This window comes from Rhizobium sp. USDA 4016, assembly GCF_056279705.1.
On record NZ_JBWCCY010000003.1, the window covers coordinates 343,967 to 400,967 of the forward strand.

A 57,001-nucleotide genomic window follows, 5' to 3' on the forward strand; every position below is an offset into this window, starting at 1 on the left:
CCTCGGTCTTTAACGTTTGCCAAAAATGGGCATGGCTTTGAGAATACCAAAACCCTGACAGCTGTCAGGGTTCGTGACCTTGCCCCGTTGAAATAATCCATTTTGAAGTAAGCTCTGGCCCATTGAGAGGACCAGGGAAATGAAGCGCAACCGTTTCACAGACGAACAGATTATCGGCATTCTGAAGGAACAACTGACCTTGAAGCCATCAAGCTTGCTCTCATAAACATAACCGGATCGGTGTCTTCCACGGCACATTCTCTGTGGTCCAACATCCGCGGTGGCCACCACATAGCTCGAATATGCCACGCGTCGTATCGCGTTTCCTTCCGTGCAGGTCCCCGGATCGCCATCAGAATGAAACTGGGCGACGCTTCGCGCCGCGGCGCCGAAGCGTTTGCAGATCCGGAACAGTGGCATGGAGAACGGGAAGCGTCGTTGCTTCGACAGACATCTGACTTTTGGTGCACTGGATCGACTGGAGGGCCGCTGTTTGCGTTGCGATCGCGGGCCGGAGGTAAGGACAGTGTCGAATGCCTCGAAGAGGTCTTGATCGGTTAATCTTATGAAGGAATACCGGTCGGTGTGATTGTCCGGCTTCACATTTAGGGGCAGCACCTGCGGCCATACCACGAGCAATTCTTCGGCCCATTTTTTCGTGTTGTGCTTGAGGGCATTGGCGAGAATGCGAAGATGGTCGAGTTGTGTGACAGCCGGGATCTGTTTTGCCGCCATGTGTTTCAAAAGAGCGGCATGGTCGCCGTGTGGGGCCATACAATATTGCCGGATGGCCCGCTCCCAGAAATGGTGGATGCCAAGAATATACGATTTGCGTAATTCGTCGGCCGCCTGCTCGCATTCTTCCAGCTCTATAACCAGAACGGTCCCCTGATCATAGAGAATATTGCCGTCATCGTCGCGCTCGACCTCAGCTGTAGCAATACGCTCCCGATAAGATGCCAGCTCTTCGCGCGTGGCCACGCCAAGTTTAGACGCGGTTTCCTTGTCGGCCCCCACGAGCTGCTCCCAGACGGGCGATCTCGGCTTCCAGAACCGCGAGAGGCAGTGTCGCCAGATCATCGGTTGCCCGCCGCTTAACGCATCCTTGGCGACATCCGCCCAGATATTATGGCGCTTAACGCCGGCGCGATCGCGGATGGGTCGGTTAGACCAGTGGCTGGGAGGATTTCTCCGTGGCTTGGGAAACCGACGTCAGGGCCGGGATCGACCCGGCCTTCATACGCTGTCGTCAGAGCAATCGGTCTATGCCTGCAAATTGTCCGCCGACATCTTGCCGGACTTGCGATCCTGCACCAACTCATAGGTGATCTTCTGTCCGTCGTTAAGACCGCGCAGGCCAGCCCGCTCGACCGCCGAAATATGAACGAAGACGTCGGCGCTGCCGTCATCCGGCTGGATGAATCCAAATCCCTTCGTCGCGTTGAACCATTTTACCATACCCGTCGCCATAACGTCTTCCTTTGATCCTTTGTCCTGCCGCCGCCCTTTCGTTCGACAGGATCGCCTTATGCGTGAACAAAGATAGGTGCTTCTGAATTCCACACAATGCCGAGAATTTCGGGTTGGTGCGCCGCCCGGAATTCCCACGCGGAACCCTTGGCTCATCCGTACTACCTTACTTTTCTCCTCGTTGCTTCAGGCGAATGCTCACGGGACGCCCCTCGGCCTGCTGAACGTCGAACTGGTTCGTCTTGCGGATAAGGTCGCTGAGTTTTCGGAAGCCGAAGGTGCGGGATCGAAGTCCGGCGACAGGTTCAGAAGTTGCTTGCCGACGGTGCTAAGATCGACCCAGCCGTCCTCGGTGTCCTCCTGCGACAGCACCTTCTTGATCAACGGCACCGCGGTGCTCGCCGGCTGCAGCGGCTTGTCGGGAGACGCGGTGTTCTGCTCATCCTTGATCGCTCCGGGAACGAGGTTTTCGGTATAGACGAACCGCCGGCAAGCTTGGCGAAAACTCTCTGGCGTCTTCTGCACACCGAAACCGAAAACATCGACGCCTTGCTCGCGTATACGAGCGGCAAGCCGTGTGAAATCGCTGTCGGAGGAGACCAAGCAGAAGCCATCGAAGCGGCCGCTGTGCAGCAAATCCATGGCATCAATCACGAGAGTGATATCGGAGGTATTTTTCCCAGTTGTGTAAGCGAACTGCTGCTGTGGTATGATCGCATGCTTGCCAGAGCGTTCGCCCACCCCTTCGAGCGAGTACCGGAGAAATCGCCATAGATGCGCCGCACGCTCGCCTCACCGATCTTGGCGACTTCTTCGAACAGCCCGTCGGCGATCTTGGCCGAAGTGTTGTCGGCATCAATTAGGACCGCCAGGCGCGGTGACCGAGTTTCAGACGGCATTTCGCTTCCTCACCTTCCAAACAGGCTGAAATCTACCACCAGGACGCGATTCAAAACAGCCAAACACCTGCGTCAGGACCCTGCCCTGACGCAAAGACGGATCGGACACGCCCGCGCTTAGACCTTCAGGCGGAGCTGTTTTATGGGGACCGGTAGTGTGCGTCGGCGAATCCACGCAATGAAAAGACGTTGATCGGCTTTTCTCACCGGCGGAGGGGCTCGGCTCGGTTATAGGCAATCGAAACCTGCTTAGCCTACACCTAGCTCAGGAGCCCCAGCGCCTCCGTCTTTAGGTTTGCCAAAAATGGGCATGGCTTTGAGAATACCGAAACCCTGACAGCTGTCAGGGTTTTTATCGATCCTCAACCGGTTTTCTGGTCACTGCCTCCGTTCGCTCTTAGCAGCGCCATGAGAACCGGACCGAGGGAAAATTCGCCGCGTGTCGTTTTCGAGGTCAGATCACGCAGATATCCACCAGCCGAGTTGATGTGCCCTGCCCGCTCCAGAATGCAGGCTATCGTGGCAGCTGCATTTTCCGGCCCCATAGCCTCACAAGCTTCCTGATAGGCGGACGGGCTTACGCCAAGCATCGATCGCACGGTGACGGCCGCCGCCATCAGATCCCGCCAGCTCCCTACCGCTCCGCCAGGCCCGTATGCGGCGATTTGAGGGCATGCCCTCAACACCATTCCCACCGGAAACGCCTTCATAGGCTCGCTTTTCTGGTCATGGGTTCGGCTCGACCTCGCCCCCTGCTCTTTTTCAGAGCTAGGTTCAAGTTCATTGATGGATTCGGTATTTGAATTCTGTTTGTGATGCTCATTATGAGCATCATTGGTGCTAATATTTCCTGCTTTCTGCTGAAGATCCAGCGTGTTGAGGATTTCCTCCTGCAGCATGTTCATTTCATCCAGCAAACCAGCTAGGTCATAAAGACTCGGGGAGCGCGGCAGGCGACGGACCAGCCCAACGTACACGCACTCGATTTTCTCCCAATCCCCATCCGCGCCCTCTTCGATCGCGGCGGTGATGAGCTTGCGGATGTCGCGCCGGCATACTGTAAGGGTTTCCTTCGCCCTTCTTAACGCTATGCGATCCGCAGCAACCTGCTGCGCGATCCCGGCAAGTTCCTCAGCACGCATGAGCAGAGGCGAGAGATCGAATCCGAATGCGCTCTCGATTGCACCGGCCTTGTCTTTGCGCGCGTAACGCTTGCCGTTGGCGCTGTCCTTCCGAAAAATCAACCCGGCCTCAACGAGAGCTGCCAGATGCCGACGAAGCGTGGCACCCGCTATGCCGTGAGCACGAAGTGTGAGCTGAGCGTTCGACGGGAACACGACAAGTCCGGCGTCCTGACGCAGCTCATTTTCGGGATAGAAGCTCAAAAGCGCATCCAGAATGGCCAAACTGCGATCCTGAAGACCGAGCAACACACGTGCTTCAGAAACGTCGCGGAAGATCTTCCACTTGTCCGCCGACTTGCCAGACCTGATCTCTTTCGTGGCAATTTGTCGCTTCACCAGAGCAAGCGTCACCGGCCGCCGCCCAAAGGGCGTCGTCACATGTTCACTTTGCATTTTTCTTCACCTTCTAAGAGGCAAAAGAAATACGCTCACCAAAATACGGTGCCAAAGACTCTTGACTGGGATTCGGGGAAATGCGATTCTCTAGTTGTCACACAGAGAGAGAGGCTTCCACGACGGCAACGTTTGGGGGCCTTTTTCTTTTGCTGCGCTTCCTTCTTCAGTAAGCTCCAATATCCTGACAGCTGTCAGGGTTTTACTGCTCTCGCTGACGGGCAAAGCGCTCAGCAAGACCTGGCAGCTCCCCCTCAACAAATTTCAAAAACTCGAGTCCGAGCGATCCCTCGGCCGAAATTCGAACCTCTTTCGAGGTCATCGACAAGGCGCCGAGCTTTGTACCGCTCTTGTCCGTAATCGGGCTTGGTTCCCGCCGGCCACTTGATGCTGGCTTGATGATGTTCAACGCACGCTGAAACCTCTGATCGGAGGTCTCAGCCGCATCGCCCTTCTTAACCAACGCCGCCCGTAATGCATCAAGCGTTCCCGGGTCGCCCGCAACCGTCCTGGCCAGATCGAGCCAGCGTAGCCGCCCGATCTTTGGCGCCCGGCCAATGGCCTCGATGATATCCACGGGAATCATTCTGTAGACATTCCGCATCCGTGCCAGTTCGGCGTCTTCGATCGAAAGCGCGGCGTAGATATGGCGAGGCTTGATCCCCGCACCGTCCATTCGCGATGCAAATAGCGCGCGCTCGATCCAGGTCAGGTCCTGGCGACTCGCGTTTTCGATACCTTGCGCGAGAACAAGATCGAGATCGGAAATCTCCACCTCAATAGCGCGAACGGGTCGGTCGAGCTGTTTGGCAGCAAGCCAGCGGCGGTGGCCGTAGACGATCTGGTATCGACCGGGTGACGATGTGTGTTTGCGAACCTGGACGGGGACCATCTGTCCCTCAGTCTCAATCGACCGCTTGAAAACCTCAAAACTCGCTGCGTCATCGTCGGGCAGTCTGTCTGGGTAAGGGGAGGGGTCGACGAGGGAGGGATCCAGGTCTCGAACCGCGGCGCCACCCGCCTCGACAAGAGCCTTCAACCGATCACGCTCTGATCTGATGTCGTCGATTGCCCGGTGGGCTGCGCCAATGACACCAGCCCCGACGCGATTGCCGGAAGACTGAGCCGGGGGCTCAAGCTGCTGGTCAGTTGTCTGGCTGTTCTCTAGCTCTGCGGAAAGCAGTCCGAAGCTAGCGACAATGGACTTGCGAGATGATTCGCTCATGGCCGCCCCCAGCTATCATTAATGAGGCGAACTATCGCCTCGTTTACGGCGTCTACCGCCTCGCGGGCGCGCTTTTGAGTATCGCGACCGATTTGTCCCATCTCGAGCTCATATATCGAACGTTTCGCTAGGCCGGCGGCCTCGACCGCAGTACTCTCGATGGCGGTCGGCAATAAGACATCAGGGCCGAACAAGTGCCTAAGCATCGCAACGACCTGTGACTGCGGAGCGTCATTTGGGTTGTGGCGTGTTACCAAGTACCGGATGAAATCCTGATCCAGCTGGGCTCCGCTCTCATTGAGGACACTTATCAGATCTCCCATCATGAGAAGAAACTGGCTCATCGATGCGACGTCCAGCATGGCTGGATGGACAGTTATGATCATGCTCGTTGCCGCGTATATCGCGCTGAGCGTCAAAAAGCCGAGCGACGGCGGCGTGTCGAGGATTACGATGTCGTAGTCCGACTCGACTTCTGAAAGAGCGAGCGTCAATCGCTCGAAGAAGATTGCGCCCGAACTCGACTTGTTCGCCAAAATCCGCGGCGTTTCGTGCTCATACTCCATGACTTCCAGATTTCCCGGAATGAGGTCAATGCCATCGAAGTATGTCTTGCGGATGATATCGCGGATTGGACGACGTTCGGCCTCATCGTAGCGCAGAGCGGCGTAAATTGTTTCATTTGACCCAACGTCGATCTCTGGCTGAGCACCAAACATAGCGGACAGAGATGCCTGAGGATCCAAATCTAATGCAAGGACGCGATAACCTTGAAGCGCGAGATAATGGGAGAGATGGACGCAGGTCGTGGTTTTTGCGCTGCCGCCCTTGAAGTTGGCTATTGCAACTACCTGGAGATGCTCGCCGGCGCGACGGCGAGGAAGGAATCGCAAGGCGTCCGCAGGTTTCTGCATCGCGAACAACCCACGCAGCTCATTGATCTGGGCCAGCGTGTAGACGCGATGGTTGTTCTCCAGCCTGCTGGGAACCGGTCCACGTCCTTCTGTGGACATGAGCTTCAGGGTGGAATCGGGTATAGACGTCAGCTTTGACACTTCGTTGGTCAGAAACGGACGCAGAATCTTTTCCGACTTTGGCGGATACATGCGAGTTCTGAGCTGCTGCAATTGCCCGGATAGAAGCCCTGCATGACGCATGATTTTGCCGCCAGCATCTTCCTTGGAGCCGACAACTGATTCTACTCGGTTTGCTATCGCCATCTGTTCCTCTTGGCGGCCTTCAACCGGTTTACCGGCCATTGCCCGCCAGAGATGAAACACGATTCTCCTGGAGGCGTCCAGAAGTTTAGGGTTAACAGGGGGTTAAAGGTGTGGGAATGATCCGCAAGCGGTTTTTTGTATTTTTGTATTTCCGCTCCGAGGGTTAGCTCAACTCTCCTGCCTGCTTGATCTCGAATTGTTCTCCTGTGAATCCTACAAGCGTAACGCAGCACGATGAACTGGCAGACACCTGCAATATCATCTCACTTTCGACAAATGGTCGATGCGACTCAGCTGAACTTACCTTGTAGAATTCGACAACTGCCGCACCGCTTTGATCCGTGCTCATTTTCCAGCCGTCATTCAATGACGGAGAAAATCATGCACATTGTCGCTATATCTGCCGCTAGGACTCATCGCGAGCACCAACTCCTCGATGCCCACCATTCCTTGCGGGCAAACGTCTTTTCCGCTCGGCTCGGTTGGGAGGTCGACGTTGTCGACGGTCGAGAGACGGATTCGTTCGACAATCTCGGACCCGCATACATCCTGGCGGTCTCTTCCGACAACCGCGTTGTCGGCTGCGCAAGGCTTCTTCCAGCCGTGGGTCCAACAATGGCCGAGACCGTGTTTTCGTCGCTGCTTCCAGGAGGACGGCTCCATGCCCATTCGGCGATGATCGAGAGCTCCCGCTTCTGCGTTGACACGACGCCGGCGGAGGGAAGGAGAGACGGGTCGGTCCATGAGGCGACGCTGACTATGTTCGCAGGCATCATCGAATGGTGCATGGCGAATGGCTATACCGAGATTGTCACTGTGACTGACATTCGATTCGAGCGGATCCTCGCTCGCGTCGGATGGCCACTGCTGCGTTTTGGTGAGCCCAAGCAGATCGGCGTAACGATGGCCGTGGCGGGCACGCTGCCCGCCAATGCGGACACATTCCTTAGGCTCCGCCCTTCCGGTTACCGTTCTGAACTCACTCGTCTCAGCCAAGCAGCGTAAGGAGAAATCCGTGACCCAGCTTCGCTCTCACCCCCGACTCGTCCGTAAACTTCAGGAGGCGCTCGGCGGTCAGCTTTGTGTTGCGCTGGACGACACAAATGTCGTTGAGATCATGCTCAATCCGGACGGAAGGCTGTTCATCGAACGGCTCGGTCACGGCGTTGCTCCCGCCGGCGAAATGTCGCCCGCTGCTGCGGAAATGGTGATCGGCACCGTGGCGCATGCGCTGCAGTCCCAAGTGGACGCGGAACAGCCGATTATCTCCGGCGAGCTGCCGATCGGCGGCCACCGCTTTGAAGGTCTCCTGCCTCCCGTAGTCGCCAAACCGGCCTTCACAATTCGCCGTCGTGCCTCGCGCCTCATTCCGCTTGAGGACTATGTGCGCTCCGGCGTGATGACCGGGTATCAGGCGTCGACGATCCGCACTGCAATCTCTTCGCGCCTGAACATTGTTATTTCCGGGGGGACTGGTTCGGGCAAGACGACGCTTGCAAACGCAGTTATCGACGAGATCGTCAAATCCGCGCCGGAGGATCGTCTCGTCATTCTAGAGGACACTGCGGAAATTCAGTGTGCGGCCGAGAACGCGGTTCTTCTGCACACTAGCGATGCGATTGACATGGCGCGGCTCTTGAAGAGCACCATGCGCTTGCGTCCCGATAGGATCGTCGTGGGTGAAGTTCGCGACGGCGCTGCCCTTACACTCCTCAAGGCCTGGAACACCGGCCATCCTGGAGGCGTAGCGACAATTCACTCGAACACCGCCATGTCGGCGCTGCGTCGCCTTGAGCAGCTGACCGCGGAAGCAAGCCAGCAGCCGATGCACGAGGTGATCGGAGAGGCCGTTGACCTGATCATCTCGATCGAGCGGACGGCGCGCGGGCGGCGCGTTCGCGACGTCATCCACGTCGAGCGGTTCGCAGGCGGCCAGTACGAGATCGGATCCGATCAGTTCACGGAAGAACAGGAGGCACGCCATGTCGCGTAACTATGCACTCATCGCCGCCGCGCTCATTGCAGTGCCCGGTCTTTTCGCCTCTGTCGCGCCGGCGCTGGCCAGTTCGGGCGGCAGTCTTCCCTGGGAGGGGCCACTTGAGCAAATTCAGGAATCGATCACTGGCCCGGTTGCCGGCTATATCGCGCTTGCGGCAGTCGCAATCGCAGGTGGTATGTTGATTTTTGGTGGGGAACTGAACGATTTCGCGCGGCGACTTGTGTACGTCGTTCTGGTTGCCGGCATCCTGCTCGGCGCCACCACCATCGTGGGCCTGTTCGGTGCGACGGGCGCCTCGATCGGGCTGACGAACGAGCAGATCATGTCGATTGGTTCGAACGGGGAAGGGGAGGGGGCTCATGGCTGAGTCTCTGTCCGGCCTGCAGCGCAACCGCATCTTCCGCGCCCTTTCCCGCCCGAACCTACTGATGGGCGCGGACCGAGAGCTGGTGTTGATCACGGGTCTTGCGGCCGTGATCCTGATCTTCGTCGTCCTCACGGTCTATTCGGTGCTCTTCGGCGTCGGCGTCTGGATCGTGATCGTCGGGCTGCTCAGGACGATGGCGAAGTCCGATCCGCTCATGCGGCAGGTTTATGTGCGACACATTTCCTACAAGCCATATTATAAGGCGACCACCTCGCCGTGGCGGCGGTTTTGAGGAGGCGGTCGTGGTAGCTCTCAAACGCTTCCGGGCCGCGGGCCCATCCTTCGCCGATCTCGTTCCGTACGCCGGCCTCGTCGACAATGGCGTCCTCCTGCTGAAGGACGGAAGTTTGATGGCCGGCTGGTACTTTGCTGGTCCGGATTCCGAAAGTGCGACGGACCTCGAACGCAACGAGTTGTCGAGGCAGATCAATGCAGTCCTGTCTCGGCTTGGAAGCGGCTGGATGATCCAGGTCGAGGCGATCCGCATTTCAACGGTCGATTATCCGTCGGAAGACCGTTGCCATTTCCCGGACCCGGTCACGCGCGCCATCGATGCCGAGCGCCGGGCGCATTTCGCACGCGAGCAGGGGCACTTCGAGAGCAAGCACGCACTAATCCTGACCTACCGGCCGCTCGAGTCCAAGAAAACTGCGCTCAGTAAATACATCTACTCGGATGCGGAAAGCCGGAAGAAATCCTATGCCGACACGGTGCTCTTTGCTTTCAGGAACGCCATCCGCGAAATCGAGCAGTATTTCGCGAACACGCTTTCGATCAGGCGAATGGAAACTCGAGAAACAGCTGAGAGGGGAGGGGAGCGGATTGCCCGTTATGACGAGCTCCTTCAGTTCGTCCGCTTCTGCATCACCGGGGAAAGCCATCCGATCCGGCTTCCGGATGTTCCCATGTATCTCGATTGGATCGCCACGGCCGAGCTTGAGCACGGACTGACACCGAAGGTTGACAACCGCTTCCTGGGCGTTGTCGCTATCGACGGCTTGCCGGCCGAAAGCTGGCCGGGCATTCTGAACAGTCTGGATCTGATGCCGCTCACCTATCGATGGTCGTCCCGCTTCATTTTTCTCGATGCCGAGGAAGCCCGCCAGAAGCTCGAACGCACGCGCAAAAAGTGGCAACAGAAGGTTCGGCCGTTCTTCGACCAGCTGTTTCAGACGCAGAGCAGAACGGTTGACCAAGACGCGATGACGATGGTGGCTGAGACCGAGGACGCAATCGCGCAAGCCTCGTCGCAGCTTGTGGCCTATGGCTATTACACGCCGGTCGTCGTGCTGTTTGATCATGACCGCGAAGCACTCCAGGAGAAAGCTGAAGCCATCCGGCGACTGATCCAAGCCGAAGGTTTCGGGGCGAGGATTGAGACGCTCAACGCGACCGACGCCTTCCTCGGAAGTCTTCCGGGGAATTGGTATAGCAACATCCGCGAGCCGCTGATCAACACCAGTAATCTCGCTGACCTGATCCCCCTCAACGCGGTCTGGTCGGGAAACCCGGTCGCACCGTGTCCGTTCTACCCACCGAACTCGCCGCCGCTGATGCAGGTCGCAAGCGGTTCCACGCCGTTCCGGCTCAACGTGCATGTGGATGATGTCGGTCACACGCTGATCTTCGGCCCGACCGGCTCCGGCAAATCGACACTCCTGGCGCTGATCGCCGCACAGTTTCGCCGCTACGAAAGTGCGCAGGTCTTCGCTTTTGACAAGGGATGCTCGCTGCTGCCGCTGACGCTCGCCACGGGTGGCGATCACTATGAAATCGGCGGCGACAACGCAGAAGAGGGGAGGGCTTTGACGTTCTGCCCGCTTTCCGACCTCGGAAGCGACGCTGACCGGGCCTGGGCCACGGAATGGATCGAGATGTTGGTCGCCCTGCAGGGCGTTGCCATCACTCCCGATCATCGCAACGCCATTTCCCGCCAGGTCGGTCTGATGGCCAGCGCGGCCGGCCGCTCGATCTCGGATTTCGTCAGCGGCGTGCAGATGCGCGAGATCAAGGATGCGCTGCACCACTACACGGTCGACGGTCCGATGGGCCAGCTCCTCGATGCGGAAGAGGACGGCCTCACGCTCGGCACTTTTCAGACGTTCGAGATCGAGCAGCTCATGAACATGGGCGAGCGCAATCTCGTGCCGGTGCTGACCTACCTGTTCCGCCGGATCGAGAAGCGCCTGAATGGGTCCCCGAGCCTGATCGTGCTCGACGAGGCCTGGCTGATGCTCGGCCATCCGGTATTCCGCAGTAAGATCCGCGAATGGCTGAAGGTGCTGCGCAAGGCGAACTGCGCTGTCGTTCTCGCTACCCAGTCGATCTCGGATGCCGAACGGTCCGGCATCATCGACGTGCTGAAGGAATCCAGCCCGACGAAGATATGCCTTCCGAATGGCGCCGCTCGCGAACCCGGCACGCGAGAATTCTACGAGCGGATTGGCTTCAACGAACGCCAGATCGAGATCGTGTCGAGCGCGATCCCAAAGCGAGAATATTACGTCGCCACGCCCGACGGGCGGCGGCTTTTCGACATGTCGCTTGGACCCGTTGCCCTCAGCTTTGTCGGGGCGTCCGGCAAGGAAGACCTGAAGCGCATCCGCGCGCTGAAATCCGAACACGGTCACGACTGGCCGATCCACTGGATGCAGACGAAAGGAGTCCACGATGCCGCATCGCTTCTCAACTTCGAATAAATGGCTCGCCGGCCTGGCAGCCGCCGCGTTGACGATCATGGCCGTGACGCCGGCACATGCCGGCACGGCCACGGGTGCTGCGACCGAATGGACGCAGGTTCTCAACAACGGCGAACTCATCTCCTTAGTCGGGAAGTCCGGTGAGCAGATCCAGAACCAGATCACGCAGATCAGCCAGCTCTCCGAGCAGATCCAGAATCAGCTGAAGATCTACGAGAACATGCTGCAGAACACCGCCCAGCTTCCAAACCACATCTGGGGACAGGTGGAGAGCGACCTCAATCAACTCCGAAATATTGTCGAGCAGGGACAGAGCATTTCGTTTTCGATGGGGAATTCGGACGATGTGTTGCAACAGCGCTTCAAGAGCTACGCTGACCTCAAGACCAACTTGCCGAGCAATGGGACATTCTCGTCAACCTACCAGTCATGGTCGGACACCAACCGCGACACGATCGCCAGTACGCTGAAGGCGGCGAGCCTCACTTCCGGCCAGTTCGATAGTGAGGAAGACACGATGTCCTCATTGCGATCGATGTCCGAGACGGCTGACGGACAGATGAAGGCCCTGGAGGTCGGGCACCAAATCGCCGCTCAACAAGTCGCGCAGATGCAGAAGCTTCGCGGTCTCGTCTCGCAACAGATGACGATGATGGGGACATGGCTCCAGACCGAACAGACCGACAAGGACCTGGCGCAGGCGCGGCGGGAAAAGTTCTTTAACGCCGGGGTAAAAAGCATTCGGGAGGGTCAGAAAATGGAGCCTCGCTGGTGAGCCGCGTCCTCCTGATTGCTCTGCTGTTGGCTGTTGCGGCTGTATCGGCTGCGGCGGCTATGCTGAGCGTCAACTCCAGAGACAGCGGCAAGCCTGCGCTTCCCGAGGAGCAGCGGGCTGCCCGGGAGAAATTCTTCGGATCTGGGAAGGAGCTGCCGGCGATCAAGCATGGTCAGGAGATGCGGCCGACATGGTGAAGGTAGATGTTGCACGTTCATTCCTGATCGCAGGCTTTCTTTTCATAGCCTATGCCGTACCGGGTTTCGCGCAGGAGGGGCAGGTCCTCACGGAACTGGAAAACCAGGTCTCGTCCGCTGCGAAGGGGTGGGAGACCACCATCATGGATGCGGCGAAATCCCTTTTCTGGATCCTCGCGGCAATCGAGATTGGCATTGCCGCCATCTGGCTCGCGATTCAGGCAGCCTCGCTGGATAGCTGGTTTGCAGAGTTGGTGCGGCGGATCATGTTTGTCGGCTTCTTCGCGTTTGTCCTCGATCAAGGTCCGACCTTTGCGCGAGCCGTGGTCGACAGCCTTTTCCAAATAGGCGCTGGCGGCGGTTCGGCTTCGCCCGCTGAAGTGTTCGACGCGGGCATCCGGGTCGCCTCGCAAATGTCGGAGCAAGCACAGTTCGGTGTATTCGAGGACAATGCACTTGCGATCGCGGCGGTGTTGGCAATGGGCATCGTCGTCGTCTGCTTCTCGCTTGTCGCAGCGATTTTCGTGTCGGTCATGGTCGAGATGTATGTCGGCCTGCTGGCCGGCATGATCATGCTCGGACTCGGCGGCTCGTCCTTCACGAAAGACTTTGCTATTCGCTACCTCGTCTACGCCTTTGGCGTTGGCATGAAACTCATGGCCCTGGTGATGATCGCCAAGATCGGGTCGAACGTCCTGCTGGGCCTCGCCCAAGCGCCCACTGCCTCGTCCGATCAGTTCGTCACGACCTTGGCCATCGCCGGTATTTCCGTCGTGGTCTTCATCATCGCCATGTATGTCCCGAATATTATTCAGGGCGTTGTGCAGGGCGCATCGGTTTCCGGAGGAATGGAAGCGATCCGCCATGGCGGACAAGCCGCCTCTTTCGCTGCAGGTGCGGGCTTCCTCGCCGCAGGCGCGGCCGGCGCGGGCTTTGCGGCGGCGCGAACTGCCCGCGCCGCAGGTTCTTCTGTCGCAGGGGCCGCTCTTCGCGGCATGGGCGCGAGCTTCAGCTCCGGTGCACAGGCGGCGGGGTCGGCGGTAAAGGAAAAAGCGATCGGCTCTCCAGGCGCTTATGCCGGATCAATTCTCGGACTGGCCAACGCCAAGCTCGATGAACAGCGCAGTGGTCACAGCGGACCGAGACCCCGTCCCGAACGCAACGACGAACCGTAATCAGAAAGGGAAGGATAGATGGCAGCGAACCGCGCCCCAGAAAATCCGTATCTTGCCGCCCGCCAGGAATGGACCGAACGCTATGGCTCCCATGTGCAGGCTGCTGCCGCGTGGCGCATCGTCGGCATTCTTGGCCTCGCCATGGCCGTCATCGGCTTCAGCTACGGGTTGTATCTCAGCACCCAGGTCAAGCTGGTGCCCTATATCGTCGAGGTCGACAAGCTCGGAACGTCAGTGACGGCGGGCTTCCCGGAGCAGATTGAATATGCCGATGCCCGCGTGGTGCGCGCGACGCTCGGTAACTTCGTCACCAGCCTCCGTTCGATCACGCCCGATGCAGTGGTGCAAAAGCAATATATCGACCGCACCTACGCGTTGCTCAGGACCTCAGATTCGGCGACCCAGAAGATCAACGCATGGTTCCACGGCAATTCGCCGTTCGAAAAGGCGAAGACATCGACGGTCGCCGTCGAGGTCAACAACATCGTCGCGCTCTCGAAGCAAACCTACCAGATCGACTGGACGGAATATGAGCGCGATCGCAAGGGCAAGGAAACTGGCACGCGCCGATTCCGCGGGATCGCAACGGTGGCGCTGACCGCGCCGCAGGACGAGGCGATCATCCGCCTCAATCCGATTGGCCTCTATGTCCAGGATTTCGACTGGACGGCACAGCTTTAAGGGCAGGGGAATTCACATGCACAAAACAGGATTGATGGCTGCCGGCTGCATGGCCGGACTCTTGCTCGCGGTGGGCGCTCAAGCGCAGAGCATGACAACAAATGAGATGAGGGGCACGAACATTTCGGGGAAATGGCGAGGCACACCGGGCCTCGTCACGAAAGGACCGGACGGGAAGGTGATCTTCCTGTTTGGCGAAACACAGCCGTCCGTCGTCTGCTCGCCACTGCAGGTCTGCGATGTCGAATTGCAGGGAGGTGAAATCGTCCGCGATGTCCTCGTCGGCGACACTGTCCGGTGGAAGGTGGAGCCCGCAACCTCGGGCGCGTCAGGTGGACAGGCAATCCATCTGATCGTCAAACCGTCGGAGCCAGGCCTCGTCACCTCGATGGTCGTCACGACGTCACGCCGGACCTATCACATCCAGCTCAAGTCCCATCCCAGCCAGTATATGGCGCGCGTCGGTTTCGAGTATCCGGAAGACGTCTCGACCAAACTTGCCGATATCAATGCCCGTCTCGAAACTGGCGGCATTCCCGGCACGGCGCCGGACCGACTGAACTTCTCCTACTCGGTCAGAGGAAGCGCCTCATGGAAACCGAAACGGGTCTATTCGGACGGGATGAAAACCTACATCCAGTTCCCGAAGTCGATCTCCGGCCAGGATGCGCCGGTTCTTTTCGCCGTGTCGGGTGGCCAGAACCGCATCGTCAACTACCGGATGAAAAACGACATGATGATCGTCGACTATGCGGTGGACAAGGCGATCCTCGTTTCCGGAGTCGGTTGGCGGCAACAGAAAATCACCATCCGGCGGGGAGGGTGAACGATGCGGAAGCTTCTCATGTTTTTCGCCGCCGCTGCTCTGCTTTCTGGTTGCCAAACGGCTGACGACGCTCTGACCACCAGCTCAACCCCGGTAGCAATCACGGGACCAACCGCAATCGCCATCGCCGGCGACATGGCAAGCCGCCTCGCTGAGCAGACCGGCCCGGCCGGCACGACCACCATCAAAATGGACAAGGACGCTTCGGAATTCGCCGTCGCGCTCGAGGTGGCCCTGAAGGGATGCGGCTACTCTGTGGTCACGGACGGTAAAGTCGCAAATGACGTCAAACCGGTCGAGCTTGCTTATGCGATCGATGGCTTCGAAGGAAAGGTTCTAGCGCGGCTTTCAACGCCTTCCGTCGCGCTTGGCCGTGCTTACACGCCGACTGCAGCCGGCGCCACGCCGGCTAGTCCGCTTTCGATCATGCAGCGCAACTGACGGAGGAGAATATGGTCCAGTCGCTCCAGCTTGGCGCGTCCAACCAGGCCGACGATCAGAAAGGCATGAACCGTCTCAATCGCCTGCCGATCATCGTTGCCGTGATAGTCGTCGCGCTGTTCTTCGGCGTCGTCGTGATTGGCCTGTCATGGCGCGGTCTCTCCTTCAACGTTGGCAAGGACATCGAAAGCGCCTCCAACACCCCCGCAACAAGTTTCGGCGACCAACTTAAACGGGGTGTATCGGATGGAATTATCGGCGAGCCGGTTGAGCGCGAGGCGTTCCAGCCGACGCCTGTCGTTGAGCAAAAGGTCGAGAAAGAGGAACCGGTTATTGCACGCCGGCCCGCAGAACGGGAAGAGCGGCGACCCAGCATCGAATCCGAAGAGGAGTGGAAGACTCGCCTGAAGCGAGAGCAGGATGAGCAATATATGCGCGAGGCCCAGCGCCAGCGGATGGCTCGCCTCCAGGCCCGCGCTACGGCGCTCGATTCGCCGCTGAAGGTAGAAATGTCCGATATCGAAAAGGCCGCGGACCCCACGAACGCCGGCCGACAGACGACAAATGCCGCGGTGAACAGTTCGTCAGACCTTTATGCCGCCGCGACGAAATCCGGCCTGATGGGCCAGACCATCGATCAGAACGGCCAGACTTCGAAGGAGGATTTTTTCAATCGGGATATCAAGGATCTCGGCTACCTGCCCAATCAGGTCGTGCCGCAGATGTCACCCTACGAATTGAAGCGCGGCTCGGTCATTCCGGCGACCTTGATCACCGGTCTCAACTCTGACTTGCCAGGACGCATGACCGCTCAGATCAGCCAGAATGTCTACGACAGTGCGACCGGGTATCGCCTGCTCATCCCGCAAGGGGCAAAGCTGTTCGGCCGTTACGATTCCAAGGTGTTCTTTGGTCAGGAACGTGTTCTCGTCGTCTGGACCGACCTCATTTTCCCGAACGGGTCGACCCTGCAGATTGGCGGAATGGCCGGCACGGACTCGGAAGGCTACGGCGGGATCAAGGACAAGGTGGATCGCCATCTTTGGCGGACCTTCGGGTCGGCCGCGCTGGTCGCGATCATCGGAACCGGGATCGACATGTCGTTGCCTGAAAGCTCGACTCTTACGACGCAGGATACGGCGTCGGATGCTGCGCGACGAAACTTTGCCGAAAGCTTCGGTCGCGTTGCAGAACAAACGATTTCGAAAAACCTCAACGTACAGCCGACGATCCGCATCCGTCCTGGCTATAATTTCAGCGTACTGGTCGATCAGGACATTGTTTTTCCCTCAGCCTACAGCGGCCACTCGTCGGCGATCAGAAATCCCGGTTTGCCGATAATCCGGTGAGGCTGGTGGAACCTAAGCAAAATTTCTCATTTTTGGTTATGTTATAGACTAACTGCACTTGAATGCCCGGAAAACGGGAAGTAGACCTATCGTGCATCGATCGTGGATATGCTTCGCGTAGCAGGGCACCTCATCTTCTCATTGGAAAAGAAGAGGGCGGATAGTTCGCAATCATTGTCCGATGTCCCAAGTGGCCCCGGTCGGCCAAACGTTGGCACCGTGTAACCAACGCCGCGTGAAAGACGCGACGGATGGGAAGGCGCGCAACTGCGCAAGAACATAGGAGTAAAGAATCAGTGGACGGAGACCTTCGCTCTCTCATCGACATGGCAGAAGCCGCGCGCGATGAACGTATGATCAAAAGCGCTCTGAAAAGATTCGCGATCTCTTGGGGCTTTGAGCGTTTCGCCTATCTGCAAACCGAAGGCGCTGAAATCCGTACGTTCAATTCCTATCCCGAGGTATGGCAGGATATTTACCTCCGGCGCCAATATTCCCGCATCGATCCAGTCGTCACCGAAGCCAAGCGTCGCATGGAGATGTTTTCCTGGACAGCCGATGACTGGCCGGCTCGTGGAACATCCGAACTCAAGCGCTTTCGGGACCAAGCGATCGAACACGGTATTCGTAGCGGGGTGACGGTTCCTGTCGAAGGAAGTTTCGGCTCCACGATGATGCTGACGTTTGCCTCCTCGGAGAAGATGGCCGACTGCTCAATATTGCAGGACGGGCAAAAAGCGATACAGGCGGTCATCGCGATCCATTACCGCTTGAAAATCATAGCCGCGGCGACGATCGTCGCCCCGAAACGGCTCCTTTCACCAAGAGAAGCGATGTGCCTCATATGGGCGGCAAAGGGCAAGAGTGCCCCGGAAACCGCGATGCTGACGGGAATCAATCCGAGAACAGTGCAGCACTACCTCACCAGTGCGCGCCGAAAGCTTGAAGCAGCAACCGTTCCGCAACTCGTAGCGATCGCTAAAGATCACGGTCTGGTTTGAGCGTCATTCATCGTCATCCAAGGGAACATCAGGGACATAGCCAAGCGCGTCGATGATGTCCGAAAGTCCCTCCTGCTGGGCTTCGGATTTCTTCTGACGCGCGATATACTCGTCTTGCAGGCTCTTGAGGAGGGCGCTGGAGACCGATGGTTCGGCGGTCGCGCGGGTCCACTCCTCATAGACAGCTTCGTCGGCGGCGAGAAGGCGGCGGTGTTCCCGGATTGCGGAAACTGCCAGTGCCTCCAATTCTGACTTGTGCATCGACCTGTAGCGAGATTCTGTTTCCTTTCCTTGGGCGTTCGCCTCGGATGGGCCCACATCGTTCATCCGTTTCTCCTCTAAGTTCACTCTCTCACTGCTCGATCATAACGCCTTCGTCCGCATTACATGGTGTAATGCCATGACCGCACGGCCTGACTTGCAGACGGTCATACGCCCATATCCGAACGGTGAATGATCATCTGGACGAGCAATAGCATGTGCCGGGAGGAATCGGAACTATCGTTCCTGGAACGATCATTCCTATTCAGGCTCCGCTCGCGTCATGGATCTCAAGGAGGTCATGGCGATCAATTTGCGTCGGATACGTCATGGCAAGCAACTGACGCAGGAAGAACTGGCGCACCGTTCGGGTTTGAGCGCGCGCTATGTCGGGGCGATCGAGCGCGCCGATGTGTCGGCCAGCGTCACTGTCCTCGGCCAGATCGCCGAGGCGCTGGGTGTCGACCCGGCCGAGCTTTTGGCGAAATCACGCTGACTCGCTCATTCTCAGCGCGCGGTCGAGCAGGTTTTTCAGTGCTTGGCTGCGGGTACGCGGCGAACACATAGTTGCGATACGGCAGCAAGGGCGGCCTTCACCATTGCGGTATCGATAGGGGCACGCCGAAGGGGTAACAACCGCTTGGCAGCTTCAAGCCTCCAGGTCCGTATTCCTCGATCCGTCGCAATCCGGAATCGGCTGTTTCGTACACCTGCCCAGTCGCGGGCCGCTACAAATGCAGGACGAAGTCGCTGCCAGTTCTCCCGCAGGTCTGCTCTGTATTTGATCTCGACGAGTTCGGAACGACCGTCGCTCCATTCGACCAGGAAATCCGGCGTATATCGCCGGCTTCTGCCAGCCACCTCAAAACGAATCGTGACAGGCTGGGATAAAATCCGGACGCCAGCATCAAGAAAGCGCGTCAATGTTACAAAATCCCGCTCCAACGCGCTCTCGTGGTGCGTCAGCCCATTGCCCACACGCTGGAATCCAACGATGTGCGATCGTCGACTTGGCGGAATGCGACGCAACCCCATCTCCATTTGGCTTGCGACTCAGTACACTCATTACGCACAATCTGGCGCCAGTTCACAATTAAGGAACAGCCTGAAGTGGAGAAAATCCCCGGAAAGATTCATTCCCGGGGATCCGCCGATTCACGAATTAACGGAAACTGACACTGTCAGTGAGATCGCTGTGAAATCGGTGCACAACGCGATCGACAAGCGGATCATCGCGACTCATCCTTTCAGCAGTGAGCGCCGAGCACTCACGGATGAGGATCTACTCCGCTTGAAGCTCTGGTATGGTGTCGGATCGATCTTGTCCGCCGAGCGCCGCAAACGTCTATTCGATACAATCGACCAGGACCCCGATGCCAATACTATTTGATCGTCGATGTCGCTCGGGCAAGAGAGCAGTTGGCCGCACGCGCCGAAGCACTTCAGGACGCTGAGAAAATCATTCACAGCGTGAAAGGCGTCATTGGCGGCGAACCAGTCTTCAAAGGGACGCGTGTTCCAGTACGGATGATTGCCGCGATGAAAACCCAGGGCGCGAGCACCGAGGAAATTGTCGAGGGCTATCCATCGCTGACCGAGCGAATGGTGGAGCTCGCGGAAATCTGGACAGCGGCACATCCCGCCCGGGGGCGGCCGCGAAAGCTTTTCGATCAGGGACTGAAAGTGAAGTCGGTAAAGCGTTTGAAACTTTCAAATAAAGGCACCCGAAAACCGTCGGGCGCCACTCGTGAAGTTTCTTATCGATGAATGCCTTCATTCGTCTCCCGTGGCCTTGGGCCAAGGTTACGGCCACGATTGTTTCCACGTCAATTGGCTGGGACTGAGCGGCGAAGCTGATTGGGATCTCATGCCTCGAATAATCGAGGGAGATTTCACCTTCATCACGAACAACGCCCGCGACTTTTGCAAAAGCGGAATTGCACGCGGGCCTTGTGATCATCGTCCCGCAAGTCCTGCCTTCGCTGCAGGAGCTGTTTGATCTCATTCTTCATGAAATGGCAGAGGCGCAATCGGTCAACGAGGTCTCGAGGTGACCATCGACGGAGATGAGGGGGCGGTTCTCGCGCGGTATTCGCTTCCGGAAGCTTAGCCGCTTTCGCCGGAAAAAGGGTCATCTTCCTCCGATCCTCGACAGGTCGATCCGCATTTCTGCGGATCCAACGCCGTGGCTTTTCTCGGGCCTTTCAGTGTTCGCATGGTCAGCATGGCTGTCGCTTTTGGCTTCGTCCTCGCCTGAGGGTGACGTCCTATGGGTCGTCACGCTTCCTCCCGGATCAGGAGCTTGAAACACGTTCGCACCCTCGAATTCACCGGTCTTCCATGCGTAGACGGCATCCTCGAAAATCTGAGGGAAGACATCTTCACTCGCGGGGTCCCCGTACCATTTAGCCACGATCCTCAGGATCTTGGCGAACATCGTCGTCCCTTTGCGGAGATTTTCGCAAACATCGACGAGGTCCGGCTTCAAATCGCGATTCTTTCACTCCAACGCCGGCTGGATACTGCGTCAGGCCGACGCGAACGACGGCCCTCCCGGCATATTGGCGCACGATCGCCATCGCCTCGTTGGCTTGATATCGCCTTCGGAACGAGGATCAACCGGTCGCCCGTTTTAACGGTGATGGCGAGGGGATCGGCGGAGCCTGCGGCGGTCACGAATTGCTCGACGATAGCGGGCTTGAGAGTAGGATCGGAGCATTCTTTGATCAGGGCAGCGTCGAGCATGACGTCTCCTCGGGCTTCAGGTGTTGAAGGAAAGAACAAGCGGTTTTGCGAAGAGTTTCGCCCATGCCATTGTACTGGCGCGCTGGATGGCGACTGTAGATGTCCCTTTGGTCCACCATCCGTTTCCAACAGCGACGATAAAATCCGGATCCTGAAACATGGATTGCAGGGCGGGCCAAACGATCAGTTGCTCGTAGCAGATCAATGGTGCGGCCCGATTGGCGCCAATTGCCACGACAGGGTGGGCAAAGAAATGTGCCCGCGCACCGCCGCTCTTACCGATCAGCAACCGCCATGGCTGCCACATCGAGCCTGGGACCGGCATCCGCTCACGATAGAGGAGCCGGCCTCCCTCGGCAGAGAGGGCGAGGAGCACATTGTCGTATCCGCCCGCATCGACGATTGCGGCGCCAGCGACAACGGAGATGCTTGTCCCCTGGAGAGCTCTTGCCCAGAGCCGTTCGGCGGTCGGCGTCCAAAAGCCCAAGGCGCTTTCGGGCAGAACAACGGAGTGGATGCCGCGAGATGCTTGGTCCTTCACCGTTGCAATCAGATCACGGTGGCGCTGCATACTGGCGTCACGGCCCAGCGAAGCTGCCAATTCCAGATCGACGCCCTGCCAACCTTTTGTAGTTTCGGCTCGGTCCAGACTGCGGCGGACCACACCCAAAAGCCTCCTAAGGCGATTGCGACAGCTGGCCATATGCGGGTTACGAGGCTCGCAAGGCCGGCTGTCATGGCCGCAAGTCCCCACCATCCCCATTGCGGAAACAGGACGCCGGCGGCGGTGACAGGATGCGCCCAGCCCGTGATACCGAATGGTGGAATGGCCATAAGGATGGCCGCCAGGAGATAGCGAAAAGAACGAACGCCGTCGTACCTTGTCCAAAGGACCGCATGCACCGTGACAAAGCTGGTAGACGCACACAGCCAGAGCAGTAAGCCCGGCCGGAGATCCGACGAAAAGAAGGTGGCGACGCCTAGCGGCAAACCACGCGACGCCGCCAAAAAATATCCGGCGGAGACAAGCGCCGCCACAAGTCTCGTTCGCGTGATCGACCAGATGATCGGAAACCCCAGCGCGACAGGCAGGAGCAGTACATGGCCGCTCCACCCCACCGCGCCCACGATAATCGAGGCGAAGATTAGCAGCGTCGGTTGAAGGTGATCACGGCGCATAGGTGAGCACCTCCCGCGCCAGACCGAAGATACCGGAAGCGGGGATTGGGCCGAAGTATCGGGAGTCGTAGGAGCCGGCGAACGGGGAATGCAGGAAGACTTGTCCCCGAGGTACGACGCCACTCGGAAATGGCGACAGCGGCCGACCCTTTCCGTCTCGAAGCGCGAGACCCGAAGCAGGAACCACCTGCCCGTCCACGTTTACGCCAGCGCCGATTTCGACATGCTGTCCCGCGACGGCGATGATTGTCTTGATGAGCGGCGCAACGCCGCTTCGGCAAAGACCGGAGCGCAGATAGCCGCGCGATCGCGCCTCCCGCATCCCGGCCGTATCCGGCGGGCAGATGAACACCAGGTCATCGACAGCTGCCAGACGATCAAGTGGAACTATGCGCCAGAGACCGAGCGGCTCGCTCGGTGTCAGATTGATACGGTAGCCGCCCAAGAAGGCGGCCATCGAGAGCAGGACGGTAATCACGGCCACGACGGATAGCATGGTAGCCGTTCGTTTCTGTTGCGCGATTGTCGCCGGACGCGTTCCAGCCCCTGCCGTCATTTCAGCGAGAGCCCTTGGGCTTTCGTCTGACGCAGCGTCTCCGCCTGCTTCAGCGCCTCCGTCGTGCGCTCATGCGCTGCAAATTGCTGGACCGTTCGCATCGAGTTCCAGGCGGATTGAACCTCCGCCTTCTGCCCTGCGGACATGCCAGCAGTCACTGTCTGAAACGCCTGGCTGCTCGTGTCCTTGGCTGCGAGCGGAAGAAAGGTCCGTTCGCCAAAACGCTCCGAAACGGCTCTCGCAAATCCTTCGAGTTCCGCCTTCACCATTTTATCGGCAAGGGCATATTCCAATCCGACCGGGAGATCGTTCCGGTCGATGGCGTCACGGACAACGTTCAAGCGTCTGTCTCGCGGCCGGTGAGAGCGCCGGAATATTCACGGACACCTTCAGACGGACGGCCCGCTCTTCGACCTCATGCTTGCGTTCGGCCTCCGCCCGCTGGCGCATATAGCGTTCAATGTGCGGGCAAGCGCCGGCGCATTGGTGAGTGCTTTCTCGCGACCCTGCTTGTCGGCGCGGCTTGCGAGTATTCCTGTCTTGCCTTTCAGCGCACCGAAGCTTTCCGGTTGCGTGGCGATCCTGGAGATGGTGGACTGCGCGGTGGCTTCGTCCTTCAGCATCGCATCGACGTTGATGGCCTTGAATGCAGTTTCCGGCTGGGCGTAGACAAGGTGGAAGCGGCTTGAAACCTCCTCCCATTGCTTCTCCAGGCCAGGGTCGGTGGCAACTTTGTCCTCGACTGCCTGCTCGCGCGATTTCGCGAAGGTCTCGATGCCGGATACCATGGGCTTTACCTCCTTGATAATTTTGTGGATGGGAGAATTCTTTGCGCTGGTGGAAAGACTGAGCTTTCCCCCGATAGCAGCAAGACGTGCGGCGAGATCGGCGAGCTTTTGTTTCTGCCGAATAGTCCATTCGAGCCGATCGCGGACGAGCATGCGGGCAACGTTGACGAGACGCAGGCCGCGGGCTTCGGCAAAGCGAAGCGCTTGCCTGTAAAAAGGACCCTTCTCGTAATCGAGCGTGGTCTCCTTGGCATTCCTGCGTGAGAGGATCGGGATCAGTCCACCAGATTTTGCGAACGAGCGTCGGCCGTAGTAGACGGCCAGGTCCTCACGATGACGGGTCATGGCGACGTAGGTCAGGTGGCGATCAAGCGATAACGACGCCAGAATTTTCACCCGGTCGACGGTCGCGCCCTGGGATTTGTGGATCGTCGTGGCATAACCGTGGTCAACTTTGTTGTAGAAGCGCTGCTCGACCGTGACCTGGCGACGATGTTCTCCCTCACCGATCTCTGCCACGATGCGGCCAGGTAGCGCTTCCACGACCTTTGCCAGCATACCGTTCTTGACACCGAGCGAACCCTCGTTCTTCAGGAACACGATCTGGTCTCCGGCGGCAAACTTGCGATTGCCATCCTCGGTCTTGAACACAAAACCTTCGGCGAGGATCCCGCGTTCAATGAGGTTGGCACGAGCCATCTCGTTGAGCATCCTGACGTCACGTCGAAGGTGTGCGAGCATCAGAGTGGTCTTTACCGGATCGTAGTCGCCGTTCCAGTCGGCGATCAGATTTTCCACTGCTTGGGCCTTCAGCTCCGACCCTTTGAAGTGCCCATAGGCACGGTAGGCATCGACCGCCTTGCCGACTTTGCCGCGTGCCAGATCGAGCGAGGCATCGCGCATCCACTGCTTGCATTGGCGGTAGATGGTTTCGAGCTCGGCATAGCCGATGCGATCGGCAATCGCCCTGAACGCTGCACCCGCCTCGATCGGCTGGAGCTGTTCCGGATCACCGACCAGAACCAGTTTGGCGCCGGCCTTCGTCGCTGCTTCGACGAAGAGCGCCATCTGTCGTGACGACACCATCCCGGCCTCATCTAGAACGAAGACGGTCTTGTCGTCGAGCTGGTTACGGCCCTCGCTCCAGCGAAGCTCCCAGGAGGCAAGAGTTCGGGAAGTGATGCCCGCTTCTTTCTCCAGACCCTCTGCGGCTTTACCGGCGAGCGCGCCACCAACAACGCGATATCCGGCCGCTTGCCAGGCCTCGCGCGCTGCCTTCATCATCGTGGTCTTGCCGGCGCCAGCGCGGCCGATCACGGCGGCGATCCGTTCTCTGCCAGCGACGTGCACGATCGCGATCTTCTACTCCTCCGATAGGCGGGGATGGCGTGAGAAAGTCGCCTCCAGCACCGCTTCTCGAACACCATGCGACGAACGATGAGATAGCCAGATCGCACGGTTGGCCATCTCGGCTTCGAGTTGGATCACCTCCCGCGTCGTGTGCTTGGCAGATACCCGAACACCCGTGGCGAACTCGATCCGCTCGCTCTCGAGCTGAAGCGTTTCCGGACTTTGCAGTGCCCTCGCCAGGAGGCTTTGAAACAGAACGGCATCATCGATATAGCGATGAAGGACTTTCGCCACATCGCGCTCATCGAAGACGCTCTTCTCCCGCGTGATCAGATCAAGGACAATCTCAGGATGGCGCTGGACCCGGCGAGCGTTCTCGGCGCGACGGTCCTCATGGAGCTCGATGCGTTCGAGCGTGAGCGGTTTCGTCGCCGCCTCGGACTTGCGTTCGATTGCCTTCGTTCCCACGCCGAGATGAATCGTCGGCGTCAGCTTAATTCCCTGCTTCTCGAAGGACCGGCCATCGATGGAGATGTCGAGACCCGCAAGCGCCAGATGCCGGTTCTGGCACGCGAACCAGCCATCGCGGAGCGCATTGAAGTCGTCGGCGCTCCCGGCCCAAAGCTCATAGACGATCTTGCCGGAATCATTGCGCATCGGATTGCCGTCCGGTCCGAGCAAGGCGACCTTCTTGGCCCCGAACCCGTCATCGGTCAGCGGCCGGAGCGTGGTCATCAGATGCACATGAGGGTTACCAGGTGCGTCAATCGGCCACCATGCCCGTCGCGATGATGTGCCTCTCAACGAATTCGCGAACGAGAGCGATGTTCTGCTCGTAGGTCAGCTCGACGGGCAAGGCGATCGTCACGTCCTTAGCAAGCTGCGCATCCGACCGTTTCTCGAAGGCCTCGACCTTGTTCCAGAAGGCTTCGGAGGCGCCCGGGACCGATCGGTCAGCGATAATCGTTCGCAGCCAATCGGGAGCGTCGGCCGGGATGACGAACTCCTCATGGGCCAAGCCCTGCTTGCGCGTGTAGTCGATCGTCCGGGCTTCCCGCTCGTAGTCCATCTTGGCGCAGTGGCGATAAGCCGCCGACAGGACGGCGCTGCGGCCGGAGCCGCGGGCGACGATGCTGACGGAGAAGTGAGGGACGGCCACGGCGGAGTTCTTTCCCGGTTGCGAACGAATCAATGGGTTCGTCGGGAGCGAAAGGCCGGACCGGGCCTCAAGAAGGGGCGTCGCGTCAGCGACGTATAATTGCGCCCTTGATGCCGCTCCTTCGGAACGGCCGGGATCATCCGCGAAAGCATCGGCCTTGGCGATTGTAGAATTCACAGCAGTGCGTTCCGCGCAGGCTTCCGGAAAACTGGAGTCGAAAGACAAGCTTTCTCATCCAAGGAGACGATCGGACATGAAGAAGCCATCCTCGAAAATCCGCGACGAAATCGCCAAGCTCCAGGAACAGCTCACGATTGCCGAGACCCGAGAAGCCGAGCGGATCGGCCGGATCGCACTCAAGGCTGGACTAGCCGAAATCGAGATCGATGAGGCGGAGTTGCAGGCAGCCTTCGAGGACGTGGCGAAACGGTTTCGCGGAGGCAAGGCCGGATCGAACGGAAAGGAGAGGGGAGGGGCTGGCAGCGGTAATCCTGTGGAAACCGCGACGGTCACGCGTGGCGCGCCTCAGGGCAGCGGTAGCGAGGCTTGAGAGGATGCAACGCAACACGGCCTCGGAGGCGCGGAAGAAAGACACGCGCGACAAGATCGAACTCGGAGGCCTGATCGTGAAGGCGGGCCTCCGTTACGAAAAGCGGGCGTTGCTGCTCGGCGCGCTGATCGAACTAGGCCGCCGTCTCAAGGAAGAACCTGGCGAGCGGGCAAGATTGACGGCCATTGGTGCGGAGGCCTTCGGCAAGAACGATGAATAGGGTCCTTCTCGCCATCACCCCCGTCATGCTCATGGTCGGCGTGGCGATCCTCGCAAGTGGCATGGCTCCGTCCCTGGCGGGGTTTGGCAAGACCGAGGCCGCCAAGCTCTTGCTCGGCCGGGCAGGCATTGCGCTCCCCTATGTCCTGGTGTCGTCTTTCTGTTCGCTTCCGTCGGCGCAATTCGCATCCATTTCGCCGGCTGGGGCGTTGTCGCGGGGAGTGCCTCTGCAATCGCGATCGCGGCGTTGCGTGAGGCAACGCGACTTGCCGCAATCGCCGAACAGCTACCGGCGGGGAGATTCATCTTCGCCTATCTCGATCCCGCTACGATGGTCGGGGCGGCCGCCGCATTGATGGCTGGATGTTTCGCCCTGCGGGTTGCGCTCCTCGGCAATGCGGCCTTCGCTCGGTCTGAGCCGACGCGCATTCGCGGAAAACGCGCTATGCACGGAGAGGCCGACTGGATGAAACTGAACGAAGCGGAAAAGCTGTTGCCCGAAGCGGGCGGCATCGTCATCGGCGAACGTTATCGCGTCGACAAGGACAGCACCGCAGCACTTTCGTTCCGCGCCGATAGCCCGGAAACATGGGGCGCCGGTGGCAAGTCGCCGCTGCTTTGTTTCGACGGGTCGTTCGGCTCCTCGCACGGGATCGTCTTTGCCGGTTCGGGCGGTTTCAAGACGACCTCGGTGACGATCCCGACGGCGCTCAAATGGGGTGGAACACTCATCGTGCTGGATCCATCGGATGAGGTGGCGCCGATGGTTTGCAAACGGCGTGAAGATGCTGGGCGCCGGATCAGGATTCTCGATCCCAGGAAACCGCAGACCGGCTTCAATGCGCTCGACTGGATCGGAAATTTGGCGGAACGAAGGAAGAGGATATCGCCGCGGTCGCGTCCTGGATCATGAGCGACAGTGGCCGCGCGAGCGGAGTACGCGAAGATTTCTTCCGAGCTTCTGGCTTGCAGTTGCTGACCGCGATCATCGCCGATGTTTGCCTGTCCGGACACACGGAAAAAAAGCTACATACGCTTCGCCAGGTGCGTGCGAACCTGTCGGAGCCGGAGCCGAAACTTCGCCAGCGCCTGCAGGACATCTACGACAATTCGGTATCGCCCTTTGTGAAGGAAAACGTAGCGGCCTTTGTCAACATGACGCCGGAAACCTTCTCAGGTGTCTACGCAAACGCGATCAAGGAAACGCACTGGCTGTCTTATCCGAACTATGCCGCCCTAGTCTCCGGGTCGACCTTCTTGACCGAAGACATTGCGTCCGGCGAGACCGACGTGTTCATCAACATCGACCTCAAGGCTCTGGAGACTCATGCCGGCCTTGCGCGCGTCATCATCGGCTCGTTTGTGAACGCGATCTACAATCGCGACGGTGTGATGAACGGCCGCGCTCTCTTCCTTCTCGATGAGGTGGCGCGTCTAGGCCATATGCGCATTCTGGAAACTGCGAGAGATGCCGGCCGCAAATACGGCATCACGCTGACGATGATCTATCCGTCGATCGGTCAGATGCGCGAAACCTATGGCGGCCGGGATGCATCGAGCAAGTGGTTCGAGAGCGCGAGTTGGATCTCGTTCGCCGCCATCAATGATCCGGAAACCGCCGATTACATCTCGAGACGATGCGGGATGACCACGGTCGAAATCGATCAGGTCAGCCGCAGTTTCCAGGCGAAAGGCTCGTCTCGCACGCGCTCGAAGCAGCTTACAGCCCGACCGCTGATCCAGCCGCATGAGGTGCTACGAATGCGAGCCGACGAGCAGATCGTCTTCACGGCTGGCAACGCCCCGTTGAGATGTGGCCGCGCGATTTGGTTCCGGCGTCAGGACATGCGGATCTGGGTGGCGGAAAATCGATTTGAGTCACCGTCGACTTAGTGCGACGGAACTCCCTTCTGTGGGAAGTCACAATAGCGATGCCACACCACTTTATTTAGCGAACTGAACGCGCGCGTTCCGATATGTATGCCCTGAATTGCTCTTCGCTCATTTATTTCGTGTCGCGCATCGTAGGCATTCGATTTCATCCTCTTTGCCGGTGAGACAAATGTTCTTGATCAGGGTGCCACGCTTCAGCGTCGCAAAGGTGCCCGTCACCATCAGATCTTTAGCGTGACGGAGTCCCCTTGGAACGGCGTTCTGTTGCAGCATAGGTGATCGCCGTGTGAAATTCCTTTATTCGTCTGAGACGTTGTCAGGTGCTTGCCGGTCTTGACGGCCGCCGCGAACGTCTTGTCGCGCTTGGCGATCACCTTGGGGTGACTATGTTTCTTTTCGACATGCATCCCGACTACAAGAAGCCGCTGGGTCAGGTCGGTGCTGAAACACGCGTCGAACATCCACTGGTCATCGTTCTGCCAGTTGGACGGCCGATCTCCGACTGGCCCATCGGTGCGAGTATCGATCGGAACGGACCAGAGCTGTGAGCCACCTCGATTGCTTGTCTTCGAAGACAATGCTCATTGGCGAGATCACGCAAGTCCGACTCCGGCGGTCGGCAGGATTGTGCCGGCCGTCTGCTTGATGTCTGGCAATCATATTCTTCTAGTAAAGCAGCCGATTGATGGTTCGGCTGGCATACAGACACTCTGTGGATAAAGAGATATGCGGTTCAAGGGCCTTGATCTAAATCCCCTGGTCGTGCTGGACGCGCTGATGACCGAGCGTAACCTCACGGCAGCGGCACGCAGCATCAACTTAAGCCAGCCGGCCATGAGCGCGGCCGTATCCCGGTTACGCGCCTATTTCCAAGATGAGCTGTTTACGATGGCTGGCCGCGAACTTGTCCCAACACCGCGTGCGTCATTGGTTCCGAAGACATAGGACAGAGATTTAGTGATCGGAGCGGACCAGGAGCTCGCGAGAGGATCGTTACCCGAAGAGGTTGAGCCCCTGCGGGCTCCGGTCGCAATCCTTCATCAGCACGCTTTCGCACCCATCACCGTTCTGAATCGAACCACCATGACCGATTCATAAGTCTCGTTGGACGCTTGCGCCGAATTTTCGGATTCTGCGGGCATGATTGCTCAGCCTTATCATCTTTATGTCGAACGCACAGATGCCACCAAGAACATGGCACGCTACTACGTGATGGAGATTTCCGGCACGTTGTTCGGCGCAACCTGCCTCATGAGGACATGGGGTCGGATAGGCAAAAGAGGGCAGAGCAAGGTCCACCTGTTCGAGCGGGAAGAAGAGGCCGTCGATCTCTTTCTCGACATTACGCGCCAGAAGCGAGCGCGTGGATATCGACCGCGTGCGGTGGTACGCTCTCCACGCAATTGATCGCAAGGCCCCGTTCCCCTCGATCTAGAGAAGAGGGGCGTGGAAAGCTACCAAATTTCCAACGGCGCTTCGCATCTTGATTGCATGCGGGTGCCATACCAGGGCGTTCGCACCTGATCGCGCGGCATGATGCGTCGAGGTGACGGAGAAATCGGCGGTGGACGCCATCTCCCACAAGCCTTGCCCCTCGGTCGCGGAACAGTATCGTCTTGGTTTTCAGTGATCGCGATGGTACAGCCAACGACGATGGCAAATGATCCCTTCAAGGTGCCGCGTCAAAGTGAATCTGACTGTGTGCAACTATTCGATTCCCACCCACAAGCGATGTGGGTTTACGACGTTGAGACGCTGCAATTCTTGATGGTAAATGACGCTGCCGTTGCTCTCTATGGGTACTCTCGGCAGGATTTCTCGAAAATGACCATCAGGGACATTCGTCCCCCGGAAGATGTGCCTGCCCTGTTGGAAAGTGCCACACAGGGGCCGCGCGGCATCGAGGAGTCAGGCGTTTGGCGCCATCGACTTAAGGATGGCCGGATTATCTTTGCAGAGATCTCGTCCCATGCCTTCGACTATGAAGGGCGAAATGCGAGGTTGATGATGGCCCAGGATGTCACCGGGCGTCTTGCCGCTGAACAGAAGACTCGCGAGAGCGAGGAGCTGTTCCGGGCAGTTTCAAGCGTTACCACAGACGTAATCTGGGACTGGAATGTTGTCACGGGTAATATTTGGTGGAGCGAAGGTCTCAAGACTGTGTTTGGCCATTCGCCCGAAGAAAGTCGCCGGAATCTTGAATTCTGGAAGGTGCATGTCCATCCGGACGATCTAGAGCGCGTATTAGGCTCCACGCAAGCGGCTATCGATTCCAAGGAACAAAACTGGGGGGATCAGTACAAATTCTTTCGGGGAGATGGCTCGATCGCGCACGTCGAAGATAGTGCATACATCATCTACGACCGACAGAGAAATCCGGTTCGATGCGTCGGTGGAATGACTGACGTTTCGGCGCGTAAAGAAGCCGAAGATAAGCTTGGACAACAGGCGGCGCTTCTCGACATGGCTCGAGATGCGATCATCGTTCATGATATCGACCAAAGAATTCTGTTCTGGAATAAGGGTGCAGAGCGAATCTACGGGTGGACGGCGAAAGAAGCAGTGGGCCAATCGCTTGGACAATTGCTGTATTGCGATGAGTTCAACCTCCTCGCTTATGTTGCCGCTGTCGTGGCAACGGGAGACTGGAGTGGGGAGATCGCGCAAAAGCGCAAGGATGGGAGCCGCATCGCCGTAGAGGTCCGCTGTTCGCTGATGCGTGATGGGGATGGTAGTCCGCGATCCATCCTTTCGATCAACTCAGACATCACAAGGCGCCTCGCGGTCGAGGAGCAACTAAGGCAAGCCCAAAAGCTTGAGGCAGTGGGGCAGTTGACGGGGGGCGTAGCGCATGATTTCAACAATCTTCTAACGGTCATCCTGGGCAATGCAGAGGTTCTCGCCGAACGGCTGAGCGAAGATGAAAGCCTTCGTCGCCTCGCGGAAATGACGTCAGCGGCCGCTCAAAGAGGGGCTGACCTTATTCACCGGCTGCTCGCCTTCGCGCGCCGGCAGGCTCTCGAGCCGCAAGCCGTCGATCTCAATTTACTCCTGAAGGATATCGACGGTCTGCTACGCAGCGCACTTTCCGAAAACATAGAAGTCGAATTCATCCAATCAGCCGGCCTCTGGAATGCGCTCGTCGATCCTTCCCAGCTTGAGACCGCAATCCTAAACCTTTGCATTAATGCGCGCGATGCGATGCCCAGCGGCGGGCGCCTGATGATTGAAACTACAAATATCTCAATCGATAAAGACGACGATGTGGATTGGAACGCGGACATTTCTCCCGGTCAATATGTGATTATGGCCATCTCTGACACGGGGATTGGGATGGAACCCCACGTTCTCACGCGCGCCTTTGAGCCGTTCTTTACAACCAAGGAAGTTGGGAAGGGGAGCGGCTTGGGTCTCAGTATGGTCTTTGGTTTTGCCAAACAATCGAACGGGCACGTCAAGATTTATTCGAAACCCGGCCAGGGGACGACGGTCAAGATGTACCTCCCGAAGGCCATTCAAGCCGAGAAAGTGGTAAAGCCCTATGCGAACCACGCCATTCTCCCCAGAGGCTCCGAGAAGATTCTTCTGGTGGAGGACGATGAGTTGGTCCTAAGTTATGTAGGCGCACAACTCGAAAATCTCGGCTACCAAATTATTTCGGCTCGAAACGGTCAAGAGGGCTTGCACGCTTTACGCGAAGTTGCTGATATCGACCTTCTGTTCACTGATGTAATCATGCCTGGCAACCTAAATGGGTGCCAGCTGGCAGAAGAAGCTCGCAAGATTCAACCAAATATACCTATTTTGCTTACTTCCGGATACGCAGAGAACGCTGTAGTTCATCAAGGGACGCTCGACCTTGGCGTCGACTTTCTCACTAAACCTTACCGACCAAGGGACTTGGCGGCAAAGGTGCGCTTGATACTCGATGGCAATAACGGAAGGCAGTTTATATAGCAGGTTTGGACTTTCAGCTAAGCCGCAACTCCGACGCGATGTAACACAACGGCGATTGCCGAGGCTACTCCTTCAGCCCAAGGGGAGCGCGCGATCTGGTGAGACAGCTCAGAGAGCAGTGGGCATATTACGAGTTGCCCCGCGGCAGAATTCTTTTGGGGAAGCGAACATACGCTGCAAATTCATCAAGGGGCAACGCTGGTGCAAAGAAATAACCCTGCGCGATGTCACATCCGATCTCAGCGAGCGTCGCGGCATCCTCCGGTGTCTCAACCCCTTCGGCAACTGCGTGCGCATTAAAGCCGTGGGCCAACTGTATGGTCGCGACACAGATATTTCTCAGAGCGCGGTCGCCTGAACATCCGTTTACAACAGATCGATCCAACTTGAGTTCCGAGAAGGGTGTATGCCGCAGCCGTTCAAAGGTAGCGTAACCGGATCCGAAATCATCGATTGAAATCTTGAGCCCGTGTAGCACAGCGCGTGTCGCAAACGCTCGGCAGACCGAACTATCACTACGATCACTTTCGGTGATCTCCAAAGTCAGGTCAATGGCACTATCGGCGCAGATCCGCTTGAGCTGAAAAATCAGCCCCGGTTGTTTCATGCTGTGAGTGGAAACGTTTATCGAGAAACGCAGCGGCACACCATCCCGCAAATCAAGTGACGCAGCTTTTGCCGCAGCATCTGCGGCCCTAATGGTGAGTTCATGAAGGTCATCGTCGTCGGCTGTCGGCAAGAACTGGCCGGGAAAGACCAGACCTGCGCTGGGGTGCCTGATCCGGGCCAGGCACTCCGCACCCACTATATGACCAGCTTTGAGATCAACCTGTGGCTGAAACCAGAACTCGATCCAATCCTTCTGAAGCGCCTCGCGCAACGTCGCGTCTGAACCTGGTTTATAAACGCGCGCGATGGTCGACGTACCGTTTGTCGCCTCGTTTAGAACCCGTCTTATGTCTTGCAGCTGGAATGGCTTTTTCAGCGTTGCCTTCGCGTCCAACCCTATGCGAAGCGCAATATCCTTCGCGTGACGAAGTACCATTTCGGGATGACCGCTGACTATAATGACGGGCCCCATAAACCGGACGTCTCGGAGCATATGGAACACATCAATTCCGTCGGCATCGCCGAGAGACAAGTCGACAAACACAATGTCGGGGTTCTCCCGCCTTACGGCGTCGAGCATGTCGCTAATCGTTGTAACCGCGCGCGCCTCAACGCCGATGTGCTGCAGTTGGACTTGCAGCAGATGACAGACCTCGGGATCGTCATCAATTAGTACCGCCTTCACCTTGGATTCCTTGGCTGTGGCGCGTTTGACATATCAGCTCCCTCCGTTGGCGGAACTAAACGATATCCGACCCCGCGTACCGTCTGAATATATTCCACACTCTTCGGGTCCAGTTGCTCGACCTTTCTTCTCACTCTTGCGATGTACACCTCTAGCGTCTTGTCGCGCGGATCATATTCTCTGAAGCAAGCATGCTTTGACAGCTGTGACTTACTGCAGGTTCGCCCGGGGTTTCTGCTGAGCTCTGACAGTAGCCGCGCTTCGAGCTCAGTGAGCGGCAGCGTCTTGCCGTGAAACAGTAGGGTTCTTCTCGTCAGATCGCACCGAACGCTTCCGATCGCCAACTCACACGGCAGAACCTCGGGCCGTATGCTCTCCGATTTTGTCACAGCACGGGTGAGGCGTGCCTGGAGTTCACGAACTGAAAACGGCTTCATCACATAGTCATCGGCGCCGGCGTCCAAAGCTGTCGCCCGGCTTTCCGGGCTTCCCGACCCCGAAATCAAGATCAGAGGGATGTCCGAGTGCCTTCTGACTGTACGAAGTATCTCCAGTCCGTTCCCATCCGGCAAATTTACGTCGACGATCGCACCGTCGAAGAAGTCTATCTCCGCGCTGTGTATCGTCCGCAGGCACTGCTTGTAGTTTGAGATCAGTCGAATATTGTCTCCAGGCACGGGCCAGGACTCGATGATCGTTCTTGCGACCAGATCATCGTCTTCGACGAGGAGGATATCCAACGAATCAGCCTCCCGTGACCTCGGCACTTGTAAATTCCTCTTGCTCGGAAACGTTTCCCGGGTAACAAAGGTAGAGGGCCAAGTTCCAGCGGTTCGCTCGACACGGCCAAACTAAAATGCGGAGTCGCATCGTTAGACCTCGATAACCCTCTTCAGATCGTGAATAGTCGCGAGTGGAAACTCGATGCGGGAAAGAGCGTTAACAAATCGAGTCGGCTGTTCTTTTATGAACTCGACCTCAATTTCGCCCGTTGACCGGCGAAATGCGGTCACTCCTATGTAATACTCGTAGTTCCCCAGCACGATATAAAAATGATCAGGAACCGTGGAACAACTGGTTCGTATCCGGGCGCCGTTTTCAGAGACCTCCACAACCAGTGCCTTAGTCATGGTCAGCTTCCTTAGCGCCCTTGCAGGGTACACGAGCCGTACCATAAAGCGGCAGTTCCTCTTTAATCGCGCGCTTGTCCTCAGATCAGCGGCGAGGCGAGATAGGTATGTCGATTGAACGCGGTCTCGAGGAGCAGTGCTAAGCATGAATTTGAGCCCATTTTGGAGGCACGCTGATCTCATACGCCGTCAGCGGTTAGGAAGAGTTGGCCAGTAGTGTCATGCCCGCGGTTAACTCAGGATTTCGCAATTGTTAAATAAGGTAAATGGCGGCATCTCGGTGAAGGGCATGGATTCTCCAGTAGATCATCGGTTCATCGACGAGCGCACGGGCTCCTTTTCGTCTGGCCGCGCGTAGCCGGTCGCCGACGGCAACGGCACGAGCGGCCGCCTGATCAACCACTATTATGTCGTGGCTCGAATCTTCGCAGCACATCTAATCGGTGTTCGGCATGGCTATACTTCGACAACACGGACGATACGCCAACCTTGGACACGCTGCGCGCTGCCGCAACATCTTCCGATCGGCGTCTCGCCAGAGAATCTGGCCGAGGAAATCCCTTTCACCTTCGCCGATGGAAACAAGGGTCATATGACCAGGGAGGAAAGGCTGACCCATGTTGCCTTGCATGGAGGATGTCACCGCGGCGAGGTGGGGCGGATATTCTGGCAACTCTCGGTCCGCCCGCCTTCGCCGTCTATCTTCGCCAGACCGAGCCGGCGCGGCGACGGCAAGGTATCACGCAGTCCGTTCCGGCTTGAGGATCGGTCGACGAGCGTCTTTCAAAGCTCCTCCTTTGCGGGACTGCGGCGCTCCGGGATGGAGCGCCGCGTCCAGTGGCTGGCCGCCTCAGCGCGACCAGATGAGAGCGTATCCGCCCTCGTTCTCGACGAGGCTCGCGTAGATCGGGGCGGGGAAGCTCGGGTCGTCAAGCTTGATCGAGTGATATTCCCGGCCGGTTTCCTTGGCGGTTTTCTTCCAGCCGGCGCCGATCTCGATGGTGCCTGCGAGGGCGCGAAGGTCGGGCGACTTGTCGTTTTCCTTGTCGGCGACAACGAGGCGGGCCTTGATGTTGAGGTTGAGCGTCTTGATAACTCCGGCGAAAGAGCCGTCTTCGTTGCGGGTGAAAGTGCCGATCTGAGCCATTTGTCTTCTCCTTTGCTGTATCAGGTCGCGACCACCGCGGCCTTGATGGCGATCGGATAACACCGGGCGACCGGCCCGCACCCGAAGGGCTGAAATGGAATGGAGGGCGGCGCAGCGCGGAGCTACTTGTCTCGCGAGGAAGCCGCGCGCAGGCGTCAGCCGAGCACGGCGGGGAAGAAGGTCGGCAATGCGCTGTTGCGGGATCGAGGTCGGGCTGCAAGCCGGACGCGGTGTGAGATACGCCAACAAGAAAGGCCGCAGTGGACGCACCTCACGCAGTTTCATGGAGGAGAAGGCCGTGGCTCACGATGCCAAAAATCCGGACGAGGACGCCCTGCCGAGGTCAGGCGCTACCTTGCATCACGTCCAGCCGTCCAGCCGCTTACTCAGACGAGAAGGAAGGCGAACCTGCCACTTTACTCCTACGAGTCAGCTTATCTGCGCATGGCGACGGAGCCGCGTGGTACGAGCTGGGAATGTCAATGCTCAGCGTCGCGCACAATCCATCTGGTGATCGCAGCGGTGTCGGGCGGCGAAGAGTGTCGACCTCCTTCGTCGGCAGGGCTCATTTGCGGGATGCTGCCCTGAAGGAGCTTATCAGCTTGAAACAAGTGATCAGAAAAGGGAAGAAAGCGGCATGCGGTCGCAACGGCCACCAGTCGGACCATTCAAGTTTCGCCGCCCAGCCACTATGAAGCGATGGCGGTGGCACCCGCAGGGGTCCTGCTGTAAGGTATGGATCGAGGATCCCCAGAAAGAGCGGGCATGGAGCGCCGTCTAGCAGCAGTCCTAATTGCGGATGTCGTTGGCTACAGTCGAATGAGCGAGGTCGACGAAGAGGGAACGCGTGTCTGCTTCCACGCCGACCTGCACGAACTCTTCGAGCAATGCATCACGGCCGCCTGGTAAAGACCATGGGCGACGGCGTGCTCGTCGAGTTCCACAGCGTGGTGGATGCCCTTCACTGCGCGGTGGAACTGCAGCAGGAGAAAGCCCGGCGTAACGCGGCCCTGGCGCCTGAACAGAGGATGGTTTTCCGCATTGGCGTCAATCTCGGTGACATCATCGTCGAAGGCGAAGACATTCACGGCGACGGTGTTAATATCGCCGACCGCATGCAGGTGCTGGCGGAACCCGGCGGCATCGCAATATCCGGAACCACCTACGACCACGTGAAATCGAAGCTCGCCGTCGGCTACCGTGCGCTGGGCCAACGGAAGGTCAAGAGCATTGCCGAGCCTATCCGGGTCTATCGTGGCGCTCGATCCGGCGGTAGAGGGTCAGACCGTCAGCGCGAGCAGAAGCCGGCAGTCCTTAGCTGTTCCTGCAGCCGCCATAGGTATCGCCGGCTTTCTATTTGCGGGATTAGCGTGGTGGCAGCCTTGGCGACCGGGAGACGATGCCTCCGTTGCTACCGCCGATGCCCGGCCCTCGCTCGTCGTGCTGCCTTTTGACAACCTGAGCAACGACACGGAACAGGGTTACCTGGCCGACGGCATCACCGAGGATCTGACAACGGAGTTGGCACGCATTCCCGGCCTGTTCGTAATCTCACGCAATGCCGCATTCACCTTTAAAGACAGATCCAGCCTGCCATCAGAGGTTTCGACCCAATTGGGCGTTCGCTACGTCCTAGAAGGTAGCGTGCGTCGCGCCGGGGACGAAATGCGCATCAACGCAAAACTCATCGACTCGATGACCAATGGCAGCATGTGGGCGGAGCGGTTCGACGGGGAATGGAGCGAAGTGTTCGAGCTGCAGGACAGGATGGTTGGGGAGGTCGCAACGGCGCTCAAGCTTCGCCTGGTCACGAGCCAACAGGCTGCGCGGATCGCTGGTGGAACAAGTAACCCCGCCGCGTACGAGGCATATTTGCGGGGCCGCGAACTGGAACTGAGGGAAAAGCCGGAGGATTGGGTGGAGGCCGTAAAGTACTACGAGCGGGCCTTGTCGTTTGATAGCGCCTTTGGCAATGCTGCGGCGGCACTCGCCTGGATTTATCGGGAAGCACATTGGACCGAGGCACGGTCAAAAGTGTTTGGGCTTTCGCAGGATGAAGCCCGCAGCAAGGCAGACGCCTACTTCATGGAGGCCGCCAAGAATCCCTCTCCGGGGTACTACACACTCCTCGCAGGAAAGTTGAAGATGATGCAAAAATCCGATGAGGCGATCGCCGCCGCGGAGCGGGCCATAGCGCTCGACGCCAGCGACCCTTCCAGTTACGAGTCGCTGAGTAGCGCCATGATTTTTAACGGCAGGGCCGAGAATGGTCTCGGCTACCTTGATGCCGCAGCACGTGTGGATCCCGCTTGGTCGCGCGAGCGTTACTACCTCGCCGGGCTCGCCTACTTCTCGATGGACCGCTTCGAGGAAGCTGTCGTCGCCTTCGAAAAGATCGCTCCGGAATCGAAGGAAACCTCCTATTGGGACTTTTGGGCCAATTACAACGGGCTCGTGTTGCTCATATCCGCCTACGGGCAACTGGATCGACACGGCGACGCTGTCATAGCCCGTGAGTTGTTGAAGCCCTATCTCGCCCAAGCGCAGGTACCTGAATACACAGGGCTGATGGCTGCGGTCGAATTCCCGTTCAAGAATTACGTCGACCTCGAAAAGATGCTCGTGGGCCTGCGCAAGGCAGGTGTGCCGGAACTGCCCGACGGCTTCAGTCCCAAGCCGGAAGATCGCCTCGACGGCGACGAGATAAGGGCTCTGCTCTTCGGTCACGAAATCCAGGGGCGCAATATCGGGACAGGCGAGGCATACCGGCGGGTGACAGCACCAGACGGCACGACACTTATCACCGTCGGCGCATGGTCCGACCAGGGGCGCAGCACAATCGGAGGCGACATGCTCTGTTCCGTCTATCCGACGCGGGGGCGTTTCTGCGGCGCCATTTCCCGCAATCCCGACGGCACCTTCGCGCAAAAAAACGAGTATCTATTCAGTCTCCAATTGGACAGGCACGAATTTTCGGTGGTGAAGTAAGATCAGTCTGTGACTGATGTAGACTTCGGTGGCAGGTGCTACCTAACTGCGGAAGAAAGTATGAGGAGTTGCCGGGGCGCCCAGTCGGCTTCTCTCTCCCCGCTATGTTCGAATTCGACTTTATTGATTCGGCGCGGCTATCCGAGAGGTCTGAGCCGTGTTTTCCGACTTGGCGCCTGCGCGAAGGTGGGACTGAGTCTGGCGTTTGCGACAAGGTTGCTTGTCCAGGATGCGATGAGCGAAAGAGAACGAAGAGCGCCTCGGCGGTCTTGCGCAAGATGGCGATACTGGGGTCGGCGTCGCTGGTTGATATGGCCGAGATCCTCGTCGCTGAGTGTGTGTGCCTAGGCAGATCCGCCTGCGGCAGGCGCCACAGCGCGTCCTTCTGCCGATTGACCGATGAAGACCCGCAAATAACGGCGATGATCAAGCAAAAAACTAGGCGGCCGGCCGATCTTGCCGGCCAACCGGCTGGAGATCGTGCAGGTAGGCCGCCGCACGCTGGGCATGCGCCGCAGCCTGGAAGATGGCGCGCTTGTCGCCGGCGAGGACCGATAACCAGGACTGAAGGTAAGAGGCGTGATCCGGCCGAGGCTCCAGCTCGGGCGCGATCCCCAGATCGTCGCAGAGGAAGCAGCTTCCAAGCTCGGCGATATATCCTGACAGTCAAGCCTGATCAATCGTGGCTGTTGCCATGGCGGAGCGTCAGGCCTCAGCCGCTTTATGTTCCTCGCGGGCCGCTTTCCAGACTTCTCGGGCCGCATCGGCATTCATCGCGGCAACAGCGAGCCCGACAATCAGGTCAGGCCAAGCAGACAAAGTATAAGCCGTCAGGAGACCAGCCCCAATGATCGCGATATTTGCCAGCGCGTCGTTGCGTGCAGAGAGGAATGCGGCCTTCGTGAGACTACCGCTGTGCCGGCGGAAACGCGTCAGCATGATCGCGCAAGTAAGGTTGACCGCAAGCGCGCCGATGCCGGTCAATGACAGCGCGAGCGCCTCGGGTGGGCTCGGCGCTATGAATTTTTCCCACGCGGTCCAGAGCGTTGCCAGACCCGGGATTAGCAGAATGCCGGCTAGCGACATTCCGACCTTGGCGCGGCGACGGGCGGACCATCCGAGTGCCACAAGGATCAGGAAGTTGACGGAGGAATCCTCAAGGAAGTCTACACTATCGGCAAATAGCGAGACAGAGCCGATGGCGCGAGCCACGGCGAACTCAATGCCGAAGTACGCGAGATTGAGAAGGACGACCAGACGGACCACCTGCCGTAAGTCTTGAGCATGTGAGGACTTGTCCATCTAGTCGGCTCCAATTAGCGGTTCTCGTCGTGTGCGTCGAAGACCTGCTGGCCATAGGTGTCGAGCAATGCCTCGCAGGCATGCAGCCGTTCTTCAGCCTCGGCTCCAAGAGCCGCGCCATAGAAGTCGAGTTTACGGATCTTCTCGAACCAGCCCTGGAGTTTCTTCAGATCGACGTCATTCTCCTCAAGCTCGGCGTAGGTGAAGTGGTCCGCTGCCCGTTCCTTGGCGATCTCCGCCTCGAAATCCCCGCACTTGTCGATGAACTCGCGATAGGCCTCGTCCCGGTCAGCCTTGAATCGGGCGATGACTTTCTCTTCTTGGAGCCGATCGAGCGCGACCGTTTCCAAGATCACGGATTCTCCAGCCATCTCGGAGACACCATTCTCGATCATCTTCAGCCCGCGGACGTGGTCGTCGGTCTTGGGGAGCAGGCAGACCCCGTTCTGCAGATACACTGCACCCATTCCCTTCAACCGCCGCCATAATGCGACCCGCTTTGCAGCGGGTTCGGGCGGGACTTTGTAGGTCAGCAGCAGCCAGGATGAAGTAGCCATAGCTGCATTGTGATGTTACGGCCGTTACAAAGCAAGTGTACGGCAGCTTGAAATATCCTTGCGATGAAGATGGTACTGCTCACGCTGCCATCTCCTTCGCCTGGGGCTGCTGCGCATGCATCCAATCAGCCGCTTGCTGCGCCTTGCTCGCGGCGGTGAAGATGGCCTTGGGGTCGTCCTTCAGGACCTTGAGCCACGATGCGACATAGGCGGCATGATCAGGGCGTGGGTGGTGAGCGATGCCCAGATCAGCCAGGACAAGTCCGCTGAGAATTTCCACGCAGCATTCCTCGGCGGCGTAAGCGGCCGATCCGAAACGGCCGGACAGATCGCGGTCAAGCCTGTGCTTGGCGCCGCTGGCGTGGCCGTTCTCGTGCAGCCAGACACCGTAGAATGACGCGGCGTCGCGGAACGCGGTGAACGGCGGCATGAACACTGTATCGGCCGAGGGGCTATAGCAGGCTTCCGACCTGCCGAATTCCGTCTTGATGCCGAGGTTGACGACGAATGCTTCGGCATGGGCGAGACGCTCGCTTTCGGGCAGCACCGGAACAGGCGGGCGCTCGTAGCCGTCCACCTGCGCGACGTTGAAGACGGAGAACGCTCGGGCGAACATGCGCCGACGCCCTTCGTCGTCAGCGTCGTCACCATCCTCCTGCCGGGAGGTCGCAATCTCTCGCCACAGGACGACAGTGGTGGAGCGTTCGCCTTCACGCACCTGCGCGCCGGCCTCGTGCCATTGCTTGTAGGTGCCCCAGAGGCCGTCGCCATAGCCGGCCGCGAAACCGGCGGCCCAGAGCGCTAGGGTGTTGATGCCGCGATAGCGCATGCCGGACGCGATGTTCGTCGGACGGGCGATGCTTGCGCCATTGTGGAACCAGGGCGCGCGCCATTCACCCGTGCCCTGTTCGATTGCCGCGATGATCTCGGCAGTCACTCGGGAATAAACATCCGCGCGCTCGGCTGAAGTGGAAATGAGGGACATGGGAGAATCTCCGCGGCCGGCGGAGCGAGCCTCTCTCATCCCTTCAATCGACCGCCCGACTCCGGCCTTCCTCTTCCTCTCCCGCCGCCCATCTAGGCGGTTGCTTTTGGTTCCTTCTTGTCTCGTCATAATCGCTGCTCCTAATCCGCCGGGCCTGTCCCGGCGTCGGAGCAGCGGATTGCGATGCCTTAGGCGCGGCCGCGCACTCGCAGAGCCGCAGCGCAAGCGGAGGACGGCGACAAGCCGTTGCGCGGACGCGGCCGGGCGTCGCGCGCTCCGACCACGCCGGGATGGAGCCCAGCGCGGCAGGCCAGGCCTGCGCTCTCGTTCTTTGTGCGGGTTGGGATCAGCTACAGAGTTGCGCGGCTAGTGCCGCCACACCTTCACCGCAGAGATCAGAAGGATGATTGCCAAGGCCGGAAGCAATATCGCATTTGGGACGATGCCGAGCAGTAGACCGCCGATAAATGTGCCAATGATCGATCCTGCCGCCATCACCAGCATGAACGTCTTGTTCCGGCCGATCACCGAGAAGCTCTGATCCCGGCTGTATCGGGTGAAGCCCACCAGCATAGTCGGCAGACTGACGGCGAGTGAGAGACTACCGGCGAGCTTGACGTCCGCCCCAAACAGAAGGACAAGCGTTGGGATCAGTAGTTCACCTCCGGCGACGCCGAGCAATGCCGCGACGATGCCGATGATGAAGCCTGCAATCACCCCTGCGACAAGTTGGGCCGCTCCCGTCAACAATGGCTGGCCCGCTGTCGCGGCGTGCCCGAGGACCAGGACGATCGCGATGGCCACGAGCATGATCGCAATGACCTTGTAAAGGGTCTCTGATCGAAGCCTCGTCGCCCAGCCCGCCCCGAACCAGGCGCCGATCAGGCTGCCCGCGAGAAGGTTGACCACGATCGGCCAATTGTCGGCGATAGCACTGAACGGCACGGTTCCAGCGCGAAAGGGCAGCGCGGTGGCGACGACGACGAGGCTCATGGCCTTGTTGAGAATGACCGCCTCAAGGGCCGCGAAATTGAAGAATCCAATCAGGATCGGAAGTCGAAACTCGGCGCCACCGAGGCCGATGAGACCGCCGAGAGCGCCAATAATTGCCCCTCCACCGAAAGCAGCAGCAGAATGACGGGATAAGGATGTATTGGCGGAGTCAGACATGGGCGTTATGTATGCACAGATATTGCGATGGTGGATAGTGGATATGGGGTGTAAGCGCCGCGAATGTCTATGCGTCCGCTGTCGATGCACCGCCGATGTTGTCCAGGATCGTCAATGCTCTCTTGAGTTCCTGGTGCAGAACTGCACGCTGAAGCTGCGACAGCCGCTTCTCCTTCAACAGATTCTTGGCCTCGTCTGCAGCACGAGCCCATGCTGCCCGATGCCTCGCGGTGATGCAGGCATTGGGACAACGGGCCGGCTGGCAAAGTGCGGTCAACGGGCCTTCGGCTCCAGTCGCCTTCTTCAGACAGGCCGCCGTGCCGGGATCGAAGAAGCAATCTGCCACTCCGATATGCAATGTTCGCGCGAGACTTGCGAGCATCGTGCGGAGCCGGGCACGGTCAGCGATCATGGCCGGAAGGGGGGCCGAGGTCCTCCGATACGCTGTCCAGCGTCTTTGCGACACGCGCTGCGGCGGGACCAGACAGTGTGGCTCCGGCCTGGCGCTCATCGAAATAGGTCAGCAGGTCGTCGAGCTGGCCAAGGCTAAGGCGGGACCGAAGCCCCGCCGAAGGTATGGCTCAGTCGAAAGCCGACATCTGCGTCTCGGCTGCCTTGCGGTCGAGCGAGTGGCCCGGGTTGTCGACCGGCCGGTCGAAGGGCTTCCAGACCTCGCCGATGATTTGCTTATAGGCTGCGATGGTGCCTTCGGCTGCCATTCGAAGAGCGTGCGCCTGTACCCCCATGTCGGCTGCGAACTCGCGCTTGCGCTGGGCGGCGCTGTCGTAGCCGACCGGACCGTCAAGGTCCTCATCGCGCGTGTCATTGGCGGCCTTAGCGGTGGCATCCCGTGCCTCGGTGACGGCGCGGGAGTAGAACTGGCCGGCTCCATGCGCGGAGCCGACGAAGGCGCCGACGATGCGTTGGAGATGGATCTGCATCGCCCGTTCTCCGAGCCCCTCGGAGAGACTATCGGCGGTCTCGATGATCAGGCGCTCATGCAGCTCGCGGATGCCATCGCTGTCGATGACCGTGATGCCGAAACTCTCGGCGAGTTTCAGCGCCTGGGCGGTGTCCGGGCAAGTGAGCCGGACCATTTCTAGGGTGGCCCCCTTTCGAAGTTGCATGAGGCGGGCGGATTTGCGGGATTGGGTTGCGGCCTTGGCCATGGGCTCTTCCTTTCATGGTTTTGCTCCCGAAGTGGTTCCGGCCCTTGCCGGCTGCCCTTCGGTGCGGTCAAAAAGAACCGGTGGAAGACGGGCGTTTCAGGGTCCGCGCCCCGGCAAGACGAGCAGAGCCGGGATGCGCGCAAGCAGGTCAGACTGACCTCGCGAGGCGCGCGGACCTGCTTTGCCGAGGACGGCGCGGTCCGGCCGCACCGCGGCGCGAAGCGGCCTTGAAACGAACGGCCGCCGGTTCAGCCGCATCACAACCGAAGGGCAGACCGGCAAGGGTCTGTTCCGAAGGAAGCCATTGAACAGGGCGCCCTGCAGCAGAGCCGCGGTCCTCTCAGCTCGCCGCAAGCGAGCAATTGCTTGAGGGACCCTCACTGGTCCGACCCGGTTCACGCACAACCGTCATGAAGGAGATAGGGGCATTGACGATCGAGGGGCTGGCTCTGGACACGGGAGCGCCGTCCGCCGGATCAGGCTTCTGGCGCGTCAGTCCGATGCCTCGAATCTAATTGTTCGCTGGGCACCGTTTAGGCAAGCGATATGACTGGAGCCAGGATGGGCTATGGGAATTGCGCAGGCAACGCAACATGCCACCATCATCATATGGCAGGCCGCCCCATCCAGACGCGGTAAGAATGCTTTTCCACCGCCGGCCGTGGTTTGCCGCATATGCCTGGAGCGCTGTTCCTCCTCCGCAGTCAATGGCGGCAGTGTTTCGCGTTTGGCCCGCGTCGCGGTCGGCTTGGTTGCTTACATCGGCTTTGCCTCCTTTTCGGCAATCAGCCTATTGAGCTCCGCCATAACGGCCTTCAGGCATTCGGCGCCCTCGAGATGATGGAACTGGATCCAGAATGCTGTCCGTTCTTGGGGCGAGGAGCCGGCACCCGCCCTTCGCTCCAGTCGCCTATCGTGCCCATGAGCATTCCCCCACTCTTGAGGCGCCATCGCCACTTTTTGCCAAATCCAAGGGCAGCCGGTGGCGTGCCCAAAGAGCCGCGATGGCGTTCCAGGAATGCGCCTGGTTCGGGCGCGTTGCGGCGGCGATATCCCGGCTGACGTCGGCCGAGCAGGGAATGATCGCAGTCATTCGACGCGTAAATCGGCCGGTCGATCAGATCGAGCTGATGTTGCGCCTGCCGCCGCGCCGCTCCCATGCGGGACAGCTGCGCTTGTCTTGCGGAACCGGACATTATGCGGCCCTCTGACGCCAACTAGCGATGCTGGAGGGGCCGTCATAGGCAGCATGCCTCGTCTCTTCGATGACAAAGCCAAACCGGCCGACCTCATAGTCATTGCTCGGCACCAGAAAGCGGCGCTGTACCGCCCGTTCATCGCGGTTGCCCCCGAGCGAGGCGATCACCTCGGTCATGCGGGATGATGATCCGAACGAAGCGCGGCGATAACGATCCAATGCCCGGCATGCGCCATCGCAAACTCTTGCCGATCCCTTTCGTAGGATTCGCCGGGCGCCAGAGAGCGACCGAAGATCGCTTCCCAAGCATCCGGCCAGGTGTCGCGGACTGTTTTGTCGGCGCACTTCCGCTCATAGCTTGTGAACAGATCCGGGAAGGTCAGCGCGACGATTGCCCATGCGGCATCTTCTTCGTACCAGCCCCCATCCGCCTGCAGCGTCGGGTGGACCTTGGCGTTGCGCGCGGCCGAGAGCTTGAAGCCGCCATGACCGGCCGTCGTGTGGGATACGATCCCGTCCGCATAGACGGTCGCGCCCTGAGAAGGCCCCAAGGCGTGCTGCAGCTCAGCCGGGCGGTCTGTCGCCCAAGCGAGCCGAGTTCTCGGCAATGTTCAGCTTGCTCGATCATGCGGGCTCGAAACGCCGGTTCGTTCTCGACAGAGCCATGATGCGAATAGAAATCATCGCGCTTGAGGTCGGCGAGGGGCCGCCGCACACGCCAGGCGCTTGCGAGGAAATGGCCGTCACGCCCCGGCACCATGGCGAAGACGAGATCACCGACACGCGCGACAGGCATACCATCAGCGCTCCGGTCGAATTCCACCCCTGAAAGCTCAGGGGTGGAGACCTCGGAGGAGTTCGGGCGGAGCGTAGTCATGCCGCAGCCCTCCCTTCGACGTGATCAGCGGCAACCTCGTCGGCGGTCACCTCTTCGAGCACAGCACCGGGATAGCCGTGCCCGGTCAGCCATTCCTCGGCCGCCTGCCGATGGGCCGCGAGGTGGACGAGCTCGGCGTTCGCGCCGGTGCGATCGAAGACCCGGACGGATCCGACTGTCAGGCGTTCGATCACCTTGAACGTCAGGTCGCTCTCGAGCGAAAACGTCCGGTGGACGCGTATGGCGATCACACCGTTGGCGCCGAAATCGGTCTCATGGAGCGTGAAGCAAGGCGACAGGGTGGTATTGCCGATGCCGCGCTTGCCTTCTTTGCGGATCAGCCGGCCTTGGCTGTTTCGAGTTTGCCAGGCAGACAGTTTTTTATTATGGCGCTCCGGCGGGCGTGGCGTGCCATCCGACCAGGCGACGACGGAACCGATCGGGATGAGATCATAGATCAGGGGATGCGGACATTTTTTCTCTCCTTGATGTTGGCAACTGCTGGAAACAAAACCACCGCCGGTGATGGCCGGCGGCGGAGATCGATCGGAAGAAGAGGGATGGGCTGCTACTCGGCCGCGATCCCGTATGCGGTGTCGTCGTCATCGCCCGAATCGGCGTCGCCCGGCTTCTCGGGCAGACGGGGCTCGGCTCCCGTTTCGTCGTCAGCCGGTTTTTCCGACTCAAGGTGGAACTCGCCGTCGTCGGCGCTCGACGGAGCGGGCACGCCGTCGACCTCATCCTCAATGCCGTGCACCGGCTCTTCGGCGGGTGCGTCGTCGTCCTCGCCGCTACGCACCATGTTCTGGGCGAGCCAGTCGGCCAGTTTCACATCGTCGGGAGCAAAAAGGGCCGCTGGATGGACGAACCGTGCTTCCTTGAAATGTTCGACAAGTGCCGCCCGCGTGTCCTTCACCCGGGAGCGGGGCAGAACATTCAGCGCCGTGCCCGACGCTTCCAGCGATGCCCGCGACAGGCAAGACAGGAACTCTTCCGTGCCCATGCTTCGGAGGTAGCTGTCGGCGCCGATTGTATTGCCAGCGATGCGGGAAACGATTCCGCTATCGGTCCGGTTCGTCCGAACTGAAAGTGCGTCGATCAGGGTCAACCTCGCCACAACGCGAAGTGTATCCATGTCGAATTCAAGCTTTCCAGATTCGCCGATCAGCCGCACCGCGTGACGCGCGAAGCGCCGGGAGCCGTAGACGTGCTGCGACGTTTCCGAGCCCGAGTCGACCGAGACGTTCTGTCCGGCGAAGGCGAGAACCAGCATGGCCATGAGCGTGCCGTCTTCAATCGGCGCCCGGGCGAACGCTTCGTGCAGGGCGTCGGTACGGAAGTCGCCGATCATGTCGATGCCGTTGCGAGTCACGTCGGGGCGCGTCTTCGGTGCGACGCCAATGTTCTCATCCCGGTCGTCGCCGCCGGACGTGGTCGCGTCACCCTTCGTCTTCTTTGCTTCCGGCATACGGTAGTGTGCGGTCTGCACCTTGCCGTCGCGGTCGAGATACATGGCGGTGCAATCGCCCTTTCCTGGCTTGCCGTAGACTTGGCTTGCCTTCGCCGGCAGTTGCGGCTCGCCCCAATTGTTGACCTCGACGATGGTGCCCTTCTTCGGAAGATTGCTGCTCATCCATTCCTGCTGGGCGCCGAGGAACGCCTCGACATTGGTGGTGAAGCGGTTGTCGTCGTCGGCTGGTGCGAACAGGTCTTCCGCCCATTCGATACCGTAGGCCCGCCGAAGGTCGTCGCCGAAGCTTGCGTCCCTGGCATACATGCGGGCCTTGGCGAGACCGTTGGCGATCGCCCCAGGACGCGGCCTCGCCCTTTTTCAGCTTGTGCGCCTTCCAGACTTCCTTCTGTTCGTCGAGCGGGGCCGCCGCGATGGTGCGCAGCTGCTGCTCGTTCGGCAGGTCGCCCTTGGCCATATGGTCGAGCATCGCCGGCAACACCTTGGCGAGAAGGCGACGCTTGCGGATCTGCCGGACGGGGAGGGCGAGAGCGATCGCAATCGCCTCCTCCGTCCAGCCGAGCGCGCCGAGGCGTTCGATTCCCCTCCATTGATCGACAGGGTTCAGGCTTTTGGTTATGCGTCAAGTGTCCTCTGCTCGACTGCATTTATAATCCGAGCGTTTTGGCTGCACGGGCATTTCAGGCTGTACCTTTGGTCTCCGTGCTTTCGCCGGACTTGGGATGTTCATCTTACTTCGGCAAGTCCAGCTTCACCGTGCGGTTTCGAGGTGAACCCGGTTGCTTTCCGTAAGAAGTTCCCGCGCCTGCACAATTCATCTTAAGTCATCCGGAATCGTGCCCAATGTTGCTATTCTTTGCAGTTTTTATACATAATTGGATGAACAATGCCATTCATCAGCCCCGACATTGCCTCTAAAAGTGAGTGTCGGGCTTGCGCTGCTGGTAGCATGAATCGGGATTTTGACCGCTAGTAGGAGAGAATATGCCTTCCATATCTACTCGCCGCGCCCACGCAACGGACGTCGAGACGGTCGCCAGTTTCATTCACGCACTGCTCGATGAACTCTCTGGCGGGAAAGCGCCCACCCCCGACGTCGTCAGACAAAGCGCGGAGACAGTGCTTGCCGATGCTGGCGTGTTCGCTGTGATCGCAATTGCAGATGACGAGCCGGTCGGCATCATGGTGCTGAACGAATGCACGGCGATCTATGCAGGAGGCAAGTTCGGACAGATTTCGGAGCTTTATGTTCGACCGGACATGCGCTCCAAAGGGATTGCCCCTCATCTGCTCGAGGTGGCCTCGCGGGAAAGCCGTGCTCGCGGATGGAAGCGACTTGAGGTTGGAGCGCCCGGGCAACCAAAATGGAAGCGCACTCTCGATTTCTATCTGCGGAACGGCTTTGAGGAGGTCGGCCCTCGGCTTCGTCGAATATTCTAGGCTCAGGGTGTCTGAGGCGCCGGTGCCTATTTGGCATCAGGATTTTGGCTTTGGAGCAAGAGGCACGAGTCTTACCACTTGGTCACGTTCTGCGATGAGGCTGGCATTGTGACGCCGCTGGCGATCGACCTCCGTTTCGGCTTCGAGGATCCGCTTCAGCAGAATGGCATTTTCTGTGACGAGCCGTCGTTCCTCGATCTGTAGAACCTGGATCAGCGATCGCTGCTGGGCGAGCTTGTCCTCCCAGGCTGCGAGTTTCTCGGGCACGACCTTGCGATCGTTGGCGCGGCGCAATTCGTCGATCATCGAGCGGTGCTTGGTGTAGATGGCGTTGCGGCCGACACGCGCTCGCGTGCGAGCGTGGCGACGGTCAAACGGTAGGATCGCTTTTGCAGGTCCGGGTGTGTGGGCAGTCCCTTCACCAGACGCTCCAGAGCCTCCCGCAGCTTGCAGTCGGTGTTGCGCAAGCGCTTTTCCTGTGGCGTCAGCGCCGGTGTTTTGCTGGGTTTAGGCGCCATCACGGCCATCCTTTCCATGATCGAGTTCGCCAAGGATGCGATCGCATTCGGCGATCCGTGTCTCCGCAACCCTGCGGCTGACCGGATCCAGCCCGGGCTGATCGAGAAGATCGGCATTGCGATCGCGGCGCGCCTGCCAGACCGGTCGATGCCTGGCCGTGACGGCAAAGTTGGCGCAGGTGAGACACGTGCTTTCGGTTCTCAGCACGGGGTTGGGGCCACGCTCGTCGCCGAAGCAGGCAGCCGTTTCGACGCGGTAGATGCAATAGCCCCAGTCGCAGACCCCGAGGCGGAGGTCCGTTTCTTCCATCAGGAAACGGACATAGGCCTGGACGTCGCCGTCGCGTGTGCGCCCGCGGAACTGCGAGCGAGCAGCGATCATCCGTCCGCCCTTGCCGGCGAGCGTCGTCGCCGTCAGCACCTCTTCCAGGGCGGCGCGGGTTTCCTCTTGTGTATGCCGGTCGATCAGGTCGTCGAGCGCGAAGTCGGTTCCGACATAGCCACGATCGGTCATGGCCCGGGTCACATGGCCGAAGTGCGCCTGAAGCGCATGCAGGCCGGTGCGGTCGCGTTTGCCGACAAAGCGCGCAAAGGTCTTTCGGCCCTGATGGGTATTCAGATGCCAGGGCTCGCCCTCGTGATCCGGCAGCTCAATGAACGGCGCGAACTGATTGTTCATCCGCGATATGATCGTGGAGACGACGGGCAGATTGATGCGGGCGGCAGGACCGACGAGGCCGGTGCTGGCCATCACCAGGAAGAGATCGGATCGTCCGCTTTGTGCCCGCAGGCGGGCGGTCAGCCGCTCCATGACGAGGATGGCTCGCTCGACCGGCGCCGGAGCAACCCAGCGGTGGGCTTCGCCGCCGACGCCGCGCGCCGTCTTGTAGCTCTGCCCGGCGAGATAGGCGAAGCTCTCGCACCCATCGCCGGAGGTATGCTGCTCGATGCAGCCGGCTTGGAGACCAAGGATCTCCGAGACCCGAGCGCCGATCAGATAGGCGATCACGATAAAGCAGGCATCGTAAATGCGATCGGTGAGATAGCGTATTTGCTTGGTGCTGGTGACGGGTGCGGCATGCCATGGAGCATCCTCCCCGGGCACCGTCGCGAAGATGAACGGTGCGATCGCGTCGGTCACGATGAAGCCGGCCTTCGTCTGGCTGATCCCCCTGGCAAGGTCGTCGTCATAGGCAGCCTGCGCCTGCGTTTGCAAAGCGATGACGTCGTCCGCCGGCTGTTCGATCAGCCGCAAGGCCGCCGAGACCAACGGCACGGCGACCGCGTCTGGCGTATAGGGAAGCCAGCCCCGGTCACGCCGAGCTAACGGGGGCGCGATCCCCGGGAATGGATCGTCGATTGCCACTTCCGGGAACTTCGCTCCTTGAAGATACAGGCGCGTCAGCAGATTGACGTAAGTTTGCAGCGTCGTGGCCTTCAGCATCTTGCCCGGCTTGCTGCCCGGACGTTGCGCCATCGCCGCCAGGAACCGGTCGCAGGCATCACGGTCCAGATCGGCAAAGCGCCGGTTCCCTTGCACTGCCATCCAGCGGATCAGCGTCCGCAGCGCCTTGAAGACGGAGACGATCGTCGATTCGTGGGCATTGCGGCGGCCTGGAGGCGGATCAAGCTTCAGGCTCCACAGGAACAGCTTTGCCGCCTCTCGCCAGTCAGTCCATTGCGGATCGCCGAAGCGGCTGTCGTCGGCAAGGGCAAATCCCCAGTCGTGCGAGAAGTCGCTCCGGTTTGCACCGGGACGATGGCCGTCGAGATGCCAGATCTCATCCGACCACACCGAGCGAGCCGATATCCGAAGGGCCGGCCGTACCTGGGCAGCAAGATCAAGTGCAGCGGACGCTTGCATCGTTCATCCCAGCGCCGGAAGGCTTGGCAGGGACGACATCCGGCGTTCGGCCTCCGCATGCAGCGATTGCGGGAAGTCGGGCAGGATGTCGTCGACCAGGATGCGCAGGCTCGGCGCATACAGAAGCTCGAACCGGCGCGGATCGATACGCTCACGCGCACGCTCCAGTTCGCCGATCGCCCGAAGGATGCGCGCCATGTGCTCCGCATCGATTGGAACGACCAGCCCCGGGCAGCGCAGGCATCCACCGAAGTACCGGCACACCCGACCTGCTATCGATCCAAGCGCTGTGCTCGCGACCGGGTTGAGGCAATCATGACTGAACGGAACCGTCGCATCGCTCGCCAGCGCAATCCGGTCGCGCCGCGCCTGATCCTCGGCGCCCGCTTTTATTCCGATGATCCAACCGAGCATCAACCCCTGCAAGCGGGCGATGGTTTCGCGCTGGATGCGGCGCGTCTCTGGCCCCTTGATGTAGAGCTCGGTCGTGTCGGCGCGGGCGTGATTGAGTACATCCTGTGTCGCGACGATGTCGCCCGACGCGTTGTAATATTCGGTGGCGACACTGCCCCGCAGCAGAACGGCGGCAAAGTCCGGCAAGAACTGACGCGCCCGTTCTGGTGCGGCCTTGTTCCAGATCGCGATCCGGGCATTGGAGCGTTTGATGAACGGCTTCAGAGCGTGCGACAAGGTCGTCTCCGCAATAAGCGTCACCGCGTCCTTCTTCTCGCTCTTCACCAGGAACAGGCGATTGCGGTCCTGCCGGCTGGCCCGGGAGACGAGCGGCGCCGTCATCGCCAGCAACCGGTTGATCTGGTTCGGCGCCGCATGCAGCCGGCGACGATCGAAGGACCGCCGCTGCGCGCGCTTCACCTTCGCGCCGGCCCGCGGCTTGGCCCATTCGACGATGATGCGATGCTCGTCGAGCGGCTGCGTCACCTGGCAATCGCGCGTCATCAGCCGCAGCGCAGCCGCCGGCATGCGGTCCGGCCGGGTCAAGGGCCGGCTCTGCCGGACGAAGCTTCCCTTGACGCGGTCGGCTGGAATGCGGCACGCCTCTGTCTTTCTCTTTCCTCTCCCTCGTTTCCTTCTCCGAAATCTTCAGGGTATCATTCCAGTCCTCCTCGGGCGGGCGCAATCGCATCCAATCGCAGGCGGCCTCGTCGGCGAGCGTCCGCAGCCGCTCCGCAAATATGTCGCCCTGGGGATTGGCATCCGTCGCCGCGACGAGTTGGACGTTGGGACGAGCGGCGAGCACGCGCATTGCCGCATCTGTCGCCGGCGACCAGCCACCTCCGGTGCTGAGGTACATCGTCCCATCTCGCAGACCCTCGATCGCGCCCAGGCTCATCGCGTCGATCGCCGCCTCGGTGACGCAAAGGCGGGACGCATCCATGGCGCCGAGCCGAAAGAGAACCTTGTTACCGCCAGTCGCAAAGCCACGCCATTCGCTGCCGCGTTCTTCCCAGCCGCAAACGTGACCCGCATCGTCCGTATGGCCGGCCCACATGCTCCCGTGTGGTCCTTCGCGAAGAACGCCGTGGGCGATAGCGGAACGAATGACACCGGCGGGGAGAAAGCGCTGCCAGCGAAGAAAGCACCATGTGGTCGATCCGGGCCAAGGCGCCCGTCGGTTCTGCCATTTCTCGAAGATTGGAATCTCGGCGCCTCGATCGCCCTTTGACCCATGCCACGCCGGTACCGATGGTCGGAAGCCGATCAGCGCGGCGATGCGCTGGCAACCCTCAAGAAAGCCGACTCGTTCGAGACGCGAGATCAGGGAAAAGACGTCGCCCTTTTCGTCACCGAGCGGGTCGAACCAACCGCGCCCGTCATGCGTAACAATGATGATCTCACTTGCGCGGCGAAACTTCATCGCCCGCCTGGTGCTTTCTTTGACGTCGACTGCAAAACCCGAGGTCTCCAGCACCGCCCCGCAGCCGACCGTTTTCCGCAATTGCTCGATTTCTTCTCGTTCCATCTCCATTCCGATCGCCGCGCGATCGTCCTTTCATCTATTGTCCTTCCCGAGAATTTCGCAGGACCCGATCCGGACCGGCGCGAAGAGCAAAGGCTGCAAGGGCGTGGCTGGCAATTGTCGGATTCAACAATCCTCGACCCGAGCCACGGCGCAGCCTCCCTTGCGGCCGCCGGCTCGCCAGCGGCAGGCGGAACTGCAAAGGCGATCAATGAGCCGCCTACGGATCATAATCATGGACGATCTCCAGATCGTCGTCGGCGTCGATCTCGTCGGAAGGACGCCGTGCTCTGCGATAGTACCGCTCGACGATTCCTACCTGGGCAGGTTCCCGTCACGGCATTCCCAATGCGCCATGGCGCGGACCCGATGAATGTGAGTGGCCAAAGCGGAGCGTTTACGCACCCAAGCGGGGGCCGCAGATCCGTATCATCGCTGTATGGACGGCTGCCCACTTTTGGCAACTCGACCTGTAGCGCGCGGGCAACACTCGGGTGGGTGACCTGAGCAATCGACAAAAAGCGCTCAACTGTCCGTAGAAGCTTGCGCCTCATCTGACGACTGCAGTTATCAGAAAAACTGAAGCAGGATTCGGCAGCATTTATTCTTGATGAAGCCGCTATCCTTCATCTCTGTCATTCGGCCTTACCCCTTTTCAACGTGCCATTGATTGCCGCAAGCTGTCGTGGCGCAGGTGAGATGGGTATGGTTGTCATTCCGGCTGTCCTCGATGGCTCCGGCTGCTGCGCCGCCCGTCTCACCGCCTTGGCGCATGGGCATCATCGGGCGCGAACACCACGCCCGGAATCTTCGGGCGGGTCAGCTCCGCAGGGTGTTTCTTCACGACAACCGCCCATTGGGAAGGGTCGAGTTTTGCGGCCACCTCTGCCACCCATTTATAAAAATTCTCATATGGCCCGACTTCAGCCCCAAAGTATCTCGTCACCGTGTCGGTTGGGCGCTGCAGCGGCACGAACAGGACCCTTCGGTCCCCGATGCCAAACGCATGCCGCCAATGCTCGGCAGACTTGGGGGCGCCGTTCTTCTCCAGCGTCTCGGCATTCGTTTTCAGCGACCGGATGTAGGAAATGACCGCTTCGCGCTCATCACTCGGCAGCGGAGAATCCCAGTTCTGGCGGTGATAGCTGGAACTGTCGGCATTGAACCCGTTTGGATCGAAGAACCAAGAGTGAGGTAGCGCACCTCTGTCATGGACCCAATAGGGTATGTTGGCGCTGCGCACTGCGTTGTAGAGGCTGAGCCTGTGTTCGTTTCCGTACGGATTTAGGAAGAAGACGTGGTTAAATTCCTCTGCCTCGATCGCATCCAGCAACGCATGTTCATCCGCGAAAACCGTCTCGTCGATGACTGAATATTGGCCGAGAAGGGGGAGGGCTTGTCGCAGCGTTTCCAGCGCCGTGGACGCGGGTCGGCATAGGACCAGAGTTTTTCGGGATACAGCACGATCCGGAAGTGCATTCAACTGCTTTCCCGATTTGTCAAAATCCTTCATCATCTCGCCAACCAGGGTGAAGTTCCGTTCCGTCTGCTTGTAGCTAGCGTTGCTGACGGCTTGGTTGACGCTGTTCACTGCGCGGCGAGGATGCCAGAGGTGAAGATGCCACGGAACGCCACCTCATAGGAGTAGAGCGAGAGATAGGCACGAAACCCGACGTAGTCGTGCATCTGGTTGTTTTTGGTGTTGCGGTAGTAGTCAAGAGGCCTTCGGCCGATGGGTCGGTATGACGCAAGCCGGAGCTTGACCTCGTAGTCCTCGGCGCCATGGCCATGAAAGACGGGGCTCGTCCGGCCAATTGATAGGTAGTGCAGCCGGTTCACGACGATGGTGGACCCTGAATGGGCCATAAACCAGATGAATTGCTTTTCGCCGCGAATGATGTGGTAGTGGAAAAGCGAATCTGCGTCGTACGGTTCATTGGCCGCATGTATTCGGTGGTATTCTTCCACGCCCTCGACCGTTAGGAAGGCTATCGGGATAGCGAAAAAATCATACGCGTTGACGTCGATCCTCCTGGCGCGAGCTTCTTTGTGTATCTTTTCGTACATGTTCGGGCTGGCTAGGCAATCAACATTGTTGAACATGATCACCGGAGATGTAGCATTTTGGGCGCCGACGTTTCGGGCAATACCAGCGCTGAACGGCTCGGCTTCTGAGTCAACGCGCACGAGTTTCGCGTGCTCGAATTGATCTGTGAGGAACGACAATTCGGCCGCCCTCCTAGTTGGGCTGCCGTAGTCAACGACGACGACCTCAAAGCGGTCGGATGGGGCGTTCCGGATGAGCTGTTCCAGCCTTGGCAGCCCTTCAAATAGCGTTTCATTCAAGCGCACTGGCACGATGATTGAAATTTTCATGTCCGCAAACCCGTTCCGCAAATATGACAACCCAGCCGAGTCTCGAAAGTGCGTTGAATGCCATACCGCGCATGATGCAGGAATTCCCCAACCGTTCGGGGAGTATTCTTATCGCATTTACTTTATCCGTTCGCTGCGGCATGACGAGGTGTTAAGCGAAAAAACTGCATTTAGTCCTGCTTAGACGCAGGAAAACGAGCATGGTAGCGCTCGAACGCATCGACGCAGCTCTCCTTGACGCGGTTTTTTTGAAGAATCTACGCCAAATGCATCATGCCGGGTATGCAGGGTAGGGGATCAGCCATATTCACGTAAATGAGCGATGAACACTTCGGCCGGCGTTTTGTAGCCCAAGCACCTTCCTGGCAACGAATTTAGGTGATGGGCGAGATCGACAAGCTGTCGCTGGGTGATAGTGGAGAGCTCCCTGTCGCCAGGCGCGACGGATGCGCTGGTTGGTGTTCTCGACAGCACGTTTTTGACAGGGTAAGTTTGGGTCGCAAAACCAGTTCTTAGCACCGATGCCATCTTCCAGAGCCCTGAATTCGGCGAACTCGGTCCCGCGGTCGAAGGGTAAAGCTTCGGCCGGCAAAAAGACGGCAGAGATGAGCTGCATTGATGATCTTGTCCATGATCGGGCAGGGCGGCGAGCACGTCGAGAGGCGAGACGTTGCATCTAACCGGCCAACTGTCGCATTACTAAATAGCCCCTGTGCGCGCTACCAGCAACAAGTAGAAATTATGGAACTCCTCGTGACCCCTCGAGGGCGTTTCATGGCTCGTCCCACATTGGGTCGTATGATAGTAGCATCCTCTTGGCGCCGAGCCCGTCTTCCAAAGCCCGAAAGCCGGCAAACTCGGTGCCGCGATCAAAGGTAAAGCTGCGGCGTGCAGAGGACGGCAAGGGCGAGAAGGCAGC

48 protein-coding genes and 16 pseudogenes (1 of these 64 only partly in view) are annotated in these 57,001 nt (G+C 59.3%); 28 read left to right on the forward strand and 36 right to left on the reverse strand.

Annotated elements, in window-relative coordinates:
* Window positions 1–9: 9 nt before the first annotated feature.
* The 6 genes and pseudogenes from ACZ9DP_RS14760 to repA all read right to left on the reverse strand — a co-directional run bounded on the left by ACZ9DP_RS14760 (window position 10) and on the right by repA (window position 6,430).
* The gene (locus tag ACZ9DP_RS14760) at window positions 10–1,017 is read right to left on the reverse strand and encodes a hypothetical protein (RefSeq protein ID WP_476202664.1); all 1,008 of its coding nucleotides are present in this window, start codon (window positions 1,015–1,017) and stop codon (window positions 10–12) included.
* A gap of 246 nt (window positions 1,018–1,263) precedes the next feature.
* A complete protein-coding gene (locus ACZ9DP_RS14765; protein ID WP_476202665.1) occupies window positions 1,264–1,470 on the reverse strand; it encodes a cold-shock protein in 207 nt (68 codons plus the stop codon).
* A 166-nt stretch (window positions 1,471–1,636) separates the two neighbouring features.
* A pseudogene (locus ACZ9DP_RS14770) lies at window positions 1,637–2,369 on the reverse strand (NYN domain-containing protein).
* 362 nt (window positions 2,370–2,731) lie between these two features.
* The gene (repC, locus tag ACZ9DP_RS14775; RefSeq protein WP_476202666.1) at window positions 2,732–3,946 is read right to left on the reverse strand and encodes a plasmid replication protein RepC; all 1,215 of its coding nucleotides are present in this window, start codon (window positions 3,944–3,946) and stop codon (window positions 2,732–2,734) included.
* 202 nt (window positions 3,947–4,148) lie between these two features.
* On the reverse strand, window positions 4,149–5,171 hold the full coding sequence (repB, locus tag ACZ9DP_RS14780) for a plasmid partitioning protein RepB (RefSeq protein WP_476202668.1): 1,023 nt from the start codon (window positions 5,169–5,171) through the stop codon (window positions 4,149–4,151).
* Complete coding sequence (repA, locus tag ACZ9DP_RS14785) at window positions 5,168–6,430, reverse strand: plasmid partitioning protein RepA (protein WP_476202777.1); 1,263 nt, start codon at window positions 6,428–6,430, stop codon at window positions 5,168–5,170. The genes repB and repA overlap by 4 nt, the downstream gene beginning before the upstream one ends.
* A gap of 342 nt (window positions 6,431–6,772) precedes the next feature.
* On the opposite strand from repA, the gene traI reads away from it, so the two are divergent.
* The 13 genes from traI to ACZ9DP_RS14850 all read left to right on the forward strand — a co-directional run bounded on the left by traI (window position 6,773) and on the right by ACZ9DP_RS14850 (window position 17,961).
* Window positions 6,773–7,396 carry an acyl-homoserine-lactone synthase gene (traI, locus tag ACZ9DP_RS14790; RefSeq protein WP_476202670.1) on the forward strand — a complete coding sequence of 208 codons (624 nt, stop codon included), beginning with the start codon at window positions 6,773–6,775 and terminating at the stop codon, window positions 7,394–7,396.
* 10 nt (window positions 7,397–7,406) lie between these two features.
* Window positions 7,407–8,384 carry a P-type conjugative transfer ATPase TrbB gene (gene trbB, locus ACZ9DP_RS14795; protein WP_476202671.1) on the forward strand — a complete coding sequence of 326 codons (978 nt, stop codon included), beginning with the start codon at window positions 7,407–7,409 and terminating at the stop codon, window positions 8,382–8,384.
* A complete protein-coding gene (locus ACZ9DP_RS14800) occupies window positions 8,374–8,757 on the forward strand; it encodes a TrbC/VirB2 family protein (RefSeq protein ID WP_476202673.1) in 384 nt (127 codons plus the stop codon). Before trbB ends, ACZ9DP_RS14800 begins: the two co-directional genes overlap by 11 nt.
* Window positions 8,750–9,049 (forward strand): conjugal transfer protein TrbD, encoded by a 300-nt coding sequence (locus ACZ9DP_RS14805; RefSeq protein WP_476202674.1) that lies wholly within the window; start codon window positions 8,750–8,752, stop codon window positions 9,047–9,049. Before ACZ9DP_RS14800 ends, ACZ9DP_RS14805 begins: the two co-directional genes overlap by 8 nt.
* Window positions 9,050–9,059: 10 nt before the next feature.
* Entirely contained in the window at window positions 9,060–11,516 is a 2,457-nt protein-coding gene (locus tag ACZ9DP_RS14810) for a conjugal transfer protein TrbE (RefSeq protein ID WP_476202675.1), read from the forward strand.
* Entirely contained in the window at window positions 11,488–12,291 is an 804-nt protein-coding gene (gene trbJ / locus ACZ9DP_RS14815; protein WP_476202676.1) for a P-type conjugative transfer protein TrbJ, read from the forward strand. Before ACZ9DP_RS14810 ends, trbJ begins: the two co-directional genes overlap by 29 nt.
* Window positions 12,288–12,488 carry an entry exclusion protein TrbK gene (trbK, locus tag ACZ9DP_RS14820; RefSeq protein WP_476202677.1) on the forward strand — a complete coding sequence of 67 codons (201 nt, stop codon included), beginning with the start codon at window positions 12,288–12,290 and terminating at the stop codon, window positions 12,486–12,488. Before trbJ ends, trbK begins: the two co-directional genes overlap by 4 nt.
* On the forward strand, window positions 12,482–13,663 hold the full coding sequence (gene trbL, locus ACZ9DP_RS14825; protein ID WP_476202679.1) for a P-type conjugative transfer protein TrbL: 1,182 nt from the start codon (window positions 12,482–12,484) through the stop codon (window positions 13,661–13,663). Before trbK ends, trbL begins: the two co-directional genes overlap by 7 nt.
* Before the next feature lie 18 nt (window positions 13,664–13,681).
* On the forward strand, window positions 13,682–14,344 hold the full coding sequence (locus ACZ9DP_RS14830; RefSeq protein ID WP_476202680.1) for a conjugal transfer protein TrbF: 663 nt from the start codon (window positions 13,682–13,684) through the stop codon (window positions 14,342–14,344).
* Window positions 14,345–14,360: 16 nt separating this feature from the next.
* Entirely contained in the window at window positions 14,361–15,170 is an 810-nt protein-coding gene (gene trbG / locus ACZ9DP_RS14835; RefSeq protein ID WP_476202682.1) for a P-type conjugative transfer protein TrbG, read from the forward strand.
* A 3-nt stretch (window positions 15,171–15,173) separates the two neighbouring features.
* Window positions 15,174–15,611 carry a conjugal transfer protein TrbH gene (gene trbH, locus ACZ9DP_RS14840; RefSeq protein WP_476202683.1) on the forward strand — a complete coding sequence of 146 codons (438 nt, stop codon included), beginning with the start codon at window positions 15,174–15,176 and terminating at the stop codon, window positions 15,609–15,611.
* Window positions 15,612–15,622: 11 nt separating this feature from the next.
* Window positions 15,623–16,960: an IncP-type conjugal transfer protein TrbI gene (trbI, locus tag ACZ9DP_RS14845; RefSeq protein WP_476202685.1), complete on the forward strand. Its 1,338-nt coding sequence runs from the start codon at window positions 15,623–15,625 to the stop codon at window positions 16,958–16,960.
* A 296-nt stretch (window positions 16,961–17,256) separates the two neighbouring features.
* Window positions 17,257–17,961 carry an autoinducer binding domain-containing protein gene (locus ACZ9DP_RS14850; protein WP_476202778.1) on the forward strand — a complete coding sequence of 235 codons (705 nt, stop codon included), beginning with the start codon at window positions 17,257–17,259 and terminating at the stop codon, window positions 17,959–17,961.
* A 3-nt stretch (window positions 17,962–17,964) separates the two neighbouring features.
* On the opposite strand, the gene ACZ9DP_RS14855 is transcribed toward ACZ9DP_RS14850, so the two are convergent.
* Window positions 17,965–18,288, reverse strand: a complete 324-nt coding sequence (locus ACZ9DP_RS14855) for a transcriptional repressor TraM (RefSeq protein ID WP_476202687.1) — start codon at window positions 18,286–18,288, stop codon at window positions 17,965–17,967.
* Window positions 18,289–18,505: 217 nt separating this feature from the next.
* Here ACZ9DP_RS14855 and ACZ9DP_RS14860 point away from each other — a divergent pair, with 217 nt between their 5' ends.
* Entirely contained in the window at window positions 18,506–18,718 is a 213-nt protein-coding gene (locus ACZ9DP_RS14860; RefSeq protein ID WP_476202689.1) for a helix-turn-helix domain-containing protein, read from the forward strand.
* Between the two features lie 35 nt (window positions 18,719–18,753).
* Here the strand turns inward: ACZ9DP_RS14860 and ACZ9DP_RS14865 are convergent, their stop codons facing one another.
* Entirely contained in the window at window positions 18,754–19,167 is a 414-nt protein-coding gene (locus tag ACZ9DP_RS14865) for a Tn7 transposase TnsA N-terminal domain-containing protein (RefSeq protein ID WP_476202690.1), read from the reverse strand.
* 190 nt (window positions 19,168–19,357) lie between these two features.
* Here ACZ9DP_RS14865 and ACZ9DP_RS14870 point away from each other — a divergent pair.
* Window positions 19,358–19,989 (forward strand): annotated as a pseudogene (locus ACZ9DP_RS14870) (DUF433 domain-containing protein).
* Window positions 19,990–20,008: 19 nt separating this feature from the next.
* On the forward strand, window positions 20,009–20,221 hold the full coding sequence (locus ACZ9DP_RS14875) for a hypothetical protein (RefSeq protein WP_476202779.1): 213 nt from the start codon (window positions 20,009–20,011) through the stop codon (window positions 20,219–20,221).
* 132 nt (window positions 20,222–20,353) lie between these two features.
* Here the strand turns inward: ACZ9DP_RS14875 and ACZ9DP_RS14880 are convergent.
* The 4 genes and pseudogenes from ACZ9DP_RS14880 to traA all read right to left on the reverse strand — a co-directional run bounded on the left by ACZ9DP_RS14880 (window position 20,354) and on the right by traA (window position 25,999).
* A pseudogene (locus tag ACZ9DP_RS14880) lies at window positions 20,354–20,967 on the reverse strand (TraH family protein).
* 16 nt (window positions 20,968–20,983) lie between these two features.
* A pseudogene (locus ACZ9DP_RS14885) lies at window positions 20,984–22,146 on the reverse strand (conjugal transfer protein TraB).
* Window positions 22,136–22,642, reverse strand: coding sequence for a conjugative transfer signal peptidase TraF (traF, locus tag ACZ9DP_RS14890; RefSeq protein ID WP_476202691.1), 507 nt, complete (start codon window positions 22,640–22,642; stop codon window positions 22,136–22,138). Before traF ends, ACZ9DP_RS14885 begins: the two are co-directional and overlap by 11 nt.
* A gap of 56 nt (window positions 22,643–22,698) precedes the next feature.
* Window positions 22,699–25,999 (reverse strand): annotated as a pseudogene (gene traA, locus ACZ9DP_RS14895) (Ti-type conjugative transfer relaxase TraA).
* Between the two features lie 253 nt (window positions 26,000–26,252).
* On the opposite strand from traA, the gene traC reads away from it, so the two are divergent.
* From traC to traG, 3 genes and pseudogenes are all read left to right on the forward strand, one after another.
* Window positions 26,253–26,549 carry a conjugal transfer protein TraC gene (gene traC / locus ACZ9DP_RS14900; RefSeq protein ID WP_476202692.1) on the forward strand — a complete coding sequence of 99 codons (297 nt, stop codon included), beginning with the start codon at window positions 26,253–26,255 and terminating at the stop codon, window positions 26,547–26,549.
* A gap of 4 nt (window positions 26,550–26,553) precedes the next feature.
* Complete coding sequence (gene traD, locus ACZ9DP_RS14905) at window positions 26,554–26,769, forward strand: type IV conjugative transfer system coupling protein TraD (protein WP_476202693.1); 216 nt, start codon at window positions 26,554–26,556, stop codon at window positions 26,767–26,769.
* Window positions 26,762–28,661, forward strand: a pseudogene (traG, locus tag ACZ9DP_RS14910) (Ti-type conjugative transfer system protein TraG). The gene traD and the pseudogene traG overlap by 8 nt, the downstream one beginning before the upstream one ends.
* A gap of 108 nt (window positions 28,662–28,769) precedes the next feature.
* Here the strand turns inward: traG and ACZ9DP_RS14915 are convergent.
* Window positions 28,770–28,892: pseudogene (locus ACZ9DP_RS14915) on the reverse strand (PhnA domain-containing protein); the annotation flags it as partial.
* A 215-nt stretch (window positions 28,893–29,107) separates the two neighbouring features.
* Between ACZ9DP_RS14915 and ACZ9DP_RS14920 the strand changes: the two are divergent.
* From ACZ9DP_RS14920 to ACZ9DP_RS14935, 4 genes and pseudogenes are all read left to right on the forward strand, one after another.
* A pseudogene (locus ACZ9DP_RS14920) lies at window positions 29,108–29,209 on the forward strand (acyltransferase); the annotation flags it as partial.
* A 178-nt stretch (window positions 29,210–29,387) separates the two neighbouring features.
* Window positions 29,388–29,585 (forward strand): annotated as a pseudogene (locus ACZ9DP_RS14925) (LysR family transcriptional regulator); the annotation flags it as partial.
* A 216-nt stretch (window positions 29,586–29,801) separates the two neighbouring features.
* Entirely contained in the window at window positions 29,802–30,068 is a 267-nt protein-coding gene (locus tag ACZ9DP_RS14930; RefSeq protein ID WP_476202695.1) for a WGR domain-containing protein, read from the forward strand.
* A 228-nt stretch (window positions 30,069–30,296) separates the two neighbouring features.
* Entirely contained in the window at window positions 30,297–32,618 is a 2,322-nt protein-coding gene (locus ACZ9DP_RS14935) for a PAS domain S-box protein (protein ID WP_476202696.1), read from the forward strand.
* A gap of 127 nt (window positions 32,619–32,745) precedes the next feature.
* On the opposite strand, the gene ACZ9DP_RS14940 is transcribed toward ACZ9DP_RS14935, so the two are convergent.
* From ACZ9DP_RS14940 to ACZ9DP_RS14955, 4 genes are all read right to left on the reverse strand, one after another.
* Window positions 32,746–33,912, reverse strand: coding sequence for an EAL domain-containing protein (locus ACZ9DP_RS14940; protein WP_476202697.1), 1,167 nt, complete (start codon window positions 33,910–33,912; stop codon window positions 32,746–32,748).
* Complete coding sequence (locus tag ACZ9DP_RS14945; protein WP_476202698.1) at window positions 33,909–34,652, reverse strand: response regulator transcription factor; 744 nt, start codon at window positions 34,650–34,652, stop codon at window positions 33,909–33,911. The genes ACZ9DP_RS14940 and ACZ9DP_RS14945 overlap by 4 nt, the downstream gene beginning before the upstream one ends.
* A 132-nt stretch (window positions 34,653–34,784) precedes the next feature.
* The gene (locus tag ACZ9DP_RS14950) at window positions 34,785–35,042 is read right to left on the reverse strand and encodes a hypothetical protein (RefSeq protein WP_476202699.1); all 258 of its coding nucleotides are present in this window, start codon (window positions 35,040–35,042) and stop codon (window positions 34,785–34,787) included.
* Window positions 35,043–35,892: 850 nt separating this feature from the next.
* Complete coding sequence (locus tag ACZ9DP_RS14955) at window positions 35,893–36,189, reverse strand: DUF736 domain-containing protein (RefSeq protein ID WP_476202700.1); 297 nt, start codon at window positions 36,187–36,189, stop codon at window positions 35,893–35,895.
* A 765-nt stretch (window positions 36,190–36,954) separates the two neighbouring features.
* Between ACZ9DP_RS14955 and ACZ9DP_RS14960 the strand changes: the two genes are divergently transcribed.
* From ACZ9DP_RS14960 to ACZ9DP_RS14970, 3 genes and pseudogenes are all read left to right on the forward strand, one after another.
* Window positions 36,955–37,098, forward strand: coding sequence for a hypothetical protein (locus ACZ9DP_RS14960; protein WP_476202701.1), 144 nt, complete (start codon window positions 36,955–36,957; stop codon window positions 37,096–37,098).
* 5 nt (window positions 37,099–37,103) lie between these two features.
* Window positions 37,104–37,355 (forward strand): annotated as a pseudogene (locus tag ACZ9DP_RS14965) (adenylate/guanylate cyclase domain-containing protein); the annotation flags it as partial.
* A gap of 88 nt (window positions 37,356–37,443) precedes the next feature.
* Window positions 37,444–39,177, forward strand: coding sequence for an adenylate/guanylate cyclase domain-containing protein (locus ACZ9DP_RS14970; protein ID WP_476202790.1), 1,734 nt, complete (start codon window positions 37,444–37,446; stop codon window positions 39,175–39,177).
* 438 nt (window positions 39,178–39,615) lie between these two features.
* Here the strand turns inward: ACZ9DP_RS14970 and ACZ9DP_RS14975 are convergent.
* The 7 genes and pseudogenes from ACZ9DP_RS14975 to ACZ9DP_RS15005 all read right to left on the reverse strand — a co-directional run.
* Window positions 39,616–39,831 (reverse strand): annotated as a pseudogene (locus ACZ9DP_RS14975) (zincin-like metallopeptidase domain-containing protein); the annotation flags it as partial.
* 51 nt (window positions 39,832–39,882) lie between these two features.
* Complete coding sequence (locus ACZ9DP_RS14980) at window positions 39,883–40,479, reverse strand: cation efflux transmembrane domain-containing protein (protein ID WP_476202703.1); 597 nt, start codon at window positions 40,477–40,479, stop codon at window positions 39,883–39,885.
* Window positions 40,480–40,493: 14 nt separating this feature from the next.
* Window positions 40,494–41,036: a Chromate resistance protein ChrB gene (locus tag ACZ9DP_RS14985; RefSeq protein WP_476202705.1), complete on the reverse strand. Its 543-nt coding sequence runs from the start codon at window positions 41,034–41,036 to the stop codon at window positions 40,494–40,496.
* A 79-nt stretch (window positions 41,037–41,115) separates the two neighbouring features.
* Entirely contained in the window at window positions 41,116–42,021 is a 906-nt protein-coding gene (locus tag ACZ9DP_RS14990; RefSeq protein WP_476202707.1) for an ArdC family protein, read from the reverse strand.
* A 366-nt stretch (window positions 42,022–42,387) separates the two neighbouring features.
* The gene (locus ACZ9DP_RS14995) at window positions 42,388–43,191 is read right to left on the reverse strand and encodes a sulfite exporter TauE/SafE family protein (protein WP_476202708.1); all 804 of its coding nucleotides are present in this window, start codon (window positions 43,189–43,191) and stop codon (window positions 42,388–42,390) included.
* Between the two features lie 67 nt (window positions 43,192–43,258).
* Entirely contained in the window at window positions 43,259–43,573 is a 315-nt protein-coding gene (locus ACZ9DP_RS15000) for a hypothetical protein (RefSeq protein WP_476202709.1), read from the reverse strand.
* A 199-nt stretch (window positions 43,574–43,772) separates the two neighbouring features.
* Window positions 43,773–44,360, reverse strand: coding sequence for a hypothetical protein (locus tag ACZ9DP_RS15005; RefSeq protein ID WP_476202711.1), 588 nt, complete (start codon window positions 44,358–44,360; stop codon window positions 43,773–43,775).
* Between the two features lie 857 nt (window positions 44,361–45,217).
* On the opposite strand from ACZ9DP_RS15005, the gene ACZ9DP_RS15010 reads away from it, so the two are divergent.
* On the forward strand, window positions 45,218–45,571 hold the full coding sequence (locus ACZ9DP_RS15010) for a hypothetical protein (RefSeq protein WP_476202712.1): 354 nt from the start codon (window positions 45,218–45,220) through the stop codon (window positions 45,569–45,571).
* On the opposite strand, the pseudogene ACZ9DP_RS15015 reads toward ACZ9DP_RS15010, so the two are convergent.
* The 3 genes and pseudogenes from ACZ9DP_RS15015 to ACZ9DP_RS15025 form a co-directional block, all read right to left on the reverse strand.
* Window positions 45,556–46,435 (reverse strand): annotated as a pseudogene (locus tag ACZ9DP_RS15015) (DUF7007 domain-containing protein). The gene ACZ9DP_RS15010 and the pseudogene ACZ9DP_RS15015 overlap by 16 nt on opposite strands.
* Window positions 46,432–46,896, reverse strand: a complete 465-nt coding sequence (locus ACZ9DP_RS15020) for a hypothetical protein (RefSeq protein ID WP_476202780.1) — start codon at window positions 46,894–46,896, stop codon at window positions 46,432–46,434. Before ACZ9DP_RS15020 ends, ACZ9DP_RS15015 begins: the two are co-directional and overlap by 4 nt.
* Window positions 46,897–47,003: 107 nt before the next feature.
* Window positions 47,004–48,513: pseudogene (locus ACZ9DP_RS15025) on the reverse strand (plasmid partitioning protein); the annotation flags it as partial.
* Window positions 48,514–48,890: 377 nt separating this feature from the next.
* Here ACZ9DP_RS15025 and ACZ9DP_RS15030 point away from each other — a divergent pair.
* Window positions 48,891–49,346, forward strand: coding sequence for a GNAT family N-acetyltransferase (locus ACZ9DP_RS15030; RefSeq protein ID WP_476202713.1), 456 nt, complete (start codon window positions 48,891–48,893; stop codon window positions 49,344–49,346).
* A 36-nt stretch (window positions 49,347–49,382) separates the two neighbouring features.
* Here the strand turns inward: ACZ9DP_RS15030 and ACZ9DP_RS15035 are convergent, their stop codons facing one another.
* The 9 genes and pseudogenes from ACZ9DP_RS15035 to ACZ9DP_RS15075 form a co-directional block, all read right to left on the reverse strand.
* A complete protein-coding gene (locus ACZ9DP_RS15035; RefSeq protein WP_476202714.1) occupies window positions 49,383–49,652 on the reverse strand; it encodes a hypothetical protein in 270 nt (89 codons plus the stop codon).
* A complete protein-coding gene (locus ACZ9DP_RS15040; protein ID WP_476202716.1) occupies window positions 49,649–49,864 on the reverse strand; it encodes a hypothetical protein in 216 nt (71 codons plus the stop codon). The genes ACZ9DP_RS15035 and ACZ9DP_RS15040 overlap by 4 nt, the downstream gene beginning before the upstream one ends.
* Window positions 49,854–51,728: an integrase gene (locus ACZ9DP_RS15045; protein ID WP_476202718.1), complete on the reverse strand. Its 1,875-nt coding sequence runs from the start codon at window positions 51,726–51,728 to the stop codon at window positions 49,854–49,856. Before ACZ9DP_RS15045 ends, ACZ9DP_RS15040 begins: the two co-directional genes overlap by 11 nt.
* Window positions 51,729–51,731: 3 nt before the next feature.
* The gene (locus ACZ9DP_RS15050; protein ID WP_476202792.1) at window positions 51,732–52,727 is read right to left on the reverse strand and encodes a hypothetical protein; all 996 of its coding nucleotides are present in this window, start codon (window positions 52,725–52,727) and stop codon (window positions 51,732–51,734) included.
* A gap of 163 nt (window positions 52,728–52,890) precedes the next feature.
* Window positions 52,891–53,715, reverse strand: a pseudogene (locus tag ACZ9DP_RS15055) (DUF3991 domain-containing protein); the annotation flags it as partial.
* Window positions 53,716–54,463: 748 nt separating this feature from the next.
* Complete coding sequence (locus tag ACZ9DP_RS15060) at window positions 54,464–55,297, reverse strand: hypothetical protein (RefSeq protein ID WP_476202719.1); 834 nt, start codon at window positions 55,295–55,297, stop codon at window positions 54,464–54,466.
* Window positions 55,294–56,082 (reverse strand): glycosyltransferase, encoded by a 789-nt coding sequence (locus tag ACZ9DP_RS15065; RefSeq protein WP_476202720.1) that lies wholly within the window; start codon window positions 56,080–56,082, stop codon window positions 55,294–55,296. The genes ACZ9DP_RS15060 and ACZ9DP_RS15065 overlap by 4 nt, the downstream gene beginning before the upstream one ends.
* 297 nt (window positions 56,083–56,379) lie before the next feature.
* A pseudogene (locus ACZ9DP_RS15070) lies at window positions 56,380–56,720 on the reverse strand (transposase); the annotation flags it as partial.
* A 179-nt stretch (window positions 56,721–56,899) separates the two neighbouring features.
* Window positions 56,900–57,001, reverse strand: a pseudogene (locus ACZ9DP_RS15075) (IS30 family transposase); its annotated part runs 269 nt beyond the window's last position; the annotation flags it as partial.

Coding starts and splice junctions, on each gene's coding strand:
- ACZ9DP_RS14765 (WP_476202665.1), bottom strand. CDS start 1,470: ATGGCGACGGGTATGGTAAAATGGTTCAACGCGACGAAGGGATTTGGA.
- repC (WP_476202666.1), bottom strand. CDS start 3,946: ATGCAAAGTGAACATGTGACGACGCCCTTTGGGCGGCGGCCGGTGACG.
- repB (WP_476202668.1), bottom strand. CDS start 5,171: ATGAGCGAATCATCTCGCAAGTCCATTGTCGCTAGCTTCGGACTGCTT.
- repA (WP_476202777.1), bottom strand. CDS start 6,430: ATGGCCGGTAAACCGGTTGAAGGCCGCCAAGAGGAACAGATGGCGATA.
- traI (WP_476202670.1), top strand. CDS start 6,773: ATGCACATTGTCGCTATATCTGCCGCTAGGACTCATCGCGAGCACCAA.
- ACZ9DP_RS14800 (WP_476202673.1), top strand. CDS start 8,374: ATGTCGCGTAACTATGCACTCATCGCCGCCGCGCTCATTGCAGTGCCC.
- ACZ9DP_RS14805 (WP_476202674.1), top strand. CDS start 8,750: ATGGCTGAGTCTCTGTCCGGCCTGCAGCGCAACCGCATCTTCCGCGCC.
- trbJ (WP_476202676.1), top strand. CDS start 11,488: ATGCCGCATCGCTTCTCAACTTCGAATAAATGGCTCGCCGGCCTGGCA.
- trbL (WP_476202679.1), top strand. CDS start 12,482: ATGGTGAAGGTAGATGTTGCACGTTCATTCCTGATCGCAGGCTTTCTT.
- ACZ9DP_RS14830 (WP_476202680.1), top strand. CDS start 13,682: ATGGCAGCGAACCGCGCCCCAGAAAATCCGTATCTTGCCGCCCGCCAG.
- trbG (WP_476202682.1), top strand. CDS start 14,361: ATGCACAAAACAGGATTGATGGCTGCCGGCTGCATGGCCGGACTCTTG.
- trbH (WP_476202683.1), top strand. CDS start 15,174: ATGCGGAAGCTTCTCATGTTTTTCGCCGCCGCTGCTCTGCTTTCTGGT.
- trbI (WP_476202685.1), top strand. CDS start 15,623: ATGGTCCAGTCGCTCCAGCTTGGCGCGTCCAACCAGGCCGACGATCAG.
- ACZ9DP_RS14855 (WP_476202687.1), bottom strand. CDS start 18,288: ATGAACGATGTGGGCCCATCCGAGGCGAACGCCCAAGGAAAGGAAACA.
- ACZ9DP_RS14860 (WP_476202689.1), top strand. CDS start 18,506: ATGGATCTCAAGGAGGTCATGGCGATCAATTTGCGTCGGATACGTCAT.
- traF (WP_476202691.1), bottom strand. CDS start 22,642: ATGCTATCCGTCGTGGCCGTGATTACCGTCCTGCTCTCGATGGCCGCC.
- traC (WP_476202692.1), top strand. CDS start 26,253: ATGAAGAAGCCATCCTCGAAAATCCGCGACGAAATCGCCAAGCTCCAG.
- traD (WP_476202693.1), top strand. CDS start 26,554: ATGCAACGCAACACGGCCTCGGAGGCGCGGAAGAAAGACACGCGCGAC.
- ACZ9DP_RS14930 (WP_476202695.1), top strand. CDS start 29,802: ATGATTGCTCAGCCTTATCATCTTTATGTCGAACGCACAGATGCCACC.
- ACZ9DP_RS14935 (WP_476202696.1), top strand. CDS start 30,297: ATGGTACAGCCAACGACGATGGCAAATGATCCCTTCAAGGTGCCGCGT.
- ACZ9DP_RS14950 (WP_476202699.1), bottom strand. CDS start 35,042: ATGACTAAGGCACTGGTTGTGGAGGTCTCTGAAAACGGCGCCCGGATA.
- ACZ9DP_RS14955 (WP_476202700.1), bottom strand. CDS start 36,189: ATGGCTCAGATCGGCACTTTCACCCGCAACGAAGACGGCTCTTTCGCC.
- ACZ9DP_RS14960 (WP_476202701.1), top strand. CDS start 36,955: ATGGAGCGCCGTCTAGCAGCAGTCCTAATTGCGGATGTCGTTGGCTAC.
- ACZ9DP_RS14980 (WP_476202703.1), bottom strand. CDS start 40,479: ATGGACAAGTCCTCACATGCTCAAGACTTACGGCAGGTGGTCCGTCTG.
- ACZ9DP_RS14985 (WP_476202705.1), bottom strand. CDS start 41,036: ATGGCTACTTCATCCTGGCTGCTGCTGACCTACAAAGTCCCGCCCGAA.
- ACZ9DP_RS14990 (WP_476202707.1), bottom strand. CDS start 42,021: ATGTCCCTCATTTCCACTTCAGCCGAGCGCGCGGATGTTTATTCCCGA.
- ACZ9DP_RS14995 (WP_476202708.1), bottom strand. CDS start 43,191: ATGTCTGACTCCGCCAATACATCCTTATCCCGTCATTCTGCTGCTGCT.
- ACZ9DP_RS15000 (WP_476202709.1), bottom strand. CDS start 43,573: ATGCTCGCAAGTCTCGCGCGAACATTGCATATCGGAGTGGCAGATTGC.
- ACZ9DP_RS15005 (WP_476202711.1), bottom strand. CDS start 44,360: ATGGCCAAGGCCGCAACCCAATCCCGCAAATCCGCCCGCCTCATGCAA.
- ACZ9DP_RS15010 (WP_476202712.1), top strand. CDS start 45,218: ATGCTGTCCGTTCTTGGGGCGAGGAGCCGGCACCCGCCCTTCGCTCCA.
- ACZ9DP_RS15030 (WP_476202713.1), top strand. CDS start 48,891: ATGCCTTCCATATCTACTCGCCGCGCCCACGCAACGGACGTCGAGACG.
- ACZ9DP_RS15035 (WP_476202714.1), bottom strand. CDS start 49,652: ATGATCGACGAATTGCGCCGCGCCAACGATCGCAAGGTCGTGCCCGAG.
- ACZ9DP_RS15040 (WP_476202716.1), bottom strand. CDS start 49,864: ATGGCGCCTAAACCCAGCAAAACACCGGCGCTGACGCCACAGGAAAAG.
- ACZ9DP_RS15045 (WP_476202718.1), bottom strand. CDS start 51,728: ATGCAAGCGTCCGCTGCACTTGATCTTGCTGCCCAGGTACGGCCGGCC.
- ACZ9DP_RS15065 (WP_476202720.1), bottom strand. CDS start 56,082: ATGAAAATTTCAATCATCGTGCCAGTGCGCTTGAATGAAACGCTATTT.